The sequence below is a fragment of the Pseudomonas sp. NFIX49 genome, from assembly GCF_900115915.1.
GTDB lineage: Bacteria > Pseudomonadota > Gammaproteobacteria > Pseudomonadales > Pseudomonadaceae > Aquipseudomonas > Aquipseudomonas pharyngis.
Map to the genome: position 1 here is coordinate 164,307 of NZ_FOYE01000009.1, position 52,858 is coordinate 217,164.

At 60.1% G+C, this 52,858-nt stretch carries 62 protein-coding genes and 1 pseudogene (2 of these 63 only partly in view); 30 read left to right on the top strand and 33 right to left on the bottom strand.

The genetic code is table 11. The features are described from left to right. Together glsB and BMZ46_RS24625 are read left to right on the top strand one after the other, a co-directional pair. Positions 1–137 carry the final stretch of a glutaminase B gene (gene glsB / locus BMZ46_RS24620; RefSeq protein ID WP_011334745.1) on the top strand. The gene continues 772 nt to the left of window position 1, outside the view, so only the last 137 of its 909 coding nucleotides appear in the window; its start codon lies beyond the left edge, outside the window; the stop codon is at positions 135–137. A 69-nt stretch (positions 138–206) separates the two neighbouring features. After that, complete coding sequence (locus tag BMZ46_RS24625) at positions 207–1,709, top strand: aldehyde dehydrogenase family protein (RefSeq protein WP_039767106.1); 1,503 nt, start codon at positions 207–209, stop codon at positions 1,707–1,709. Positions 1,710–1,757: 48 nt separating this feature from the next. Here the strand turns inward: BMZ46_RS24625 and BMZ46_RS24630 are convergent, their stop codons facing one another. From BMZ46_RS24630 to cynS, 3 genes are all read right to left on the bottom strand, one after another. Beyond that, positions 1,758–2,417 (bottom strand): carbonic anhydrase, encoded by a 660-nt coding sequence (locus BMZ46_RS24630; protein ID WP_039767103.1) that lies wholly within the window; start codon positions 2,415–2,417, stop codon positions 1,758–1,760. Between the two features lie 11 nt (positions 2,418–2,428). Continuing rightward, positions 2,429–2,665: a DUF2790 domain-containing protein gene (locus tag BMZ46_RS24635; protein WP_039767100.1), complete on the bottom strand. Its 237-nt coding sequence runs from the start codon at positions 2,663–2,665 to the stop codon at positions 2,429–2,431. Positions 2,666–2,748: 83 nt separating this feature from the next. Further along, entirely contained in the window at positions 2,749–3,213 is a 465-nt protein-coding gene (cynS, locus tag BMZ46_RS24640) for a cyanase (protein WP_011334741.1), read from the bottom strand. Between the two features lie 119 nt (positions 3,214–3,332). On the opposite strand from cynS, the gene cynR reads away from it, so the two are divergent. Further along, positions 3,333–4,211, top strand: a complete 879-nt coding sequence (gene cynR, locus BMZ46_RS24645) for a transcriptional regulator CynR (protein ID WP_074688744.1) — start codon at positions 3,333–3,335, stop codon at positions 4,209–4,211. A gap of 70 nt (positions 4,212–4,281) precedes the next feature. Here the strand turns inward: cynR and BMZ46_RS24650 are convergent, their stop codons facing one another. Beyond that, positions 4,282–4,611: a hypothetical protein gene (locus BMZ46_RS24650; RefSeq protein ID WP_011334739.1), complete on the bottom strand. Its 330-nt coding sequence runs from the start codon at positions 4,609–4,611 to the stop codon at positions 4,282–4,284. A gap of 127 nt (positions 4,612–4,738) precedes the next feature. Between BMZ46_RS24650 and BMZ46_RS24655 the strand changes: the two genes are divergently transcribed. After that, entirely contained in the window at positions 4,739–5,110 is a 372-nt protein-coding gene (locus tag BMZ46_RS24655) for a hypothetical protein (RefSeq protein ID WP_134333907.1), read from the top strand. A gap of 12 nt (positions 5,111–5,122) precedes the next feature. Here the strand turns inward: BMZ46_RS24655 and BMZ46_RS24660 are convergent, their stop codons facing one another. After that, positions 5,123–5,626: a GNAT family N-acetyltransferase gene (locus tag BMZ46_RS24660; RefSeq protein ID WP_074688740.1), complete on the bottom strand. Its 504-nt coding sequence runs from the start codon at positions 5,624–5,626 to the stop codon at positions 5,123–5,125. 47 nt (positions 5,627–5,673) lie between these two features. Next, on the bottom strand, positions 5,674–7,617 hold the full coding sequence (locus BMZ46_RS24665) for a DNA topoisomerase III (RefSeq protein WP_074688738.1): 1,944 nt from the start codon (positions 7,615–7,617) through the stop codon (positions 5,674–5,676). 277 nt (positions 7,618–7,894) lie between these two features. Between BMZ46_RS24665 and BMZ46_RS24675 the strand changes: the two genes are divergently transcribed. Further along, positions 7,895–9,301: a serralysin family metalloprotease gene (locus tag BMZ46_RS24675; protein WP_039767092.1), complete on the top strand. Its 1,407-nt coding sequence runs from the start codon at positions 7,895–7,897 to the stop codon at positions 9,299–9,301. Between the two features lie 94 nt (positions 9,302–9,395). Here BMZ46_RS24675 and BMZ46_RS24680 read toward each other — a convergent pair whose 3' ends face one another. Beyond that, entirely contained in the window at positions 9,396–10,610 is a 1,215-nt protein-coding gene (locus BMZ46_RS24680; protein ID WP_039767090.1) for an MFS transporter, read from the bottom strand. Positions 10,611–10,781: 171 nt separating this feature from the next. Here BMZ46_RS24680 and BMZ46_RS24685 point away from each other — a divergent pair, with 171 nt between their 5' ends. Further along, complete coding sequence (locus tag BMZ46_RS24685; protein ID WP_074688734.1) at positions 10,782–11,150, top strand: DUF427 domain-containing protein; 369 nt, start codon at positions 10,782–10,784, stop codon at positions 11,148–11,150. 49 nt (positions 11,151–11,199) lie between these two features. Here the strand turns inward: BMZ46_RS24685 and BMZ46_RS24690 are convergent, their stop codons facing one another. After that, on the bottom strand, positions 11,200–12,822 hold the full coding sequence (locus BMZ46_RS24690; RefSeq protein ID WP_039767085.1) for an MFS transporter: 1,623 nt from the start codon (positions 12,820–12,822) through the stop codon (positions 11,200–11,202). An 81-nt stretch (positions 12,823–12,903) separates the two neighbouring features. Continuing rightward, positions 12,904–14,553 (bottom strand): GMC family oxidoreductase, encoded by a 1,650-nt coding sequence (locus BMZ46_RS24695; protein ID WP_074688732.1) that lies wholly within the window; start codon positions 14,551–14,553, stop codon positions 12,904–12,906. A 133-nt stretch (positions 14,554–14,686) separates the two neighbouring features. Here BMZ46_RS24695 and BMZ46_RS24700 point away from each other — a divergent pair, with 133 nt between their 5' ends. From BMZ46_RS24700 to BMZ46_RS24730, 7 genes are all read left to right on the top strand, one after another. Continuing rightward, positions 14,687–15,574: a LysR family transcriptional regulator gene (locus tag BMZ46_RS24700; protein WP_039767081.1), complete on the top strand. Its 888-nt coding sequence runs from the start codon at positions 14,687–14,689 to the stop codon at positions 15,572–15,574. Between the two features lie 98 nt (positions 15,575–15,672). Then, on the top strand, positions 15,673–16,935 hold the full coding sequence (locus BMZ46_RS24705) for an MFS transporter (protein ID WP_074688728.1): 1,263 nt from the start codon (positions 15,673–15,675) through the stop codon (positions 16,933–16,935). Between the two features lie 91 nt (positions 16,936–17,026). Continuing rightward, a complete protein-coding gene (locus BMZ46_RS24710; protein ID WP_074688726.1) occupies positions 17,027–17,242 on the top strand; it encodes a DUF4287 domain-containing protein in 216 nt (71 codons plus the stop codon). Between the two features lie 90 nt (positions 17,243–17,332). Beyond that, a complete protein-coding gene (locus BMZ46_RS24715) occupies positions 17,333–17,635 on the top strand; it encodes an ArsR/SmtB family transcription factor (protein ID WP_007950555.1) in 303 nt (100 codons plus the stop codon). 63 nt (positions 17,636–17,698) lie between these two features. Continuing rightward, complete coding sequence (locus tag BMZ46_RS24720; RefSeq protein WP_074688724.1) at positions 17,699–18,694, top strand: zinc-dependent alcohol dehydrogenase family protein; 996 nt, start codon at positions 17,699–17,701, stop codon at positions 18,692–18,694. After that, complete coding sequence (locus BMZ46_RS24725) at positions 18,691–19,020, top strand: antibiotic biosynthesis monooxygenase family protein (protein WP_074688722.1); 330 nt, start codon at positions 18,691–18,693, stop codon at positions 19,018–19,020. Before BMZ46_RS24720 ends, BMZ46_RS24725 begins: the two co-directional genes overlap by 4 nt. A 417-nt stretch (positions 19,021–19,437) precedes the next feature. Continuing rightward, positions 19,438–19,800, top strand: a complete 363-nt coding sequence (locus tag BMZ46_RS24730) for a DUF6124 family protein (protein ID WP_074688720.1) — start codon at positions 19,438–19,440, stop codon at positions 19,798–19,800. A gap of 67 nt (positions 19,801–19,867) precedes the next feature. Here the strand turns inward: BMZ46_RS24730 and BMZ46_RS24735 are convergent, their stop codons facing one another. Further along, complete coding sequence (locus BMZ46_RS24735) at positions 19,868–20,224, bottom strand: hypothetical protein (protein ID WP_039767675.1); 357 nt, start codon at positions 20,222–20,224, stop codon at positions 19,868–19,870. Positions 20,225–20,396: 172 nt separating this feature from the next. Here BMZ46_RS24735 and BMZ46_RS24740 point away from each other — a divergent pair. The 3 genes and pseudogenes from BMZ46_RS24740 (at position 20,397) to BMZ46_RS24750 (ending at position 22,983) form a co-directional block, all read left to right on the top strand. After that, positions 20,397–21,938: pseudogene (locus BMZ46_RS24740) on the top strand (phospholipase effector Tle1 domain-containing protein). Beyond that, positions 21,938–22,594 (top strand): DUF2931 family protein, encoded by a 657-nt coding sequence (locus tag BMZ46_RS24745; protein WP_074688718.1) that lies wholly within the window; start codon positions 21,938–21,940, stop codon positions 22,592–22,594. Before BMZ46_RS24740 ends, BMZ46_RS24745 begins: the two are co-directional and overlap by 1 nt. A gap of 98 nt (positions 22,595–22,692) precedes the next feature. After that, the gene (locus tag BMZ46_RS24750; protein ID WP_254778412.1) at positions 22,693–22,983 is read left to right on the top strand and encodes a hypothetical protein; all 291 of its coding nucleotides are present in this window, start codon (positions 22,693–22,695) and stop codon (positions 22,981–22,983) included. A gap of 98 nt (positions 22,984–23,081) precedes the next feature. Here BMZ46_RS24750 and BMZ46_RS24755 read toward each other — a convergent pair whose 3' ends face one another. The 3 genes from BMZ46_RS24755 to BMZ46_RS24765 form a co-directional block, all read right to left on the bottom strand. Then, positions 23,082–23,360 carry a hypothetical protein gene (locus BMZ46_RS24755; RefSeq protein WP_074688714.1) on the bottom strand — a complete coding sequence of 93 codons (279 nt, stop codon included), beginning with the start codon at positions 23,358–23,360 and terminating at the stop codon, positions 23,082–23,084. A gap of 169 nt (positions 23,361–23,529) precedes the next feature. Further along, the gene (locus BMZ46_RS24760; RefSeq protein WP_074688712.1) at positions 23,530–24,636 is read right to left on the bottom strand and encodes a DNA alkylation repair protein; all 1,107 of its coding nucleotides are present in this window, start codon (positions 24,634–24,636) and stop codon (positions 23,530–23,532) included. Between the two features lie 2 nt (positions 24,637–24,638). Next, positions 24,639–25,244, bottom strand: a complete 606-nt coding sequence (locus BMZ46_RS24765) for a glutathione S-transferase (RefSeq protein ID WP_039767049.1) — start codon at positions 25,242–25,244, stop codon at positions 24,639–24,641. A 410-nt stretch (positions 25,245–25,654) separates the two neighbouring features. Here BMZ46_RS24765 and BMZ46_RS24770 point away from each other — a divergent pair, with 410 nt between their 5' ends. From BMZ46_RS24770 to BMZ46_RS24780, 3 genes are all read left to right on the top strand, one after another. Beyond that, on the top strand, positions 25,655–26,059 hold the full coding sequence (locus BMZ46_RS24770; protein ID WP_039767046.1) for a TraR/DksA family transcriptional regulator: 405 nt from the start codon (positions 25,655–25,657) through the stop codon (positions 26,057–26,059). Positions 26,060–26,668: 609 nt separating this feature from the next. Next, entirely contained in the window at positions 26,669–27,892 is a 1,224-nt protein-coding gene (locus BMZ46_RS24775) for a methyl-accepting chemotaxis protein (RefSeq protein WP_371855585.1), read from the top strand. 113 nt (positions 27,893–28,005) lie between these two features. Next, positions 28,006–28,209: a hypothetical protein gene (locus BMZ46_RS24780; RefSeq protein WP_074688708.1), complete on the top strand. Its 204-nt coding sequence runs from the start codon at positions 28,006–28,008 to the stop codon at positions 28,207–28,209. A 6-nt stretch (positions 28,210–28,215) separates the two neighbouring features. Here BMZ46_RS24780 and BMZ46_RS24785 read toward each other — a convergent pair whose 3' ends face one another. Next, positions 28,216–28,452 carry a DUF2789 family protein gene (locus tag BMZ46_RS24785; protein WP_039767041.1) on the bottom strand — a complete coding sequence of 79 codons (237 nt, stop codon included), beginning with the start codon at positions 28,450–28,452 and terminating at the stop codon, positions 28,216–28,218. A 37-nt stretch (positions 28,453–28,489) separates the two neighbouring features. Continuing rightward, positions 28,490–28,753 carry a hypothetical protein gene (locus tag BMZ46_RS29630; protein ID WP_074688706.1) on the bottom strand — a complete coding sequence of 88 codons (264 nt, stop codon included), beginning with the start codon at positions 28,751–28,753 and terminating at the stop codon, positions 28,490–28,492. 408 nt (positions 28,754–29,161) lie between these two features. Between BMZ46_RS29630 and BMZ46_RS24795 the strand changes: the two genes are divergently transcribed. The 3 genes from BMZ46_RS24795 (at position 29,162) to BMZ46_RS24805 (ending at position 30,971) form a co-directional block, all read left to right on the top strand. Continuing rightward, positions 29,162–29,632 (top strand): hypothetical protein, encoded by a 471-nt coding sequence (locus tag BMZ46_RS24795; protein ID WP_007950541.1) that lies wholly within the window; start codon positions 29,162–29,164, stop codon positions 29,630–29,632. After that, entirely contained in the window at positions 29,629–29,826 is a 198-nt protein-coding gene (locus BMZ46_RS24800) for a hypothetical protein (protein WP_039767035.1), read from the top strand. The genes BMZ46_RS24795 and BMZ46_RS24800 overlap by 4 nt, the downstream gene beginning before the upstream one ends. Positions 29,827–29,954: 128 nt before the next feature. Next, entirely contained in the window at positions 29,955–30,971 is a 1,017-nt protein-coding gene (locus BMZ46_RS24805) for an ABC transporter substrate-binding protein (RefSeq protein WP_074688704.1), read from the top strand. Positions 30,972–31,085: 114 nt separating this feature from the next. Here BMZ46_RS24805 and BMZ46_RS24810 read toward each other — a convergent pair whose 3' ends face one another. Further along, entirely contained in the window at positions 31,086–33,218 is a 2,133-nt protein-coding gene (locus BMZ46_RS24810; RefSeq protein WP_074688702.1) for a TonB-dependent receptor, read from the bottom strand. 94 nt (positions 33,219–33,312) lie between these two features. Beyond that, positions 33,313–33,699: a DUF2946 domain-containing protein gene (locus tag BMZ46_RS24815; protein ID WP_011334690.1), complete on the bottom strand. Its 387-nt coding sequence runs from the start codon at positions 33,697–33,699 to the stop codon at positions 33,313–33,315. 94 nt (positions 33,700–33,793) lie between these two features. Here BMZ46_RS24815 and BMZ46_RS24820 point away from each other — a divergent pair, with 94 nt between their 5' ends. After that, positions 33,794–34,234: a DUF3995 domain-containing protein gene (locus tag BMZ46_RS24820; protein ID WP_074688700.1), complete on the top strand. Its 441-nt coding sequence runs from the start codon at positions 33,794–33,796 to the stop codon at positions 34,232–34,234. On the opposite strand, the gene BMZ46_RS24825 is transcribed toward BMZ46_RS24820, so the two are convergent. From BMZ46_RS24825 to BMZ46_RS24855, 7 genes are all read right to left on the bottom strand, one after another. Continuing rightward, positions 34,231–34,593 carry a Na+/H+ antiporter subunit G gene (locus BMZ46_RS24825; protein WP_064379433.1) on the bottom strand — a complete coding sequence of 121 codons (363 nt, stop codon included), beginning with the start codon at positions 34,591–34,593 and terminating at the stop codon, positions 34,231–34,233. The two genes, BMZ46_RS24820 and BMZ46_RS24825, sit on opposite strands and share 4 nt — an antisense overlap. Then, positions 34,590–34,868 (bottom strand): K+/H+ antiporter subunit F, encoded by a 279-nt coding sequence (locus BMZ46_RS24830; protein WP_011334688.1) that lies wholly within the window; start codon positions 34,866–34,868, stop codon positions 34,590–34,592. The genes BMZ46_RS24825 and BMZ46_RS24830 overlap by 4 nt, the downstream gene beginning before the upstream one ends. Then, complete coding sequence (locus BMZ46_RS24835; protein ID WP_039767025.1) at positions 34,865–35,353, bottom strand: Na+/H+ antiporter subunit E; 489 nt, start codon at positions 35,351–35,353, stop codon at positions 34,865–34,867. The genes BMZ46_RS24830 and BMZ46_RS24835 overlap by 4 nt, the downstream gene beginning before the upstream one ends. Further along, on the bottom strand, positions 35,350–37,029 hold the full coding sequence (locus BMZ46_RS24840) for a monovalent cation/H+ antiporter subunit D (protein WP_039767023.1): 1,680 nt from the start codon (positions 37,027–37,029) through the stop codon (positions 35,350–35,352). Before BMZ46_RS24840 ends, BMZ46_RS24835 begins: the two co-directional genes overlap by 4 nt. After that, positions 37,026–37,370, bottom strand: coding sequence for a Na+/H+ antiporter subunit C (locus BMZ46_RS24845; RefSeq protein WP_003192163.1), 345 nt, complete (start codon positions 37,368–37,370; stop codon positions 37,026–37,028). The genes BMZ46_RS24840 and BMZ46_RS24845 overlap by 4 nt, the downstream gene beginning before the upstream one ends. After that, positions 37,370–40,270 (bottom strand): monovalent cation/H+ antiporter subunit A, encoded by a 2,901-nt coding sequence (locus tag BMZ46_RS24850; RefSeq protein ID WP_039767016.1) that lies wholly within the window; start codon positions 40,268–40,270, stop codon positions 37,370–37,372. Before BMZ46_RS24850 ends, BMZ46_RS24845 begins: the two co-directional genes overlap by 1 nt. A gap of 106 nt (positions 40,271–40,376) precedes the next feature. Beyond that, positions 40,377–41,315 (bottom strand): DMT family transporter, encoded by a 939-nt coding sequence (locus tag BMZ46_RS24855; protein ID WP_039767014.1) that lies wholly within the window; start codon positions 41,313–41,315, stop codon positions 40,377–40,379. Positions 41,316–41,400: 85 nt separating this feature from the next. Between BMZ46_RS24855 and BMZ46_RS24860 the strand changes: the two genes are divergently transcribed. The 3 genes from BMZ46_RS24860 to BMZ46_RS24870 all read left to right on the top strand — a co-directional run bounded on the left by BMZ46_RS24860 (position 41,401) and on the right by BMZ46_RS24870 (position 45,059). Continuing rightward, positions 41,401–41,964, top strand: a complete 564-nt coding sequence (locus BMZ46_RS24860; protein ID WP_039767012.1) for a helix-turn-helix domain-containing protein — start codon at positions 41,401–41,403, stop codon at positions 41,962–41,964. 216 nt (positions 41,965–42,180) lie between these two features. Beyond that, the gene (locus BMZ46_RS24865; RefSeq protein ID WP_074688698.1) at positions 42,181–43,584 is read left to right on the top strand and encodes an LLM class flavin-dependent oxidoreductase; all 1,404 of its coding nucleotides are present in this window, start codon (positions 42,181–42,183) and stop codon (positions 43,582–43,584) included. A gap of 59 nt (positions 43,585–43,643) precedes the next feature. After that, positions 43,644–45,059 (top strand): FAD/NAD(P)-binding protein, encoded by a 1,416-nt coding sequence (locus tag BMZ46_RS24870; protein ID WP_074688696.1) that lies wholly within the window; start codon positions 43,644–43,646, stop codon positions 45,057–45,059. Positions 45,060–45,123: 64 nt separating this feature from the next. Here the strand turns inward: BMZ46_RS24870 and BMZ46_RS24875 are convergent, their stop codons facing one another. From BMZ46_RS24875 to ppnN, 5 genes are all read right to left on the bottom strand, one after another. After that, entirely contained in the window at positions 45,124–45,372 is a 249-nt protein-coding gene (locus BMZ46_RS24875) for a hypothetical protein (protein ID WP_039767006.1), read from the bottom strand. Positions 45,373–45,480: 108 nt separating this feature from the next. Beyond that, positions 45,481–46,215, bottom strand: coding sequence for a substrate-binding periplasmic protein (locus BMZ46_RS24880; RefSeq protein ID WP_074688694.1), 735 nt, complete (start codon positions 46,213–46,215; stop codon positions 45,481–45,483). A gap of 162 nt (positions 46,216–46,377) precedes the next feature. Beyond that, on the bottom strand, positions 46,378–46,710 hold the full coding sequence (locus tag BMZ46_RS24885) for a hypothetical protein (RefSeq protein WP_074688692.1): 333 nt from the start codon (positions 46,708–46,710) through the stop codon (positions 46,378–46,380). Between the two features lie 152 nt (positions 46,711–46,862). Beyond that, entirely contained in the window at positions 46,863–47,600 is a 738-nt protein-coding gene (locus tag BMZ46_RS24890) for a response regulator (protein ID WP_039766999.1), read from the bottom strand. 61 nt (positions 47,601–47,661) lie between these two features. Then, positions 47,662–49,035 carry a nucleotide 5'-monophosphate nucleosidase PpnN gene (gene ppnN / locus BMZ46_RS24895; protein ID WP_039766997.1) on the bottom strand — a complete coding sequence of 458 codons (1,374 nt, stop codon included), beginning with the start codon at positions 49,033–49,035 and terminating at the stop codon, positions 47,662–47,664. A gap of 211 nt (positions 49,036–49,246) precedes the next feature. On the opposite strand from ppnN, the gene BMZ46_RS24900 reads away from it, so the two are divergent. Then, the gene (locus BMZ46_RS24900) at positions 49,247–49,768 is read left to right on the top strand and encodes a DUF3087 domain-containing protein (RefSeq protein ID WP_074688690.1); all 522 of its coding nucleotides are present in this window, start codon (positions 49,247–49,249) and stop codon (positions 49,766–49,768) included. Here the strand turns inward: BMZ46_RS24900 and BMZ46_RS24905 are convergent. After that, positions 49,765–50,151: a DUF2784 domain-containing protein gene (locus BMZ46_RS24905; RefSeq protein ID WP_039766992.1), complete on the bottom strand. Its 387-nt coding sequence runs from the start codon at positions 50,149–50,151 to the stop codon at positions 49,765–49,767. The genes BMZ46_RS24900 and BMZ46_RS24905 overlap by 4 nt on opposite strands. A gap of 155 nt (positions 50,152–50,306) precedes the next feature. Between BMZ46_RS24905 and BMZ46_RS24910 the strand changes: the two genes are divergently transcribed. Genes BMZ46_RS24910 through BMZ46_RS29425 form a run of 3 tightly spaced genes read left to right on the top strand, consistent with a single transcriptional unit; the run spans position 50,307 to position 51,503 of the window. Next, the gene (locus BMZ46_RS24910) at positions 50,307–51,005 is read left to right on the top strand and encodes an AzlC family ABC transporter permease (protein ID WP_074688688.1); all 699 of its coding nucleotides are present in this window, start codon (positions 50,307–50,309) and stop codon (positions 51,003–51,005) included. After that, positions 51,002–51,316: an AzlD domain-containing protein gene (locus BMZ46_RS24915; protein WP_074688686.1), complete on the top strand. Its 315-nt coding sequence runs from the start codon at positions 51,002–51,004 to the stop codon at positions 51,314–51,316. Before BMZ46_RS24910 ends, BMZ46_RS24915 begins: the two co-directional genes overlap by 4 nt. Positions 51,317–51,356: 40 nt before the next feature. Next, complete coding sequence (locus tag BMZ46_RS29425) at positions 51,357–51,503, top strand: hypothetical protein (RefSeq protein ID WP_166742325.1); 147 nt, start codon at positions 51,357–51,359, stop codon at positions 51,501–51,503. Between the two features lie 45 nt (positions 51,504–51,548). On the opposite strand, the gene BMZ46_RS24920 is transcribed toward BMZ46_RS29425, so the two are convergent. The 3 genes from BMZ46_RS24920 to BMZ46_RS24930 all read right to left on the bottom strand — a co-directional run. Next, entirely contained in the window at positions 51,549–51,821 is a 273-nt protein-coding gene (locus tag BMZ46_RS24920; protein ID WP_074689294.1) for a hypothetical protein, read from the bottom strand. A 267-nt stretch (positions 51,822–52,088) separates the two neighbouring features. Next, on the bottom strand, positions 52,089–52,769 hold the full coding sequence (locus tag BMZ46_RS24925) for an SOS response-associated peptidase (RefSeq protein WP_074688684.1): 681 nt from the start codon (positions 52,767–52,769) through the stop codon (positions 52,089–52,091). A 53-nt stretch (positions 52,770–52,822) separates the two neighbouring features. After that, positions 52,823–52,858, bottom strand: the 3' portion of a protein-coding gene (locus BMZ46_RS24930) for an ABC transporter permease (RefSeq protein ID WP_074688683.1). Its footprint extends 804 nt past the window's final position; 36 of the gene's 840 nt are visible here — the last part of the coding sequence; its start codon lies off the right edge, out of view; the stop codon is at positions 52,823–52,825.

A 52,858-nucleotide genomic window follows, 5' to 3' on the forward strand; every position in this document is an offset into this window, starting at 1 on the left:
GCGGCATCGTCGCGGTGGTGCCGGGGCAGTTCACGGTGTGCGTGTGGTCGCCTGAGTTGAACACGGCGGGCAATTCGCTGGCGGGGATGGCGGCGCTGGAAATGCTCAGTTCGCGGATTGGCTGGTCGGTGTTCTGAGCCCGTGTTGCGTTGAGGGAGGCCAACCTATACATTTTCCGGCCGCCCTCAATATGGTGAATCCGCTCCATGTCTCTCGCGCTCGAACGTCTCGTCGCTGGCACGCCTATCCCTTTCGCCGGTAACCGCGTCACCGTGGTCAGCCCCGAACTGGCCGAGCGTTTCCGACCCGGCGACCATCTGCTGGTGGAGCAGGTGAGCGGCGAGCTGTTGCTGATTCCGGTGGTGGATCAGCAGGCTGCATCGGTGGCGATCGAGCGTGCAGCGGCGGCGTTTACCGCGTTGTCCGCGGTGTCGGACGAGGCCATCAGCCGCTTCTTCGATCTGTTTGCCCAACGTCTGGAAAACCCGGACGCCTGGGCGCTGATCGAAACCGCCAACCTCGCCGACATCGAGCGGGCCAAGGCTCGCAGTCGTTCCACTACCCGGTTGCTCGCTGACGAGCGCATGCGCCGCGACATGATCGCCGGCCTGCGCGCCTGGCGTGATGCGCCGGCGACCCGTGGCAAAGTGATCAGCAGCGTCGAGCACGACGGCTGGAAGGTCGAGCAAGTGGTGTCACCGCTGGGCATCGTCGCATTCGTATTTGAAGGCCGGCCGAACGTCTTCGCTGACGCCGCTGGTGTACTGCGCACCGGCAACACTGCCGTGCTGCGGATTGGCAGCGATGCGCTGGGCACCGCGCAAGCCATCGTCACCCACGCCCTGAACCCGGCGTTGGCCGATGCCGGTCTGCCGGCGGGTGCGGTGTCGCTGGTGGAGAGCGTCAACCACGCCGCCGGTTGGGCGATGTTCGCCGACCGGCGTCTGTCGCTGGCGGTGGCCCGTGGTTCGGGTCGTGCGGTCAGTCAGTTGGGCAGCATCGCCCAGCAGGCCGGCACCGCCGTCAGCCTGCACGGCACCGGTGGTGCGTGGCTGATTGCTGATCGTGATGCCGATGCCAAACGCTTCGCCGCTGTGGTGCGCAACTCGCTGGATCGCAAAGTCTGCAACACCTTGAACGTCTGCCTGATCCAGCGTGACCGTGCTGCTGAACTGGTGCCGCTGTTCCTCGATGCCTTGAAACAGGCCGGTACCGCGCGCGGTCAGGGCTGCAAATTGCACATCGTCGAAGGCAGCGAAAGCTATCTGCCGAGCGACTGGCAGAACGCAACGGTCGAGGTCTATCGCGCCGAGGGTTACCAGACTGAAGTCCTGGCCGAACCGCTGCCGGAAGCTCAACTGGGTCGCGAATGGGAGTGGGAAGAAACCCCGGAAACCAGCCTGATGATCGTCGACGATCTGGATCAGGCCACCGCACTGTTCAATCGCTACAGCCCGCAATTCACGGTGTCGTTGATCAGCGAAGATCCAGCGGTTCAGGAACGTTTCTACAGCGCGGTCAATGCGCCGTTCGTGGGCAACGGCATCACCCGTTGGGTCGATGGCCAGTACGCGCTGAACAAGCCGGAACTGGGTCTTTCGAACTGGGAAAGCGGTCGGTTGTTTGCTCGCAGCGCGATTCTCTCCGGCGACGGTGTGTTCACCGTGCGCAGCCGCATGACGCAAATCGATCTGGGCGTAAAACGCTGAACAGAACAACGCCGCGCCCGTCGCAATGACGGGCGCGGCGTTGTGTTTTCAAGCCGCATCGACTGCCTGGCCGTACACCGCGCACGTCGACGGTTGCTCGGCCAGCGAGACAAAGGTACGGCGGTCGGCACTCAGGGCGTCGATCGAGCCGGTCTCGATGTCGTACACCCAGCCGTGCAGATTCAGCAGGCCTTTCTCCTGGGCCAGGCGCACGCTCGGGTGAGTCTGGATGTTCGCCAGTTGCGCGATCACGTTTTCCCGCACCATCGAACTCAGCCTGGCGGCGTCATTGGCGTGTGGCCGCGATTCGTTGACCACTTTCGCCGACTCGGCGTGTTGCAGCCAGCCGCTGACGGCGGGCAGGTGATCCATGCATTTGCACTGGGCGATGGCGGTCATGGCGCCGCAATCGGAGTGGCCGCAGATCACGATGTCGGTTACGCCGAGCACGGCCACCGCGTATTCCACCGTCGCCGAAACCCCGCCCGGATGCGGACTGTAGGACGGCACGATATTGCCGGCGTTGCGGATCACGAACAGCTCGCCGGGTTCCTGCTGGGTCAGCAGTTCCGGAACGACGCGGCTGTCGGAGCAAGTGATGAACAGCGTGCCCGGGGTTTGGGTAGTCGCCAGGTGTTTGAACAGCTCGGTGCGTTGCGGAAACGCTTCGTTCTGGAATTTCAGGAAGCCTTCGATCAGGTTTTTCATGGTGTGTCCTCTCAGTTCGAACAGCCGGTGCCGAATTCGCTGTATTGAAGAATGTGTTTTGCGCCGTGGCTGTCGAGGTAAGTCATCTCGACTGGCACTACGCCGCAGACGTCGGCGACCGGGGTGATGCTCACGACTTGCGCGATGTCCAGCGACATGCCGTAGCGGTAGGCGACGGCCTCTTCATCAGCCTGGGCCTGGGCGGCGAGGCCGGTGAGCAGGGCCAGGGTCAACAGAATTTTTTGCATGGGGCAGCCTCCAGGCAGATGTGGTGATGACTTGGCAAATCAGGTTTGGAGGGGCCCGCACGCGGTGTACGGGCCCGGAGGGATCAGAACGGACGCAGCGGAAGGAACTTGCCGTCGAGGGTGACCACAGCGCGGGAACCGCCTTCAGGGTCTTCGACTTTCTTGATGTCGAGCTTGAAGTTGATCGCGCTGATGATGCCGTCGCCGAACTGCTCGTGAACCAGTGCCTTCAGGGTGGTGCCGTAGATCTGAATCATCTCGTGGAAGCGGTAGATGGTCGGGTCGGTCGGCACACCGTCGAGGCTGCCGCGCAGCGGGATGATTTGCAGGGCGGCGACGTCTTCGGCGCTCAGCTCAAGCTTGTCGCCGACCACTTCGGCCGCGGCTTTTGGCAGTGGATGCTGGCCGAGGAGGGCGGCGGTGACGTAGGCCAGGCTCAGGCCGGTGCCGTCGGCCAGATCCTGCCACGACAGGTTTTTCTGAGCCTTGGCATCCAGGGCGCGGGTGGTCAGGGCGATGCGGCTGTCGTTGTAGGCTTGGGATTGCATGGTGCTTCTCCTTTCGGGGTTGGCTTGCTGTGTGGATTCATCTTCTGCCGATTGATCCATAGCGTCCAAGACCGATATACAATGCCAAGCATAAGCACTGCCTATAGATGGAGCGTCCCATGCTGCTGCGACATTTGCGATACCTGCTGGCCGTGGCCGATCACGGTGGTTTCACCCGGGCGGCCGAGGCGCTGCACGTGTCGCAGCCGACCCTGTCGCAACAGATCCGCCAACTGGAAGAAAGCCTCGGTGTGGATCTGTTCGACCGCACCTCGCGCTCGGTCAAACCGACTGACGCCGGCCAGGCCTATATCGAATGCGCGCGACGGGTACTGGTGGAGCTGGAGGCGGGCAAGCGCGCGTTGCATGACGTGAAGGATCTGTCCCGAGGCTCGCTGCGCCTGGCCATGACGCCGACGTTCATGGCGTACCTGGTCGGGCCGTTGGTGCGCGACTACGTGGCGCGGTATCCGGGGATTCACCTGGAGATTTTCGAGTTGTCGATGGATGACATCGAGGCCGGGCTGGCGGATGACTCGCTGGATATCGCGATTGCCTTCACGCCGGTGCGTAATCCGGACATTGATTGCATTCCGGCGTTTGTCGAGACGTTGGGGGTGATGGTCGGGCGTGAACATCCGTTGTATGCCAGTGCTTCTGTGCTGACGCCGGAGGACATCGCGCAGCTGGATTTCGCCTTGCTGGCGCCGGATTTTTTCACGCGCCTGTCGATCGATGAATACTTCCGCCAGCACGGCATCACGCCCAAGGTGCAGATCGAGGTGAATTCGGTGAGCACGTTGCTGGAAGTGATCCGGCATGCGCCGATTGCGACCATGTTGCCGGAAGCGATTGCGACCGAGGACCGGGCACTGCGCCGCTTGCGTGTCGAGAGCGAGGCGCCGCAGCGGGGAGCGGCGTTATTGCGGCGCAAGAACAACTATCACAGTGCGGCGGCAGAGGCGTTCATGAAGCTGGTGCTGGAAACTCGTTCATGAGCTTTTTTGCGAGCAATAAAAAGGGCCTGCTTCGTTTTCGAAGCAGGCCCTTTTTTATTGAAGTTTTAACTTAGCAGAACCGATCAATCACCCGAACTTCGTTGTTGTTCTGCATCGAGTCCCACGCCTGTTTCAGCGTCTGCAGAACATTACCGATGAAGTCCTTGTCGGCCGCGGCTTTCTTGCCGACATAGCCGTGGCCGCGGCGGTACATCTTCAGGCGGGCCAGCAGGTTCTGGTTGTTCCGGTCGAACTCTTCTTCACCAGCATGGGGCGACAGGCAGTCGATATGGACCTGACCCGACTTGCTGATCCACAGAATATGGCTGTCGTGGCTGTCTTTTTGCGCCGCGAACATACGAGCCAGTTCTTCGATAGTAGGTTGATTGTTCAGATTCATGATATTGCCCCTTGACCAGTCTGGTGATCTTTCAAAGTTGATTCGCTAATACAGGTAGCCCATCGGTTAGTTGATCCCTGGCACCGAAACCAGGACGTCAGCGGTCGCCCGTATGAAGTACGGGGTCATGCGTCTGTTGCATGTAGTCGTGTTGAATAACTGCTACGCAAAAGCGTCACAACGAGGAGAAGCAGCGAAAACCGGGAGGCTCCTTGACGACGTTTTCAGGGTCGACCACAAGCGTCTTGAGAATTTTCGCCAGCGCTTCTCGTCCTTGTACTGGACGTTCAGGCCAGGTCAGCTTCTTCAATCTGCCTTGTGGGCAGCGTGTATCCGGAAAAAACAGCTCGGCGGTCAGACGAGCTTGCTCAAGCGTGTTGCCAATGCTCCCGATCGGGGAGACGTCTGCATCATGCAAAAGCAAAACGATGCCGTCAACGGTTTTGTAGTGATTATTTTTGGTCACTACATATTGTCGGACAAAGTCATTCTGGAATGAAAAAAGAGGTCTTCAGACAGCGGGAGAAAGGCTGCGCAGGCAGTAGAACGTACAGGGATAGCCGTCCACGGTTTTGGTCTGGCGGGTAAAGTCGCCGCCGCTCAGCTCGGGGATGAACCGGGCCCAGAACCGCTGTGCAGGCAGGTTTGCGTCGACATGGAAAATCTGCCATCGACCGGGCAGGTGGCTCAAGAGGGCAGAGGCGACAAACTGCGCGACGCCTTGGCCACGCCAGCGCCGGCTGACGAATAAATAGCCGATGTTGTAGTCGGCGCCTTCGATGAGAAGGTGGTCATCCACGGTCACGAACCCCGCCAGTTCGCCGTCGACGTGGATCAGGAATGGCCGCGTCGCCGGCTGGCGCCAGTAATTGTCTTTCAACTGGATCGGGAAGAAACCATGCCCGCCGAGCTTCAGCGGCAGCCACTCGCTGAAGTCATAGGTGTAGAACTGCATCAGGTTTTCGAGGGTGTCCAGTTCGTCGCGTCGGGCGACGCGCAGTTCGATGACAGACATGCCGCTGCCTCCTGACCATCACTGTTGAAACAGTAGCGCGCAGCGGGCTATTTGGCCGCCGGTTTCGCCGAGCGTTTGCCGGTTCCGGTGGTTTTGCGCCGAGTGGTCTTGCGTTTGTTCTTCCATGGCGCAGCGGCCTTGCCGGCAGGTGGCGGGCCGCTGATGGTCAGGCTCAGCCCGGCGCAGCGGGTCACTTGCTTGCTCATCCACGCGGCCTGTTTGGTGACGAATACCTCCAGACTCATTTCGCCGCTCTGCACCATGTCCAGCGCCTGCTCCCAGATCCCTGTGGTGCCGGGGTCGGCAATCGCCCGCGGTACGGCGTCGATCAGGCTGAAGGCGGCGGGCGTGGCGGACAGCGCCTTGCCGTTCTTCACCAGATAACCGCGATCCAGCAACCCTTGAATGATCGAGGCGCGGGTGGCCTCGGTGCCGATGCCGGTGGTGTCCTTGAGTTTCTGCTTGAGCAGCGGATCTTCCACCAGTTTGGCGACGTTCTTCATGGCCTTGATCAGGTCGCCTTCGGTGTAGGGCTTGGGCGGTTGCGTCCACAGGTCCTTGAGCTTCACGTCCGCCACGGCGCACTCGGCGCCTTGGGTCAGTGTCGGTAGCGTCTGTGGCGCGGGGGCTTCACGCCCCCTGGCCGGGGCCAGCGCTTCGGGCAACGCGCGTTTCCAGCCCGGCTCGATGATCTGCTTGCCGACCGCGCGCAAGGTTTCCCCGGCGCAATCGAAATCGGCCTGGGTGCGGTCGTATTCGTGATTGGGCAGGAACTGCGCCAGATACCGCGCGCGAACCAGCGTGTAGACCGCGCGGTGCTTGCCGGTCAGACGCTCCAGGTTTTTCGCGGCAGCGGTCGGAATGATGCCGTGGTGGGCGCTGACCTTGGCGTCGTTCCAGGCGCGGGAGCGGCGCTGTGGCTCCAGATGCTCGCGCAGCGCTTCGAGGCTCGGGTCGGCCTGACGCAGCGCCGCAAGAATCCCTGGCGCCTCGCTGTGCTGGCTCAGGGGCAGGTAGCCGCAATCGCTGCGCGGGTAGGTGATGACTTTGTAGGTTTCGTAGAGAGCCTGGGCGATGTCGAGGGTCTCCTGGGCACCGAGGCCGAGCTTCTTCGAGCAGACTTCCTGCAAGGTGCCGAGGTCGAAGGGCAGGGGCGCCACTTCGCGCATGCGCTCGGTACGCAGTTTGACCACCCGGGCACTGGCAGCGCTGCCGATTGCGGCGGCCGCTTGCTGGGCGAGGGCCTGATTGAGGCAGCGATCCTGATCGTCACAGGCATCGCCCGGCGCCCGCCATTGCGCCGTGAACGGCGTGCCGTTGTGCAGCAGTTGCACATCGATGGCCCAATACGCGACCGGCACGAAATCGGCGATGCTGCGGTCGCGATCCACCACCAGCCGCAACGTCGGCGTCTGCACCCGGCCCACCGGCAGTACACCTTGATAGCCTGATTGCCGCCCGAGCAGGGTGAACAGGCGACTCATGTTCATCCCGATCAGCCAGTCCGCCCGGGAGCGCCCCAATGCCGAATGATACAGGCTGAAGGTTTCAGCGCCCGGTTTGAGCGCCGCCAGCGCCTTGCGAATCGAGGCTTCGTCCAGCGCCGACAGCCACAAGCGGCGGATCGGCCCGCGATAGCGGCAATGCTCCACCAGCTCCCGGGCGATCATTTCGCCCTCGCGGTCGGCGTCGGTGGCGATGATCAGTTCGCTGGCCTCGCCGAGCAGGCGCTTGACCGCCTTGTACTGGCTGGCGGTACGCGGCTTTACGGTCATTTTCCATTTGTCCGGGATGATCGGCAGGTCGGCCAGCACCCAGCGCTTGTATTTGGCGTCGTAGGCGTCCGGCGGCGCGGTTTCCAGCAAGTGGCCGATGCACCAGGTCACCGTGACGTCCGTTCCCAGCCAGCAGCCGTCGCCCCGACGCTTTGCGCCGAGCACGGCCGCAATGTCCTTGGCCTGGGAAGGTTTTTCACAGAGGTACAGCCGCATAACCACCGTCGTCGATCATTGCCCGAAGAGGCGCACAGGATGGCCTGACTCGGGCGAACGGGCAACTTTTATCTGTATGGATATACAGATAAAAAGATTGCCGGTCATGACAGCCGTCGCCAGGGTAATCCGGACGCTATCGAGAAATTGATTAGCGCCCCCGTTGGCGGCTGTGGCAGGGTCAATCTGCCTGACAGGGCGAGTGACAGGACGATCTCGCCAGAAGATCGCCGCTTTTCTGTCTGACACTGACTTTTCAGAAACAAGGACGTACACCATGTCTCAACCTTCCTCCCAGGCCAGCAGCGCCTTCACCGCCGTCGACACCTTCAGCCACCTGTACGATCGCGGCACCGGTACCGTAAACGGCAAACCGTCGTTCACCGCCGACCAGGCCGCCGACGAAATCCTGCGCAAGGGCATGTCGTGGCAGGACAAGAATGCCGACGGCAAGATTGACCTGACCTACACCTTCCTGACCGACAAACCGTCCAACTACAATCCGAAACTCGGCAACTTCAGCGAGTTCAGCGCCCAGCAAAAGGCCCAGGCCGTGCTGGCGATGCAATCGTGGTCGGACGTGGCCAACGTGACCTTCACTGAAGGCAAGGGCGGTGACGGCCACATGACTTTCGGCAACTACGACGTCAGCACTGGCGGCGCGGCGTTTGCCTACCTGCCGCAGGGCAGCAGCTACGACGGTCAGTCGTGGTACCTGATCAACGATCAGTACCAGGTCAACAAGACCCCGGACACCAACAACTACGGGCGTCAGACCCTGACCCACGAAATCGGCCACACCCTCGGCCTGTCGCACCCGGGCGCCTACAACGCCGGCAACGGCAACCCGACCTACGGTGACGCCAAGTACGCCGAAGACACCCGTGGCTACAGCCTGATGAGCTACTGGAGCGAAGCCAACACCGACCAGAACTTCAGCAAGGACGGCAGCGGCGCCTACGCCTCGGCACCGTTGATGGACGACATCGTCGCCGTGCAGAAACTCTACGGCGCCAACTTCGAAACCCGTGCCGACAACACCGTGTACGGCTTCAACTCCAACGCTGATCGCGACTTCTACAGCGCCACCGAGAACACCTCCAAAGTGGTGTTCTCGGTGTGGGATGGCGGTGGTAACGACACCCTGGATTTCTCCGGCTTCAGCCAGAACCAGAAGATCAACCTCAATGAAGGCTCGTTCTCCGATGTCGGCGGTCTGGTGGGCAACGTGTCCATCGCTCACGGCGTGACCGTGGAAAACGCCATTGGCGGTTCGGGCAATGATTTGCTGATCGGCAACGCGGCGGCCAACGACCTGATCGGTGGCGCCGGTAACGACATCATTTACGGCGGTGGCGGCGGTGATTCGCTGTGGGGCGGTGAGGGCGCGGACACCTTCGTGTTCGGCGCGGTCAGTGACTCGACCTTGACCGCGCCGGACTGGATCATGGATTTCACCAGTGGCCTGGACAAGATCGACCTGTCGGGCATCGCCGGGTTCGCCACCGGCGCAGCCACGCTGAACTTCGTCAGCGGCTTCACCGGCCACGCGGGCGATGCGATCCTCACTTACTTCGAACAGACCAACCAGACCAGCCTGATGATCGACCTGACAGGCCAGGGTTCGGTGGACTTCGCCGTGGGTGTGGTGGGGCAGGCCGTGGCGACCGATATCGTCGCCTGATCTGAAAACGGAAAATCTGAAACGAAAAAACCGCAGTCCTTCGCAGGCTGCGGTTTTTTTGTTTTCGGACATCGCTCTACGACATTGAAATCGGTTACTGCTCGGTTTCGAGGATCGAAGCGGCGGATGTATTACGTACTCTGGCAAACCACCAGAGAGCCGCAACGCCCAGCAGCGTCGCCAGCACAGCCAGGATCAGGATCACACGTTGTGCCCCCAAAGGCGCGGCGAGCAGCGCAACAAGCAGTCCCGCGAGCGGTTGTGACAAGTTGTTGAGCAGGGTGATCACGCCCACGGTCTTGCCGAAGTCCTGAGGGGGAATGACTCGCTGGCGAATGCTGCGCATATAAACGTTGAACATCTTGTCGAAGCCGACGATCAACAGGAAACCCAGCACATAACCCGCCAGGTTCGGGCTCAGGGCGCTGATGAAGGCGCCGGCGGCGAGCATCGAATAGGCAACGCCACCCAATACGCGCAACGGCAATACCACCCGGGCGAGGAAAAACAGAATCACGATGGTGGTCACCGCGCCAGCCGCTTGCAGCACGGCGTAGTCGTCCTTGCCGGCGCTGTATTGACCGAGCACCATGGCCGCCGAAGTGGCCAGGGTGACCCCGACAATCAGGTTGACCCCGATCGCCAGGGTGATGATCTTTTTCAGCTCCGCCAGTTCGCGGATATGCCTGAACGCGATGCGCAGAGGCTGCAGCCAGATGTCCTGATGCTGCTCAAACACCTCGAGGGTGATACGACTGAAACGTTGCCACACCAGCATGCTCAGGTCGGCCAGCAGGAACAGCCCGGCCACCCACAGCACCACCCAGTGCCAGGCCGAAACCTCCAGCAGCAATGCCGCCACCAAGGGTCCCAGAACCAGTCCGGTCTGGTCGGCTATCTGCGAGTAGGAAAGGGTTTTGGTGTAGCTGTAGTGCTGGAAAATATGCGGCATCAGCACTTCGCGGGCCATGATGCCCTGAGTAGTCAGCACGCCGCACAGCGCAGACAGCACCACAAGCCACGCGATACCGCCGAAGACTGCATAAAGCCCAACCGCCAACACGCAGAGCAGCGCCCGGTAGACCTGACTGATGTGCAGAATCCTGATGGGCGAGAACTTGTCGCACAGGGCCCCACACAGTGGAAACGCGAGAAAACGCGGCAGCGACTCGACGAAAAATGCGAGCCCCGCCCAGGACGCGCTGTTGGTGGTCTGGAACACCACCAGCGGCACGATGAACAACAGGATCTGATCCGCCAGCCGTGACAGGAACAGCGAGATGAAAAAAGCCAGGTAATCCTTGCGCATGATGACTCCTGTCGGTGGGCGTTTTGGGCGTGATATGAAACCAGAATCCGCCGCCTCCGCAAGCGGCGGTCATATCTGATCGGAGAAAAACCGTTCGGCTGCGAATCCGACGAGATTCCCCCGCATGGGTTATACCTGAACCGGTGCCTTCGCCGCCGTCAGGAGAAACCGATGAAAACGTCCGGTCCCAGTCCCGTCATCACCGTCGCCGAGCAGCCTGGCTGCCTGCTTGTAAAATTCCACGGCATACAGGTCGCCGCCTCGGCCCGAGCCCTGGTGCTGCTCGAAGCCAATTACCCGCCCGTCTACTACATCCCGCGCGAAGATATCGACGAAAAATACTTCGCCCGCACCGACCACACCACCTACTGCCCGTACAAGGGCGATGCCAACTATTTCAGTCTGCAAGTGCCGGGGCATGAAGGGGCGAATGCGGTGTGGACGTACGAAAATCCGAAGATTTCGGTCAGCCAGATCAAGGATTACGTGGCGTTTTATCCCGATCAGGTGAAGTTTGAGTTGCTGGACGCGGAGGTCTGAGATCCAGCAGGGTGGCGAGGGCATTGCGCCCCCGCCACACGAATATCAATCAGTTCTTGTCCAGATCGATATTCTTCGTCTCACGCAGACAGATCATCCCCACCACCAGGCTCACTCCGGTAATCAGCACCGGGTACCACAGCCCGTAAAAAATATCCCCGGTGTACACCACCAGCGCAAACGACACGGTTGGCAGGAATCCGCCGAACCAGCCGTTGCCGATGTGATACGGCAGGGACATCGAGGTGTAGCGGATGCGGGTCGGGAACAGTTCGACCATCAGCGCGGCGAGCGGACCGTAGCACATGGCCGAGATGATGATCAGGCCGACGATCAGGGCCACGATCATCGGTTTGTTGATTTGCTGCATGTCGGCCTGTTGCGGGTAGCCGGCCAGAGTGATGGCGCCTCGCAGGGCGGCTTCGTCGAAGCCGTCGAGTTTCACATCGCCGACGCTCACTTGCACCGTGCTGCCCGCCGGCGCGGCGACGCTGGAGTAGGGTAGGCCTTGTTTGACCAGGAAGGTTTTGACCTTGTCGCACGGGCTGTCGAATTTGGCCTTGCCCACCGGATCGAACTGGAAGGTGCAGGTCGCCGGATCCGCCACCACGGTGATTGGTGCCTGTCGGCTGGCGTGGTCGATGGCCGGGTTGGCGTAGTGGGCCAGGGATTTGAAGATCGGGAAGTACAGCGCGGTGGCCAGCAGCAAGCCAAGCATCAGCACCGGTTTGCGCCCGACCTTGTCCGACAGCCAGCCGAAAATGATGAAGAACGGCGCGCCGATCACCACGCTGATGATCAGCAGACTGTTGGCCACCGCGGGGTCCATTTTCAGGAACTGGGTGAGGAAGAACAGCACGTAGAACTGCGCGGCGTAGAAGGTCACCGCTTGCCCGGCGTTGATACTGAACAGGGCGATCAGCACGACCTTGAGGTTTTCCCATTTGCCGAAGGATTCGCGGATCGGCGCCTTGCTGGCCTTGCCTTCCTCTTTCATTTTCAGATAGGCCGGCGATTCGTGCAGGCTCAGGCGAATCCAGGTGGAAATGCCCAGCAGCACGATCGACAGCAGGAACGGAATACGCCAGCCCCAGACTTCGAATTGATCGCCGGTGAAGTAGCGGCAACCGAGCACCACCAGCAGCGACAGCAGGAGACCAAGGGTCGCGGTGGATTGAATCCAGCTGGTGTGGAACCCGCGCTTGCCGATCGGCGCGTGTTCGGCCACGTAAGTCGCGGCGCCGCCGTATTCGCCGCCGAGGGCAAGGCCCTGAAGCATGCGCAGTATCACCAGAATGATCGGTGCGGCGATGCCGATGCTGGCGTAGGTCGGCAGCAGGCCCACGGCGAACGTCGCCACGCCCATCAGGATGATGGTTGCGAGGAAGGTGTATTTGCGCCCGATCATGTCCCCCAACCGACCAAACACCAGCGCCCCGAACGGCCGCACGATGAAGCCTGCGGCAAACGCCATGAGCGCGAAGATGAACGCCGTGGTGTCGTTGACCCCGGCGAAAAACTGCTTGCTGATGACCGCCGCCAGGGCGCCGTAGAGGAAGAAGTCATACCACTCGAACACCGTCCCCAGGGACGAGGCGAAGATGACCTTTCGGGTATCGGGGCTGGCGTCCGCGCTGCGCACGGCGTCCAGAGGCTGAACGTGTTCTGACATATCGGTATCCCTCACAGTGATTGTTTTTGTTGTTTCCACTGTCGGCGCCGACCTTGTGGGCGTGCGCCGCTGTTCCTTTGGTCAAGAGAGTGCGGTCAGTGCTTTTTCTTCGGCGGGAAAACTCCGGGCGGTTGGGGTGAGAATCAGCTGTGCCGCTTTTTCAGCAATCATCAGCGTAGGCGAACAGGTGTTGCCCGAGGTAATGCGCGGCATGATCGACGCATCGGCAATCCGCAGCCCCGGTACGCCGTGCACGCGCAATTGCGCATCGACCACCGCTTCCGCGTCGTTACCCATGCGACAAGTGCCGACCGGGTGGAAAATCGTCGTGCCGATCTTCGCCGCCGCTTCGTGCAGTTGTTCTTCGGTTTGCAGGCTGGCGCCGGGCAGGTATTCCACCGGATTGAAGGCTTGCAGGGCGGGGGCGCTGACGATGCGCCGGGTCAGGCGAATCGCGTCGGCGGCCACGCGCAGGTCTTCGGGATGGCTGAGGTAGTTGGGCTGGATCAGCGGCGCGGTTTGCGGATCGGCGGCGCGGATTTCGATTCGGCCCCGGCTCTGCGGCCGCAAATCACACACCGACGCGGTGAATGCGGGGAAGCTGTGCAGCGGCTCGCCAAAACGCTCCAGCGACAGCGGCTGCACGTGATATTCGAGGTTGGCCGAAGTCTGTTCCGGCCCGGAGCGGGCAAATGCGCCCAGCTGACTCGGCGCCATCGACAACGGCCCGCTGCGGTCGTACAGGTAACGCAGGCCCATGCCCATCTTGCCCCACACGCTGCCGGCGATCTGGTTGAGGGTGCGGGCGTTTTCCAGTTGGTAGATAAGCCGCAGTTGCAGGTGATCCTGCAGGTTGCCGCCGACGCCCGGCAGTTCATGCACCACACCGATGCCGAGCTTTTCCAGCAGCGGGCGCGGCCCGATTCCGGAGCGTTGCAGAATGCTCGGCGAGCCCACGGAGCCGGCGCACAACACGATCTCCTTGCGCGCCTTGAAGCTCTTTTGTTGACCCTGCCAACGGGCACTGACTTTCGAGGCGCGACCGTCCTCGAACAACACTCGATCCACTTCGACTTCGGTCAATACCGTGAGATTGGCCCGATCGCGAATCGGCTTCAGAAACGCCTTCGCCGCATTCCAGCGCACCCCGGCTTTCTGATTTACCTGAAAGTAGCCGCAACCCTCGTTGTCGCCCTGGTTGAAGTCATCGATGCTGGCGATGCCGCTCTGTTCGGCAGCGCTGCGGAATGCATCGAGAATCGGCCACGACAGGCGCTGGCGTTCAACGCGCCATTCACCCTTGTCGCCATGAAAGTCCGCCGCGCCGGCAAAGTGGTTTTCGCTCTGTTTGAACAGCGGCAGCACGTCATTCCAGGCCCAGCCCGGATTGCCCTCGGCAGCCCAGCCGTCGTAGTCGTTGGCCTGGCCGCGCATGTAGATCATGCCGTTGATCGACGAACAGCCGCCCAGCACCTTGCCGCGCGGATAACTCAGCGCGCGGCCGTTGAGGCCCGGTTGTTCTTCGGTCTTGAAGCACCAGTCGGTGCGCGGGTTGCCGATGCAGAACAGGTAACCCACGGGGATGTGAATCCACGGATAGTTGTCGCGCCCGCCAGCCTCCAGCAACAGCACGCGCTGCTGTGGATCGGCCGACAGCCGATTGGCCAGCAAACACCCGGCCGGCCCGGCGCCGACCACGATGTAATCGAATTCATCAAGGGACGTCTGCATTCCCTGACCTCGCTTATTGTTTTTGTTGTCGGTCATCCTAGTTGTTAGCTTTCGTCAAAAGAATGTTAGTTTTTGCGCAGCCGCTGTGCGTTTTCAAACAGCGCTCCCTGACGATAGCCGACAAGGACAAGCCATGTTCGACTGGAACGATCTGCGGTTCTTTCTTGAGTTGCAGCGCAGCGGCCGACTGCTCACCGCCGCCCGTCGCCTGAACACCACGCACGCCACCGTCGCCCGGCATATCGAGGCCATCGAAAAAAGCCTCGGCACCGCGTTGTTCGTCCAGCATGCCCAGGGCTACGAAATGACTCCGGCGGGGGAGGCGCTGCTCAAGCATGCCGAAGCCATGGAGAACGTCGCTCTGCTGGCTCAGGAGGAAATCACTCAATCCACCGCACCGTTGGGCAAGATTCGCGTTGGCGTGACGGAGGGGCTGGGCATCATGTTTTTGGCCAGCCGCATGATCGGGTTGTTCGAACGCTATCCTGGGCTGGAAGTGGAACTGGTGGCGGTGCCGCGCTTCGTCAGCATCCTCAACCGCGAGGCGGAAATCAGCATTCACCTGGAGCGGCCGGCGGCAGACATGCTGGTCACCCGTAAACTCACCGATTACCGGCTTGCGCTCTATGCCAGCCGCGCCTACCTGGACAACGCGCCGCCATTGCGCAGCCGCGAGGATCTTGGCCGGCATGCGTGGATCGGCTATGTCGATGATCTGCTGTTCAGTCAGGAGCTGATGTTTCTCAACAGCTTCTGCCGCAACCCACGGGTGGTATTTCACAGCACCAGCGTGATCGCCCAGCAGCAGGCGGCGCGCTCAGGTCTCGGCATTGCCGTTCTTCCTTGTTACATGGCGGCGTCGGATCCGGATCTGGTGGCGCTTTTACCGGATGAGAGCATCGAGCGCAGTTACTGGATCAGCACGCGGCGCGAGTTGCACAAGTCGGTACGGTTGCGGGTGGTTTGGGATTACGTGGTGGGGCTTTGCGAAGGCGAGCGCGAGTTGTTGATGGGCCAGTAAAGACGGCTGTTTCATGCAACTAAAACGCCCGGCGAAAGGTCATTCGATTTGCGGAGGTTGAGTCATTTCGCAGAACCTCGACAACGAAGACGTTTCCCGTGGCCACTCACCTCGATCGCCGCAATAACCTGTCCCTCGACAGTCTGAATTTCTTTCTCGCCGACGTGCGTGACGGGCTCGGTCCTTATCTCGCGATTTACCTGCTGGCGGTTCACCACTGGGAGCCGGCGAGCATTGGTCTGGTGATGTCTATTGCCGGGATCGCCGCGCTCATCACCCAGACCCCGGCAGGCGCGCTGGTCGACAGCACACGCTTCAAACGGGCGCTGATAGCGATTGCCGCGCTGGTGGTCACCGGAAGCTGCCTGTTGCTGCCGTTCGTGACATCGTTCAGCTTGGTGGCGCTGACGCAGGCCATCAGCGCTGCTGCCGCTTCGATTTTCGCGCCGGCCATTTGCGCGATCACCCTCGGGATTACCGGGCCTCGTGCCTTCACGCGAAGAACCGGGCGCAACGAAACCTTCAACCACGCCGGCAACGCCTGCGCCGCGTTGTTGGCCGGTTTGTCCGCGTACCTGTTTGGTCCGGTTGCGGTGTTTTATTTGATGGCGGTCATGGCGCTGGCCAGTGTGATTGCTGTCTCGTTCGTATCGGCCGACGCCATTGACCACGATCTCGCCCGAGGTCTTTCCCCCAGCGAAGCGGGGCAGGGCAAGCAGCCTTCGGGCTTTTCCTTGTTGCTCACCAACCGCCCGCTGCTGATGTTTGCGATTTGCTGCGCGCTGTTTCATCTGGCGAACGCGGCGATGTTGCCGCTGGTGAGCCAGAAGCTGGCGCAGGCCAATCTGCAGATGGCCACACCGCTCACGTCCGCCTGCATCGTCGCGGCACAACTGGTGATGGTGCCGGTCGCGCTGCTGGTGGGGGCGAAGGCCGATCTGTGGGGGCGCAAGCCATTGCTGCTGGCGGGGTTTCTAATTTTGCCGTTGCGCGGTGTGCTGTATGTGCTGTCGAACGATCCGTGGTGGCTGGTTTCGGTGCAGTTGCTCGATGGCATCGGCGCGGGGATTTTCGGCGCGCTGTTTCCGGTGGTGGTGAAAGACCTGACGCTGGGGACCGGGCATTTCAATGTCAGCCTCGGGGCGATTTCAACGGTGTTCGGTCTGGGTGCGGCGTTGAGCAACAGCCTGGCTGGGATTGTGGTTCAGGAGGCGGGGTACAGCGCTGCGTTCCTGACCTTGGCGGGGGTGGCGATGGCGGCGCTGGTGCTGCTTTGGGTGGCGGTGCCGGAGACGGTGTCGCGCTCTGGTGTTGAATCAACCGGGTTGCAAAAAAGTGTGCCGCCGATGGTCGTTCCCTGACGTATCAGCCTGCTTGTACTGGACTGCGTAAACGTCATGGCCTTCAATCTTTGAGGTCATGACATTCCATCGCAAACAGGGAGCTTGCAGCATGAGCGAAGACGCAAAAGTAAAAGGCCCGGCATCCTACTTTCCTTCAATCGAAAAGAAGTACGGCCAACCCATCGACCACTGGCTGAATCTGCTCGCCAGCATCACCGACAAAAAACACATGGAACTGGTCACATGGCTCAAGACCGAACACGGCATGGGTCACGGGCATGCGAACGCATTGGTTGCTCATCATCTGGCTAGCGGCACGAAGTGAGGACATCTTCACGATGATCCGGCCAGCGGTTCGTTTTCCGCTGGTCAATCAGCGTATTGACATATCGAATAATCTCGATATTCTCGCGGCATGGACCTGATCGAAGTATTCAAAGCACTCTCAAACCCGGTACGGCTTGAAATCCTGAAAGGCTTGAAGGACCCCGTAAAGAACTTCCCCCCGCAGGACGAGGGCGACGTTCACACGGTGGGCGTGTGTGTGAGCAGTATTCAAGAGGGAATCGGACTCTCGCAGTCAACGGTGTCCGGTTATCTTGCAACGCTGCAGCGCGTGGGCCTGGTTGAAGTCAGGCGCATCGGTCAGTGGACCTACTACAAGCGCAATGAAGCCAACATCAGCGCCTTGGCCGAGGTCATAGGGAAAGAGCTGTAAAAAAATTTACCGCATGATATCGAGATATCTCGATATCCCTTATTGTCGATACGAGGATTCACCATGAAAGCGATGCTGCTTGAATCATTTGGCAACCCTGAATCGTTCGAACTCTGCGACGTACCCAAACCCGTGCCGGAAGCGGGGCAAGTGCTGGTCCGGGTACACGCGACCTCGATCAACCCATTGGATTATCAAGTCCGACGCGGCGACTATCAGGATCTGGTGCAACTGCCGGCCATCACCGGACATGACGTCTCCGGCGTAGTCGAAGCGGTTGGCCCCGGCGTGACGGCTTTCGCACCGGGCGACGAAGTCTGGTACACGCCGCAAATCTTCGACGGCCCCGGCAGTTATGCCGAGTACCACGTGGCGTCCGCCAGCATCATCGGCAAAAAACCTTCCTCGCTGAGCCACCTCGAAGCTGCCAGCTTGAGCCTGGTCGGCGGGACGGCGTGGGAAGCCCTGGTCGTGCGGGCAGCGCTCAGAGTGGGGGAGAGCATTCTGATCCACGGCGGCGCGGGAGGCGTCGGACACGTCGCCATCCAGCTCGCTAAAGCGATGGGCGCCAAAGTGTTCACCACCGCGCGTGAAGCAAACGCCGAGTTCGTCCGTCGCATGGGCGCCGATGTGATCATCGACTACGAAAAGGAAGACTACGTCGACGCCATCCTGCGAGAAACCAATGGCCTCGGAGTGGACGTGGTGTTCGACACCATCGGCGGCGACACCCTCTCTCGCAGCCCCGACGCCCTCGCGCAACTTGGCCGCGTGGTTTCGATTGTCGACATCGCCCAGCCACAAAACCTGGTTCAGGCCTGGGGCAAGAACGCTAGCTATCACTTCGTGTTCACCCGCCAGAACCGCGGCAAGCTCGATGAATTGAGTGCCCTGGTGGAACACGGTCAACTGCGGCCACATGTTGGCGCGGTGTATTCGCTTGCGGAGATTGCGCTGGCCCATGCTCGGTTGGAAAGTCCCAATAACGGTCTTCAAGGGAAGATTGCGATTGCGGTCGTGCCGGCGCTTCGTTCGGGTTCTGTGGAGGATGCATCATGATTTATGAGATCGCTTTGCTGCCTGTTCATGCAGAACGCGTTGATGAGTTCAGAGGTGCATTTGCCGAGGTTGCGCCTTTGCTCCGCCGTGCGAATGGGTATGGCGGGCACATGCTTGCGCAGGGGATTGAAACGCCGGAGCGGCTCAATTTGATCGTGCGGTGGGAGTCGCTTGAGGCTCACACGCAGTTTGAAGCAGGGGAAGACCACAGGGTCTTTATGCTGGGATTGGAGGGGTATTTTTCGGAGGAGCCGCAGGTTTATCACATTGAAGGGGCGGCTTTTACTGCTGGCGAAGGTGATGGGGCTTTTTGGCCAGGAAACTGAAATGTGCTTTTGTGACGAGGGGGCCGGCCTGGGTGACAGTCCGGCTTCTGCCCGGAGTTAAACGCGGTGCGCATTGGTTGTTTAAATCAGTCCTGCAGCCACGCCCGGATGCCCACAGCGCCTTGCGCCGTCCCCTACACCTAAGACAGAATCCGCCGGCTTGTGCGTCTGGACCTCCGACCGTAACTTGATTCCCGTCACTGCCCATCAGTGATCGGGTCTGCAAGCCCGCCGGAAAACCAGTCGCACAGCCTGCCAAAAGGACGCTTGTTTGCGTCCGCTCAATGGCGGCTTTGTGCGGGAGACCCTCGGGTCTGCCGGGTGCCTGGTTTCCCGGTCTTGCAGACCCGCACATGGCTGCCACCCATCATCTGCAAGTGATGCTGGTAGCTCCTATTGAAAATCAGGAGTTTCACCATGATCAAACCAACACCGAATCCCCCGGAAACCGATCCGGTTTCACCCTACAAATTCCCCGACTCCCGAACCCTCAACGAAGCCGCCGAACGCGCGCTCGATCATTACCTCACTCCGCAACAACGGGTCATGGGGAGTCATCACAAACACGATCCGATGTACCTGGCCAATCCGGCGTATGACACCGAATCACTGCTCGCCAATGCCAGCGAATCCCTAGGCTCGGCCAGCGAAATGCTGAACAACTTTGCGGCCACGCTGGAGCCCGCTCACCGTAAGACCGCGATAGGGATTGCGCAGATTGTGATGCTCGGAGAATTGGCGGTGAATCAGGCGTTGGATAACGTCGAACTGAAGACTTAAGGCTGTCCTTCAGAAAAAGGGAGCAGATTCATTACCTGAATCTGCTCCCTTTTTTGTTTGTTTGAGCTCAGCCGTTGGCGTTTGCTCTCTTTTCCGCTGTCACGATGCAAGCCTTGTAGAAATTGGAATGGAAATCGCTGATCGCTTTCTGTTGCAAACTCTCGCTTGAGTATTGAGGAATCTCGTACGCCTCGCGAATCAACGACTTGAACACCTCACCCACATACTCGTTCTGCTTACCTGCCGCTTCGGCCAGTTCCAACACCGAAGCCATGGGCACGCCTTGCTGCCTGGTTTTCATGACCTGTTTGGCCGAGTTTTCTATTCGTTGGCACTCTTCGAGCTCTTCCTGCGGTACGGGAGAGGCAAGAGCGGAAAAACTGATGGCGAAGGTTACTGCTGCTGCCAGACATTGTTTGTGCACGAGGTGTCGTCCCTGGTTTTGAGGCTGAACCTTATCATTCGTGGCTCGGCGCCACCATTGCAGGCAGGGAGAAAGAGCGCCAAGTGCTGGCACGCGGCCACGCCTTGCGCCCCCCGATTTCCGCTGTCACCCTTCGGCCCGTTCTTCAAGGATCAGAAGAAGGAATCAAGGATTGAGTGGCTACATTCCCAACCCGCCTAAAAACTATCGCAACAAAGGAACCGACCCCGTCGATATTCATGCCCAGCGTTGGGCTGAATATGAGAAACACGGGAAGGAACCGGCATCGGCACGTGAAAAAATTGGCATAGCCCTGCGGATCGGAGTGTTCTTCGATGGGACGGGGAATAATGCCAATAACGCTGCTGCGGGTTTACTTTGCGGTGCCCATCATCCCATTGCTGCTCAAGATATTGATGCCAGTTGCAAGCCGTTCATGAAAGATCCGGACAGCAGCTACGGTAATGACACCAGCAATGTGCAGAAACTGAGTGACTTGTACTGCGCACCTCAGAAAGCCGAAGGGGAGGGTTCGCAGAAGCAAGCCTTTCGCATGGTATATGTCGAGGGGATCGGTACCCGCTCAGGCATGGAGGACAGCACGCTTGGGGCTGGTACTGGTCGAGGTGAAACGGGGGTTGCAGGTCGTGTTCAGCTTTCGTTCGCAGAGATTAAATCGCGCATTGAAGATGTGCTGGATGAACATCCGAATTGTGAAATCACCTCTCTGACGTTCGATGCATTCGGCTTTAGTCGTGGCGCCGCTGCTGCTCGACATTTTGCAAATGAAGTCGTGCGTGGCGAACAAGGGCCTCTCGGTGAAGTTTTGCGCAGCAATGCCAATGACCTCAGTTCAACTTTCAATGCTCAGTACAAAAGCAGTATCAACATGGGCTTCATTGGCCTGTTTGACACAGTGCCGTCAATCGCCGGATGGTCCAATCTGGGCAATATCAAAAGCCCCGTCGCAACGGGTATCAAGTTGTACCTTGATCGTCGTTTCTTCAGTGATGTCGTCCAGCTAACCGCTCGCGACGAGTGCCGCGCCAATTTCGCCCTCAGCCGCGTCAAGCCAGACCATACGGAAATCACTCTGCCGGGTGTTCATTCCGATCTTGGCGGTGGTTATCTCGAAGATGCACAGGAAAATGTGCTCGTAAGTCCTATGCAAACCCTCGATGTGTCTCAGAGTACTGATGTCACCACGACCTCTATTTACCGTGATGCGGTAGCGGCCAGAGAACAGTGGATTGGCAAAGGATGGCCAGCAGAAATGCTCGAAATCGTCACGCCTGATGCGGCTCCTATACCGAGTAACCTGCGAGATAGACTCAGTCCACGTGCGAAACGTATTTATGCGGCCGTCCAGCTCAAGCGACCTGTCAGCGGCATGCTGTCCAGGGTTTACCTGCGAGTGATGCATCACTTGGCAAAAGAAAAAGGTGTTCGCTTCAACGATGTTCCCGGGACCGCTGCCTTGGCTGTTCCCTCAGAGCTGTAAGCGCTGTGCGATCGGTTTCTGAGCGGTGACTACAGCACCACCCCGCAAGAAGAACAATTACTGAAACTGAAGTACATTCACACGTCCGCAAACTGGAATCATCCCCTTGGGCGAAGAGATGGAAGTGGTATCAGAGCCGTCTACATTAACGCTCCAACGGCAGACTCGATTCGCGTGCAACATCCTCACGTACCTGACTGGACACTCTGGTAATGAAATTCCTTGTCACCCTGCTCTGCGCGTTGTTCATGACCGGTTGTCAGTCTGCTGACCCACTGTCAGCAAAAAATGACCCCAAGTCTGAATGGTGGGAATTAGCTTTCACTGAACCGAATTACATGAAGGTTTGGGTGGAAGACAGCTCTGTGCAAGACATTACGGGCAAAGTCTTCTTCAGAACAGGTGGAGGAACAGCAGCAGGCGGAGAGCCTGACGATGGAACCGAGTCTGCCCGTGGTTGGACAGGCGTGGGCGGTAGCGGAAAACGCGTTGTAGGTGCTGACTTACCAGTTCGTATCTACGTTCGCTGGCAATCAATTGTGGAACAGAAAACCTGGCAGGCATGGGTGGATATACCGGAAGAGGCCAGACAAATAATGGTGAAGTCCACAAGCCAGCGCTGCCCTGAAACACCGGAGAAAACTGCGCGGTTCATGGCCTCGGTTTATTTAGGGCTGGCACCAGGTGGAGTGGTACAGGTTTGGGTGAGAGATTCGTGTCGACGCCCGATCAAAGTGGCCCGAATGCAAGGTGAGATCGAACCACTGGGCCCGGAGCAGGGGAAGAACGAAGGACGTTACGCGTATCCAGTCAGTGAGAAGTCCAAGCGCTACATCGAGAAGTACGGCATTCCGTATGGCAGTTGGTAATTCTTGGATATTGGGGATGAGAGGGCAAGTTTTAAAAAATAATTCCCTTCCCATTTTTCCTTTATGGAACCTGGATACTGGATGCTGTTTTGAAAATCGTGAAATCTACTCGCTTTGATGATGTTGACCATGATCTTGGGTATGAATACCGTGGTTACAAATACGATGTACAGAACGAAGAGAATGTGTTTCTGATTAGGGTTTACGATGACGAACCCGGTCAGGCGACGGTAGTGCGTCCTACGTCAATGTCTAAAAACGAGAACCTTAGAGCACTTGTCGAATTTTTACAGTCCGAGCTGGAAGTTTCCAGAGTCTCGCTTTACAAGGGAGATGTTGGGTGTTACGCCGAGATTGATCTTGATAGTTTGACCTTCAATCCCATCTGAAGCCGGCCTTTTAGTAGGGAGAGGACAGACCTATCTCTCGAAAATAAATCTGTCCCCTGTAGTATTTTGTCCCTTGTAGTATTTTGTTTAGTGGAATGTTAGTTAATGCCTAACTCTGCTAGAAGCTTTTTCGCGGTGATTTTTGGACCAAGCTTGTTGAACGCGTCAGCTACTGTGTTGTAAGCCCTGATTTTCATTGCGTCAGTGTTATCTTTCGCATCGACGTCATAACCTAGCTCTTTCAGTACTTTGACCTTAAAGCCAAAGCCCTCCCATCCAGGGCCGCCTAGCGAGGATAGTGCGCCTTCAATCTTTGAGTGGTTTGGAAGGGAACCTTCAAATTTATTCAGATCCTCAATGCTTACATGTTCGAGCATGATTCGTTCCTCTTTAGTAGTGCTTGGTATTGTTTATGGATATTTTTTGTCAAGCTATAGGCTTCGGGACCACTGTCCGGGACTTTTTGCTATTTTCCGAGAAAGCCGGCATGCCAGATTTCCCCTCCACTTGCGATTTCTTACTTGATAAATAAAGTGCTTTTAAAGTTTATCGAGTGATGATATTGACGGCCGTACTCCCCAGCCGCTCCCCATTAATCACCACATGTACCGCATGCACCCCCGCATAATGCTTCCTCGTAGTGAAATCCTTAATCACCTGTCGCCGCGCCACAACCGCACTCCCAAACCCCTCCAGCTCCAACGTCTTCAACTTGAAAACCTTCGCCGAAGTCCCGCCATTCGCCTTCACATAGTCAATCGCATAATCAATCACCAACCGCTGTTCCACCGGCACCAACGACCGCACGGTAAACGACAATGTAATCGTATCCCCAAGCCGCACAACCGCCGGCTCCACTTTCACATCCAGCAATTCAACCTCAGCCTTCGCCCCTGCGCCTATAACCGTGAGCGCCCGCGAATTCCCCTGTTTGATCAAACTCCGCAACGCATGTCTGGCAATCCACGCCGTGTGCCTGTTCTCCAGTGACCACCCCTCAACCGTATCCAGCACCCATTCCGGATGCTCCTTGGTTACATCATTCAAATGATTCGCCACGGACTTGCGCACGTACAAACTTTCATCCGCCTTCAACCGGTCGAGAATCCCGGCAGCCAACAGCGGATCCGCCTGCACCGGTTCCAGCCGAAACGACCACGGCAGGCGAGGGCGGCTGCCTTCGCTGGCTAGTCTTCGGACGTGGTGGTTTTCGTCTCGGGTCCAGTCGTGCATCAGTTCCAGCGAGCGTTCCAGGTCGCTGCGCAGGAAGTGGCGGATGGCGAATTCGGAGGAGCCGAAGGTGGTGAAGTACTTCAGGGCTTCCATTGATGTGTCGAACGCGTGCGCGCCGTAGCACGCGACGTAGTGCGGCAGGCACATGCTGACGAAGCCGCTGTTCAGGCGTGGGGCAAGTTCGCGCAGCACAGCGAGGGAATCTGCGTAATCCAGCGGCAGCACCGCGTGCAGGCTTTCGCTGACGCGGGCCATGCGTTGCATGACGGAGAGGTCGGCGAGGCCGTCGTTGGCGTGCTTGAGAAATGCCTTGGCCTTGAACGCCGGGTACACGGCGCTCATTTCTGTGGCGATGTGTTGCAGGCGTTCGGCGTTGAAGATTTCTTTGAGGGCCGGGGCGGCGGTTTCGGTGGCGCTCATGGTCAGGTCATCGGGGTGTCGATGAACGCCTGGGTGCTTTCGGCGTACGCGGTGTATTGGGCGATGCGCGGGAAACATTGAGCGTCGATCTGGTCGGGGACGACGAGGCCGGTGAAGCTCCAGGCGACGGCGAGGGTGATGCCGTCCTGTTGGAGAGGGCCGTCGGTGGGCAGCGGGTGTTTTTCGAGTTCGTGTTCGAGGGCGGTGAAGGCGGCGGCGAGTTGGCCTTCGACGCGTTCGACCCACGGCTGGTATTGAATGTCGGCCGGGCGCAGGTTGCGTTCGTAGTAGAGCTGCACGGCTTTTTCGCAGGCGGCAAGACCGAGGCCGATCAGGCGCAGGGCTTTGACCCGTTGGGTCAGGTCGGTGGGCAGCAGGGTTTTGCCGGACAGGGCTTCGAGGTAGTCGAGGATCAGGGTCGAGTCGATCAGCACTTCGCCGTCATCAAGGACCAGGGTCGGCGCCTTGACCACCGGGTTGATCTGCTGGAAACGTTCGAAGTGGCGGAACACCGAGACCGGGTCGTGTTCCAGTTCGACCCCCAGGCATTTGGCAGAGATCGCCACGCGGCGCACGTAAGGGGAGTCCAGCATGCCGATCAGTTTCATGACGCGTTCCTTCTAGTCGAACCGGGGAGGGCATAACGTAGCCGAGGTTGGGGGGATTTGTCAGTCTTTGCGAGGGGGTGGGTTTTGCGGTGACCGACCGTAACGAATTGCGACAAAGCGCCGCTCGTCCGACGTTTGTCTTCTATATACATCCGCTCGACTGAATTTCTTGCTATAAACGCACTCCGATGAGCGCTGTGAAGCCTGTGTCAGAGCAGTTTCCGGGCCTTGTCGGACAAATTCCCGGTATTTACAGTTGCTGAGGCCTCAAACGGGCCTTAGACTGCCGCCCCTTCGTAAATTGAGTGCCGGGTGGCGTTTGCAATAAACGATGCCTTTCCGATGACCGCAGGCGGTTCGCCGGAACGCTCCCTAATTCGCCTTAATGCACGTTTTTTATAGAGATATCAATGACAAAGGACAAGTTGCTGGCCATGCCGGCAGATGACTACATGAATGCCGAGCAACACGCTTTCTTTCAAGAGCTGTTGCAGAACATGAAAGTCGAAACCCATGAGCGCATTGAGCAGAACCGTATTGCCATCGAAAGCCTGGACACCCCGGCTGACCCGGCGGACGCCGCATCGGTGGAAGAAGAGCGCACCTGGCTGGTAAACGCGATCGATCGCGACCAGCGCATGCTGCCGCAACTCGAGCAGGCCCTTGAGCGTATCAAGGAAGACAGCTTCGGCTGGTGCGACGACAGCGGCGAGCCGATCGGCCTGAAACGCCTGCTGATCAGCCCGACCACCAAGTACTGCATCGAAGCTCAAGAGCGTCACGAGCAGATCGACAAGCACCAGCGTCAGGCCTGATTCCTGAGGCGACCCCTTCAATGCGGGTCGTCGCGAAAAGATCGCAGCCTTTTGCAGCTCCTCCGGGAACTGCAAAAGGCTGCGATCTTTGCTTTTTCTCGTCTGCCGGAAAGTCTCCCCGCCATTCCATTGACCTGCCACAGACCCACGACTAACGGACCATGGATAATGGCGTTGTAGTGGCGTTTAATGCAGTCACAACAATGAGAACAAGCGTGGGGTAACAAAATGACGAGAGATGGATCTCTGGTTGCGGCTCTGCCTGCACCAGTTGTTTTGCCGAAGAATCGCTGGCTGACGCCGACCCTGCAAAGCATCGCTCTGATGCTGTTGCTGGCCGGAATGAGCCTGGGCGAATGGCCCTTGTACATTGGCATGCCGCTGGCGGTGCTGATCGTCTGGCTGCCGCGCCTGCGTTCCCGGGCGGTCCCCGATGCGCAACCGGTCGACAGCAGCAACGCGATGTCCGAGCTGACTCGCGATCTTTCCTACACCACCAGCCATAACGCGCTGTCAGCCGCCGGCGTGGCATTTTCCGTCAAGGAATTGGCCGGCAAGCTGCAATCGCAACTCGACGCCGCCGCGCAGATAGTCAACAACGCTCAAGTCATGATCGCCACTGAGCAGGCCACTTCGCAGCTCAGCCGTGAAGCCTTGGGCGCTGCCAGCGAAGCCCATCACAGCAGCGCGGCGGGGCGCACCGAGCTGGTGGATTCCATTTCGCGCATGCATCAGCTCAGCCAGCGTGCCAATGCCAGCCGCGAACTGATCGAAGCTTTGAGCCAGCGCAGTGACGACATTCAGCGCGTGACGTTGGTGATTCAATCCATCGCCAGCCAGACCAACCTTCTGGCATTGAACGCCGCCATCGAAGCGGCCCGGGCCGGCGAGCACGGTCGTGGATTTGCAGTGGTCGCGGACGAGGTACGCGGCTTGGCGGCGCGTACCGCGACGGCCACTGGCGAAGTGGGCGAGATGGTCGCCGACATCCAGCAACGCACGGCGCAGGTGGTGGAACAGATTCGGCAGCTCTCCGACGATTTGCACATGGGTGTCGAGCAAGTCGAACACACCGGTCAGCACCTGGCAAACATTGCGCGACTGGCGGCCGGGGTGGAAACCCAGGTTGGCGAAATCGCCCGAGGCGCGGAAACCAATCGTGAACAGCTCGACAGTCTGTTCACCGCCATCGAACAGATGCGCAGCGATCTTGCGATCAGCGACCAACAGACCCGGCGTCTGGCCGAGGCCGCAGTGCAGATGGAAAAGCAGGCGGAAACCATCAGCGAACGTCTGGCAGAAGTCGGGCTGGATGACTATCACCAGCGCATCTACGATCTTGCCCGCGAAGGGGCCAGTCAGATTGCCGCGCGGTTCGAGGCCGATGTCGAGCAGGGACGCATCAGTCTTGAGGACCTGTTCGACCGTCAGTATCAGCCGATTCCAGACACCCAGCCCGCCAAGTTCCAGACTCGTTTTGATCGCTACACCGATCAGGTGCTGCCGGCCATCCAGGAACCGTTACTGCCGCGCCACGAAGGCCTGGTGTTCGCCATCGCTTGCACGCAGCAGGGTTACGTGCCGACCCACAATCAGGTGTTCAGCCAGCCACTGACCGGGGATGTGCAGGTCGATACCGTGAACAATCGCACCAAACGCAAATTCGCCGACCGCACCGGCATCCGCTGCGGCAGCCATCAGCAACCGGTGCTGTTGCAGACCTACACCCGCGATACCGGAGAGCTGATGCACGACCTGTCGGTGCCGATCATGGTCAAGGGCCGGCATTGGGGCGGGTTGCGTCTGGGCTATAAACCGGAGAAGCCGCGCTGAGCCATTGTTGCCGGAACTGCAATTAAGCTGTGCAGCGGAGTTGCTGTTTCCTCTTGATCCAAATCATTAACATGCCCACATAGTTAGGTTGCTAATGAAATTGGGAGGTCAACATGCAATGCAGAGTCGATGTCGCGGTGATGATCGGCACCGGTGTACCCGCCGGTCTGCGCGCGATGGGGCAAAGTGTCTGCTGGGTGGTGCTGCTCAATGGCGAACGCCGGGGCACTGCGTTTGCAAGTCGTAACGAGGCGGAAGAGTGCAGGGCTGCATGGCTTGCGCAATTGAGCGCTGAAACCGGTGACAGCCTGCACTGATCAAGATTACTTGCCCCGGTGCAGGCGCACATTCAGCTCATCGACCATGATGGCTTCCTCGCCATCGGCCCGCAGCCACTCCTTGAGCATTTGCGCCTGTTGTGGGCTCCAGAAGTCGGCGTCGATCAGCTTGGTATCGGCATCCAGCGGATGGGCTTCGATGAAGTCGTCGATCGCCGTTTCCTCCGAAGGCAGCCCTAATTGATCGAACAGGGTTGTCAGGTTGTAGGCAGGCAGTTCCATGGTGTGCTCCTTGAAAGATGGCGGGGTCGATCTCTCTTTATCTGAGGTGCTCGCTGGCCAGGAGTTCGATCCGGGATTCAAGTGAACGGGCGAGGGCGCAAGCGGCGTTGTGATTCTCACGGAAACCTCTGACAAGCCCCGTCGACTTTTCCCTGATATGGAAAAAGCCGTTGCCCGCCGGGATTACCTGAAACAACGGTGCCTGACCGCAAGACTCGATTGCAGGAACAGTCTCGAAGGCTGGAGTGTTCAAGGCAAAGGCGGGTTCGTGAGTCACGGCAAAATGCGTCATAGTGCACATATGAAGTCCTTTTCATGGTTTGGCCCGCATTTACAGGGTGTTGCGGGTAGTCGCGAACAGCATCGCTGCTCTAGAATCGCCAACACCTGTTGACGGCATGGCCCTATCTAAAGCAATTTTTTGCGTGCGATATGTCGGAAAAGTGCTTTTGTTGGTGAGTTTTTTCCCTAAAGTTCGTAGTCAGTTTTTTCCTGGCCGGCCGTGACGCGTTTTCCTTCAACATTTGGAGAACGTCTTTGCAGGTTTCGCGAGTGGCATTCCAGTAGTCTTGTGCAACTCGCGTTGAATGAGCACTTCGCTCCCTCAGGCGTATATTCGAGTCATCGCGCAACACCTTCGGCCCGGCCGACTTTTTTTGCTGTGCGCGCTTTCGCGTATGGCACTCTTTTCAAGTGTGGGGATGTTTCTTTGGCAGTCAGTAACCTCGATATGCATGCTTTGTTCGTGCTGGGTGATTTGCGGGCAAAGCTGGTCAAGCAGTTTCAATCGCGTTTTGTTTACATCACCGAGCAAAACGCCGAAGGCATTTACGTTGCCGAGATCGACACCGAAAGCGCATTGGTGGTCGATGACAAACCTGGCCTCAAGCTCAAGGTCGGCGATCATTTCAGCGCGTCGGTACTGCCCAGCCGTGAAGGCGGCAAGATGGACATCCGCTTTCGCGAAATCAAAATGACCGTGTACGGTCTGGGCGACTACGCGTTCGTCACCACGGCCGATGGCCACGCCATCGTGTTCAAGGAAGGCCACAGCGCGGTTACCGTGTTCGCCGCCAATGAACAACTGCAGGAAGGCCTGACCAAAACCTTGAAAGCCGTCACCGCCAAAGCCGCCAAGTGGCGCAAGGGCGAACTGGTGACGTTCAAGGCCAGCGAGTGAGCCGCGCCGATTTCCATTTGCAGAACCTCGACAGCGCCCGCGAGGAAGCACGTCGGTTGTTCACGGCAAAGGCTGAATTGAAGGGTGCCTGGCTGGGTTGGGTCGCCTCGCAAATCTACGCCTTGCAGCCTGCGGAATACGCCAGCATGGTCAGACGCGAGCTGAAGAGCCTGCAGGAAATGTCTGAAAAGTAGCCTCGTGCGTGTTATGCCCCTGAAAAAGCAGGAACCTCGTCTACAGTCAGTTGACTGAGTATTCAGAGGCTTGCGGTCTTCTGTCAGGCCATCCTGCTATTGCTGTGAACGGCACGAGGTGCAAAAGCATGAACGGATTTCGACGGTTGCTGGCTGCTGGGTTGACCACATTCGGCCTGATGACGGTGGTGCCTTCGGTGAGCGCGGCACAGGCGCCGATTCACTTTGCCGATCTGAACTGGGAAAGCGGCAGCCTGATCACCGACGTCCTGCGGATCATTGTCGAGAAGGGCTATGGCCTGCCGACCGATACCTTGCCGGGCACCACCATCACCCTTGAGACTGCGCTGGCCAACAATGACATTCAGGTCATCGGCGAAGAGTGGGCCGGGCGCAGTCCGGTATGGGTCAAGGCCGAGGCCGAAGGCAAGGTCGCCAGCCTGGGCGATACGGTCAAGGGTGCCACTGAAGGCTGGTGGGTGCCGGAGTACGTGATCAAGGGCGACCCGGCCAAGGGCATCAAACCCTTGGCGCCGGATCTGCGCAGTGTCAGCGATCTGAAGAGGTACAAGGACGTGTTCAAGGATCCGGAAACCCCGAGCAAGGGCCGGTTCCTCAACAGCCCGATCGGTTGGACGTCGGAGGTGGTGAACAAGCAGAAGCTCACGGCTTATGGCTTGCAGAATGACTTCACCAATTTCCGTAGTGGCTCCGGTGCTGCGCTGGATGCCGAGATCAGTTCATCGATCCGCCGCGGCAAGCCGGTGCTGTTCTATTACTGGTCGCCGACACCGTTGCTCGGCAAGTTCAAGCTGATCCAACTGGAAGAGCCGCCGTTCGATGCCGAGGCCTGGAAGACCCTGACCGACGCCGACAACCCCAATCCGAAACCGACCCGGTCACTGGCCTCGAAGCTGTCGATCGGGGTGTCCACGCCGTTCCAGAAGCAGTATCCGCAGATCGCCGAGTTCTTCAGCAAGGTCGACTTTCCGATTGATGATCTGAACAAGGCGCTGGCCGAGATGAGTGAAAAACACACGCCACCTCGGGATGCGGCGACAGCGTTCATGAAAGCGCATCCGGATGTGTGGCAGGCGTGGCTGCCGAAGGATGTGGCAGATAAGGTTTCAGCTGATTTGAAATAGAGGTCGTACCGATGGGCCTCATCGCGGGCAAGCCCGCTCTCACAGGTTTTTCGGTGTGCTCTGAGCGTTGCAAACACATCGATTCCTGTGGGAGCGGGCTTGCCCGCGAAGCTTTTAGAAGCGGGTTTGCACAGCCAGCTCAAAGGTGCGCGGTGTGCCGAGGTAATACGCCGGCGACACATGGGCGAACTCGGCATACACCTCATTCGTCAGGTTGCGCACCCGTCCGGTCACAGTTGTGTGCGAGTCCACCTTGTAGCTGAGAAAGCTGCCAAACAACGTGTACGACGGCACGGTCATGGTGTTGGCCGTGTCGGCGAACACCGACGCCACGTACCGTGCATCGACCCCGCCTTGCCATTGCGGCGAGAAATCGTAGGTCAGCCACAGATTGCCGACCCGGTCCGGCACGTTGGTCGGTGTATTGCCCTTGCGCGAAACCACCACACCGGCGGCGTTCTTCTCGTTGAACTCATCGTATTGCGCATCGACCCAGGCGAAGTTGCCTTCGGCCAGCAACTTGTCGGTGATCCGCAGCGAGCTGGCAATCTCGATGCCCTTCGAAGTCTGCTGGCCGACCGGAATGCTGCTGGTCGGGTCCAGTGGATCCGTCACTGCGAAGTCCTTGCGCTCGATGGTGTAGGCGGCCACCGTCGCCGAACCGCGCCCGTTCAGGTAGTCGAACTTGCTGCCGATTTCCCATTGTTTGCCGGTCGAGACGTCGAAGTCCTGGGTGCCACTGGGTTGCTCGGCGGCGGTGCTGTATTGCACGTACACATTGGCTGACGGAATGAACTGATACGTCAGGCCGACACGCCCGGTGACCGGTTCCCAACTGCGCTTCAAATGACGCGGGTTGCTCGCGGTCACAGTGCGATGGTTGGTCACGTCGAGGTCGATGTCGTCATAGCGAAGACCGGTCAGCAGCGAGAGCTTGTCGGTCAGTGCCAGGCGGTTTTCGCCGAACAGCGCTTTGGTCGTGACTTCGTTGGTCTTGTCGCTGACGAAACCCGGCATCGTTCCGGGGATGTCATAGAAATGCCCCGGTCGGTAGTTGTTCGGGTCCACCGCGCTGGCGCCTTTGACGTTCAGCGGCGAGTTGGTGGTCTGGTTGACCTTGTACTCGAATCCGCCGGACCAGGTGGTGTCGAGGCCGAACAGGGTGTTGTCGTGGCGCAGTTCGAACTGGTTGCCGTTCTGCTCGCCCTGATGTCGCACCTGATACGCAGTGGAGCGGTTCACCGCGCTGTTGTCGGCGTTGTATTGATAGGTTTCCAGGTTGCGGTAATCACGCTGACTGTCGAGGTGATAGAGGGTGTTGCGCAGGGTGGTGCTGTCGTTGATCCGGTAATCGATGATCGAGCGCACCCAGATCGTCCGCTGCTCGTAGCGGCCGTCCTCGACGTTGTAGTTGTTGAAGCGGTTGTGCTTGTCGATCTTCAACTCGCCGGCCTTGGGACTGAGCACCGGCGTGCCCCAGTACGGGCTGTCCTCGTGTTCGTCCTGATATTCCAGGGCCAGGGTGTGCGACAGGTTCGGCGTCAGGTCACTGAGCAACGAGAACGCCGCGCTCCAGGCATCGCGTTCCTGGCGGTCGATGTAGCCGTTGCTGGTGTTGTGGCTGACGTCGAGACGCGCGTAGTGCTGCACGTCGGCGCCGGGGTCGGTCAGCGCGTGATTGAGGCCGAACGCGGTTTCGGTGGTGTCGTAGGTGCCATAGCTGACCCGGCCTTCAATGGCTTGCTCGTCGCGGGTGGCCAGTTTGGTCACGTAGTTCAGCGAACCACCGACCGAGCCGGCGCCGTTGATCAACGATGACGGGCCGCCGACCAGTTCCACCCGATCATAAATCCATGAATCCACGGGGCGCGCCAGCCCGCCGGAAACGTTGACGCCGTTGAACATCTGGGTGATCTGGCTGCTGGTGAAACCGCGATAGGAGACGAATCCGCCAAAGCCCGGCGGTGCACTGGCGTTCACACCCGGCAAGGTGTTGGCCGCGTCCTGAAAGTTTTGCGAACCGCGACGTTCGATGTCACTGCGGTTGGCAATGGCCACCGAGGCCGGGGTGTCACGCACGCTGAGGCCGAGGCGCGAGGCCATGCCGCTGGACTGGTCGAGGCTCAGGCCGGGTTCGGCGCCGGACTCGCCGTCAATAGTGATCGGCGCCAGATCCACGGTGGATTGCGCCCAGACGTTGACGGACAGGCAGCCGCACAGGCTCGCCAGCAAGGTAAGTTGTTTCATTGATTGAATCCTGAATGCTTGTTCTCGGAGTCAGCGCACAGGCGAACGCCGCGCGTTGGCGCAGTGGGCTGACAGATCAAAAAGGCAAGGGCACTCAGGCGAGCGGCGGGGCGCGGGGATTGGCCGAAGGCCAGATAAAGCGGGCAGGAAGGTCGGCACTGACGATGGCCGGCAGCGGCGGGCTGTGTTGTTCCGGCAGAATCGCCAGGGTCAGGCTGGAGTTGAACGCCGGGCCCATGCCTCCGGTGGAGCAGAGCGGACAGCCGAAGGCTTTGGCCAGGGTCGGCAGTTTTTCTTCGGCGGGATTTGAGGCGAGCGGCGCCTGGGTGCTCGGGTCGACGGCACAGAACTGTCCGCCGATACCGTTGAGCTGCATACCGACCATTTGTCCGTGACCGATGCTGCAGGCGAACACGTTGAACAGGACGCAGCAATAGAGCATCCAGGCCAGCAGTGAGCGATCGGTACGGGTGAATTTCATGGGGCGGCACTTTACCGCACCGCCGATCGGTCGTGCACATGGAAAAATGCCGACTAGGATGTTTTGTTCAAATCCCTTTCAAGGATTCTCGACCATGACCTTTGTGTTGGCTCAATGGCTGGTGACGACATTCGCGGTGATCAGCCTGATGCATGTGTATTGGGCGATGGGTGGGCAGTGGGCGGCCGTTGCGGTGGTGCCGCAGGTTCCGGTGGATAACGGCGGGCTGACCCTCAGGCCTGCGTTCAAGCCGTCAGGCTGGATCACGCTGGTGGTGGCGGCAGCTCTGCTACTGATTGCCGCACTGGTGTGCATGCGAGTGGGGTGGTGGCTGCCCGCCGTGCATCACTGGGCGCTGCAATGGGTGATCAGCGCGATTGCGCTGTTGATGTTTGCGCGGGCGATCGGCGATTCGGAGCTGGTGGGTTTTTTCAAGGAAGTGAAGGGATCGAGGTTTGCCCGGCTCGACACTTGGGTTTACTCGCCGCTGTGTCTGATATTGGGAGCCGGGCTGTTGGCTGTCGCCTGGATCTAGCTGCCGGTTTCAGTACGCCGGCTGCTGACCTCGGCCGGCACGTCATCCCCGGCCATGCGCTTGCGGAACAATGCCGCCCGCGCCAGCAGCAGGGTGGTCACTGGCACGGTGATCGACAGCAGAATCGGGATCAGCCATGCGTGCAGCACCGGCCCGGACTTGAGTGCGGAAAAACAGATGATCGAGGCCAGCGCCACGCACCACGCGCCGAGTGTCGAGGCCAGCGCCGGCGGGTGCATGCGCTGGAAGTAATCCTTCATCCGCAGCAGGCCGGTCGCACCGATCAGGGCGAAAATACCGCTGAGCACCAGCAGAATTGCCACCGGGATTTCCACCCACAAAGACAGTTCAGCGTTCATTCGATCACCTCGCCACGCAGGAGGAATTTCGCCAGGGCAAACGAGCCGACGAAGCCGAACAGCGCGATCAGCAGCGCCGCTTCGAAGTAGGTGTCACTGGCATAACGAATCCCCAGGGTCAGCATCATCAGCATGGCGACGATGTACAGGTAATCCAGCGCCAGTACCCGGTCCTGCGCCGACGGGCCTTTGAACAGGCGCACCAGCGTGAGGACCATGGCCAGGGAAAACAGGAACAGCGTCAGCAGAATCGCGTTCGACAGCAGCGGGCTCATTCGAAAATCTCCATCAACGGCCGCTCGTAAGTGACCTTGAAGTGCTGGATGAACTGCGCCTCGTCATCCAGATCCCAGACGTGCAGCAACAGAATGCTGCGATCCAGCGCCAGTTCCGACCAGACTGTGCCGGGAATAACCGTGGTGATCATCGACAATGCTGCCAGGCCGTTGGCGTCGCGCAGGTCCAGCGGCACCTTGATGAAGCGCGAGCGAGGCGGGCGGCGACCGGCGTTGAGCACGCCCCAGGCCACCTGCAGGTTCGAGACGATCACGTCACGCCCGACCAGCAGAAACAATCGCAGGATCGTGCCCGGGCGGCGGATGTGGATCCGCTGAGGGCGCAATTTGCGCATCATCAGCGGGGCGCAGAAACCGAGTACGGCACCCAGCAGCAGGTTGCCCGGGCTGACCGACAGGTTCAGCACCAGCCACAGCAACCACAGCGCAAGCGACAACCACGGAGCCGGAAACAGACGCTTCATGGTTGCACCTCCAGCAGCGCAGCCTTGGCTTCCGGGCTCGGCACGGCGCGGGTGCCGAGTACCGCCATTACGTATTGCTGCGGATTGTTCAGGGCATCGGCCGCTGCCTGGGTGTAACGCAGCAGTGGTTCAGCCTTGAAGGTCAGCGCGATGCTCAGGCCGAGCAGCAGGAAAATCGGTGTGCATTCCAGTTTGCGCAGCAGCGGCGACGGTCGCTCCTCGGGCGACCAGAAGCGCTGGATCCCCAGGCGCGAGAACGCCATCAGCGAGCCGAGGCCTGTAAGAATCAGCAAGGCCAGTAAGCCCCAGGCGGCATTCGAGATCGGTTCGCCTGCGCCGAGGCCCAGTGGATTGAGCAGGGCGCCGATCAGGTTCAGCTTGCCGATGAACCCGGACAGCGGCGGCATGCCGATAATCAGCAGCGCGCAGGCAATGAAGCTCAGACCGAGGAACGCCATGGTCCATGGGATCACCTGACCGACCACCGCTTTCTGATCGTCGTCGAGGTTGATGCCCTTGACCGGACGCTGCCATTCCTGCGGACGTGGCAGCAGTTCGTTTTCATCTTCCAGCGGCACTTCGATGGCGGTACGCGAACGTTCGATCAATTCGGCCAGCAGGAACAGCGCACTCAGCGCCAGGGTCGAGCTGACCAAATAGAACAGCGCGGCGCCGATCAGGTTTGGCTGGGCGAAACCCACGGCCGACAGCAGAATCCCTGCCGATACCAGAATGCTCAGGCTGGCCATGCGTTCCAGGCGTTGCGCGGCAATGATCGCCACGCCCGCGCCGGCCATGGTCGCCATGCCGCCGTAGATCAACCAATCGCCGCCAAAATACGCCGAAGCGCCGGCCTGGCCGGAGAACAGCAGCGTCCACAGGCGCAGCAAGGTGTAGACACCGACCTTGGTCATGATCGCGAACATCGCCGCCACCGGTGCGCTGGCCGACGAGTAGGCCGGCACCAGCCAGAAGTTCAGCGGCCACATGCCGGCCTTGGCCAGGAACGCCACGGCCAGAATTCCCGCGCCGGCGTGCAGCAGGCCACGGTCGGCTTCCGGCACCAGCGGGATCTTCAGGGCCAGATCCGCCATGTTCAACGTGCCGGTCACGCCGTAGATCAACGCCGCGCCGATCAGGAACAGCGACGACGCCAGCAGGTTGATCGAGATGTAATGCAGCCCCGACGACACTCGGGCCCGGCCCGAGCCGTGGAGCAGCAAACCGTAGGACGCGGCCAGCAATACCTCGAAGAACACGAACAGGTTGAACAGGTCTGCGGTCAGGAACGCGCCGTACAGCCCCATCAACTGAATCTGGAACAGCGCGTGGAAGCTCGACCCGGCGCCGTCCCAGCGGGCCATGGCGAACAGCAGGGCGCTGACGCCAATGATTCCGGTCAGCACCAGCATCAATGCCGACAGACGATCGACCACCAGCACGATGCCGAACGGCACCTGCCAGTTGCCCGGCAGATAAACCCCAATCGAACCGGGCACGCCGGTGGTCTGGGTCCATTGCAGCAGCATCACCGAAATGCCGAGGCCGAGGAGGCTGGAGAACAGGTTGATTTTCGCCTTCAGCGGACGGTGCTTTTCGCCGAGCATCAGCATGATGGCGGCAGTCAGCAGCGGCAGCAGAATCGGTGCGGCGATCAGGTGAGTCATCGCCGTCATTCCTTGGGCTCCCTTCCGTCAACGTGGTCGGTGCCGGTCAGGCCCCGTGAGGCCAGCAACACCACCAGGAACAATGCGGTCATGGCGAAGCTGATGACGATGGCCGTCAGCACCAGCGCTTGGGGCAGCGGGTCGGTGTAATTGAGCAGGTCCTGCGGCACGCCGTCCTTGATGATCGGCTCCTTGCCGATGAACAGGCTGCCCATGCTGAAGATGAACAGATTGACGCCGTAGGACAGCAGGCACAGGCCCATCACCACCTGGAACGTCCGTGGTCGCAGGATCAGCCAGACCCCGGACGCGGCGAGCACGCCGATGGCGATTGCAATGACTTCTTCCATCAGACGGCTCCTTTGGCGGCAGCGGTTTTATGGCCCCGGACTGATTGGTGGGCGAGGGCGGTGAGGATCAGCAAGGTCGAGCCGACCACCACGGCGTAGACGCCGATATCGAAGAACAGCGCGCTGGCGATATGGATGTCACCCAGCAGCGGCAGGCTGAAGTGCCAGGTGTGGGTGGTCAGGAACGGATAACCGACCGCCATCGCCCCGAGGCCGGTGACGGTGGCGAACAGCAGGCCGGTGCCCATCCAGCGCAGCGGCCGCAGGCTCATTTGTGCCTCGACCCACTGAGTGCCGGCGACCATGTATTGCAGGATGAACGCCACCGACATCACCAGACCGGCGACGAAACCGCCACCCGGCTGGTTGTGCCCGCGCATGAACAGATAGAACGACACCACCAGCGCAATCGGCAGCAGCAGGCGCACCAGCACCGCCGGCACCATCATGAAACCGAGCGCGGTGTCGCTGGCCGAGCGCGGGTTGACCAGATCGGTGACCACGTCGGGGGCGAGCAGGCGCTGTTGGGCCGGCAGTTGCAGGCTTTCTTTCGGCGGGCGGAAGCGACGCAGCAGGGCGAACACGGTCAGTGCCACGGCGGCGAGCACTGTGATCTCACCAAGGGTGTCGAAACCACGGAAATCCACCAGCATCACGTTGACCACGTTGCTGCCGCCGCCCTCGGGCAGGGCGCGACTCAGATAGAACGAGGAAATGTCGTTCGGCGTCTGCCGGGTCAGCATCGCGTAGGACAGCAGCGCCATGCCGCCACCAACGGCAATCGACAGCAGCAAGTCGCGCAGACGTCGAACCCGCGCCTTGCGCAGGCTGCTTGGCAGCGGCGAAACCTCTTCGATCCGCCGTGGCAGCCAGCGCAGGCCAAGCAGGATCAGCACGGTGGTCACCACTTCGACTACCAGTTGCGTCAGGGCCAGATCCGGTGCCGAGAACCAGACGAAGGTCACGCAGGTCATCAGGCCGCAGACACTGACCATGGTCAGTGCGGCGAGACGGTGATACTTGGCCTGCCACGCAGCACCCAGGGCGCAGGCGATTGCCAGCAGCCACAGGGTCACGAACACGATCGAGCCCGGAATCTTCGGCCGGTCGCCCCAGCTCAGGCTGCTGTGCAGCATCGGGATCAGCCCGGCCAGCACCGCCGCCAGGACCATCAGGAACAATTGCGCTTGCAGGCGCTTTGTGCCGATTCGTCGCTCCAGGCGTCGAGCCAGGCGCATCATCGCCACCAGACTGCGCTCGAACATTCGCTTGCCGTTGAGGCGGCCCGCCAGCGGCGGATACTTGAAGCGGCCACGCTTGAGTTGGTTGCGCAGTAGCAGATACAGCACGATGCCGCCGGACATGGCGATCAAACTCATGATCATCGGTGCATTGAGGCCGTGCCAGATCGCCAGGCTGTATTCCGGCAGCACGCCGCCCACCACCGGCAAGGCGGCAGCGGCGAGCAACGGGCCGACCACCTGGGCCGGGAAAATCCCCACCAGCAGGCAGGTGAACACCAGCAACTCAACCGGTGCACGCATCCAACGAGGCGGTTCGTGCGGGGTGTGCGGCAGGTCGGTGGCGGTCGGGCCGAAGAATACGTCGACGGTAAATCTCAGCGAGTAGGCAACGCTGAACATCCCGGCAATGGTCGCGACGATCGGCAGGCTGGTTTCAACCCAGGCGGTGGCATTGATGAACACGGTTTCGGCGAAGAACATCTCCTTGGACAGGAAACCGTTGAGCAGCGGCACGCCGGCCATGGACGCACTGGCGACCATCGCCAGGGTGGCGGTGAATGGAATCAGTTTGAACAGGCCGTTGAGCTTGCGGATGTCGCGGGTGCCACTTTCGTGGTCGATGATCCCGGCGGCCATGAACAGTGAAGCCTTGAAGGTCGCGTGGTTGAGAATGTGGAACACCGCTGCCACAGCAGCCAGCGGGCTGTTCAGGCCCAGCAGCAGGGTGATCAGGCCGAGATGGCTGATGGTCGAATAGGCCAGCAGCCCTTTGAGATCGTTCTGAAACATCGCGCAGTACGCGCCGAGCAACAGCGTAGCAGCGCCGGCGCCGCTGACGATGTAGAACCATTCTTCGCTGCCGGACAGCGACGGCCACAGGCGGGCCAGCAGGAAAACCCCGGCCTTGACCATGGTCGCCGAGTGCAGGTACGCCGAAACCGGTGTGGGTGCCGCCATCGCGTGGGGCAGCCAGAAGTGGAAGGGGAACTGGGCGCTTTTGCTGAGGGCGCCGATAAGAATGAGCGGAAGCAGGATGGGGTAGAGGGCATGTGCGCGAATCAGATCGCCGGCGGCCAGGACCTTGTCCAGGTCATAGCTGCCGACCACATGGCCGAGGATCATGACCCCCGCCAGCAAGCACAATCCTCCCGCGCCAGTCACCATCAACGCCATGTAAGCACCACGGCGGGCGTCGTGACGGTGGTGCCAGTAGCCGATCAACAGGAACGAGAAAAGGCTGGTCAGCTCCCAGAAGAATACGATCTGGATCAGGTTGCCGGAGATCACCAGCCCGAGCATGGCGCCCATGAACGCCAGAAAGAACGCGAAGAAGCGCGGCACCGGATCGTCCGGCGACATGTAATAACGGGCATATAAGGAGACGAGAGTGCCGATGCCCAGCACCAGCATCGAGAACAGCCAGGCGAAGCCGTCCATGCGCAGGACGAAGTTCAGGCCCAGGCTGGGCAGCCAGGTGAATTCTTCGCGGATCACGCCGCCGTGGGCGATCTGCGGATACAGCAGCGCGACCGAGACAGTGCCGATCAGTGCGACCAGACCTGCCAGCAGGGATTCGGCGTTACGTGCATTGTGCGGCAGCACGGCTGCCAGACAGCTGCCCAGAAAAGGCAGAAGCAGTAGAACTATCAGGGACATAGGCTTCTAATCTGCGGAAGTTTGTGAAGCATCATACGTGCCAGCTCCCGGATCGCCAAACGCGAGGATGTCTCTGAATCCTACAAAGTAGCCGTAAAAACCCCGTTTAGCCTTCGGTCTCGTGTTCCAATTCTTCCGTGACCGTTTGTGTCCCTTTGCCTTTGGTCTTCAATTCACTGACGATCACCGCCGCCACGATCAGCCCCGCACCTATCAATGCGATCGCTGGCAGACGCTCTCCCGCGATGCGCCCGACGATCCCGGCCCACACCGGCTCACCGGCGTAGATCAAGGTCGCGCGGGTCGGCGAAACACTTTTCTGCGCCCAGTTCATCGCCACCTGAATCGCCGCACTCATCGCGCCCAGGCCCAGGGCGGTGCTCAGCAACAGCCACGAGAAATCCGGAATCGCCTCGCCGGTCGGCACCACCATCAAGAAAGACAGGGCCGAGGTTACCGCCAGTTGCACCACCGTCACTCGGCGCACATCCACCTGCCCGGCGTAGTTACTGATGAGGATGATTTCGGCCGCAATCGCGATGGCGCTGATCAGCGTGGCGATTTCACCGGGGCTGAAATTCAGCGAAGCACCGGACGGCCCGGAAAGCAGCATCAGCCCGGTAAACGCCAGCATGATGCCGATGCTCGGCATCAAACCCGGGCGCCGGCCCAGCACCAGCCATTGCAACAGCGGCACGAACGGCACGTACAACGCCGTGATGAACGCCGACTGGCTGCTTGGGATACTCTGCAACCCAACGGTCTGCAAGCCATAACCGAGCAGGATCGCCACGCCGATAAAGGCGCCAGCCTTGAATTCGAACAGGGTCAGTTCCCGCAAGTGTTTCCAGGAGAACAGCGCAACAATGCCTGCGGCGGCGGCAAAGCGCAGGCCGACGAAAAACATCGGGCCGCTGACGGTCATGGCGTGCTGTACCAGCAGGAAGGTGCCGCCCCAAAGCATGGTGATCAACACCAGCACGCACTCGGCTTTGCTGAACCGGGAAAATCGCAGGGGAGTTTGAGGGGAGTTGGCTGACGTCATGACCTTGCGCACTTTTGAGGAGGAGACGCACAATGCGCCAAATGTTGCGCAGTATACTGCCCAACCCCAGCCAGTGAGCAATATAGTGCACAAAGATTCCGTTCAGCGGGCTTCGGTCCTGCAACACGTCAGCCAGAATGTCCGACGCCTGCGCCACGCCGCCGACATGAGCCAGACCGCCCTCGCGGAAAAGTCCGGGGTCAGCCGACGGATGCTGGTGGCCATCGAGGCCGGCGAGAAGAATGTCAGCCTGACCACCCTCGACCGTGTCGCCGAAGCCCTCGAAGTGGCCTTCAGCGATCTCATCCAGGCCCCGGACAATCGCGATCCGGGCCGTATCAACGAACTTGCCTGGGCCGGCAGCATCCCCGGCAGCAAAGCCGTTTTGCTATCCAAGGCCAATGCCACCCGCGCGGTGGAGCAGTGGGAATGGTGCCTGCAACCGGGTGAGGTCTATCCCTCGCAACCGGACGCCGAGGGCTGGAGCGAACAGATCTTTGTGTTCGAAGGCTGCCTGACGCTGATGCTCGGCGATCAACCCCAGCAGATCGCCGCCGGGGAGTTTTTCATGTTCGCCAGCAATCAGCCGCACACCTATCGCAATGACGGGGAAGTGGCCGCGCGCTTCGTGCGCAATGTGGTGATCTGACTGTTGCAGGGCCGACAGCGGATAAACAGTTTGCTCCATCCTGCGTGCAGACTGCTTTAGGTTGTTATCTCAACATATTGATAAATAAGTTAAATACATTAAGGCATGACTCCTGCTACGGGTTCTGGATCCTCATCCGGAAACAACGGAGTCGCCTCACATGATCGTCTCAATTCACACCTTCAAACGCCTCCTGACAATCGGGAGTGCTGTCTGATGCCCCGCGAAATCCGTCTCAACGCCTTCGACATGAACTGCGTCGGCCATCAGTCGCCGGGCCTGTGGGCTCACCCTCGGGATCGCTCCTGGCAATACAAGGATCTGGAGTACTGGACCGATCTGGCGAAAATCCTCGAGCGCGGCAAGTTCGACGGTTTGTTCATTGCCGACGTGCTGGGCATCTACGACGTGTACAACGGCAACGGCGAAGCGGCCATCCGGCAGGCGGCGCAGGTGCCGGTCAATGACCCGTTGCAGTTGATTCCTCCGATGGCGCTGGTCACCGAGCACCTGGGTTTCGGCCTGACCGCCTCGTTGTCCTTCGAACATCCGTATCCATTCGCCCGACGCCTGTCGACCCTCGATCACCTGACCAAGGGCCGTGCCGGCTGGAACATCGTCACCTCTTATCTGGAGAGCGGTGCGAAGAACATCGGCCAGCAAGCTCAGACCGAACATGACGCGCGCTACGACTTCGCCGAGGAATACCTGGAGGTCTGCTACAAACTGTGGGAAGGCAGTTGGGAAGAGGGCGCTATCCTGCGGGATCGCGAGCGGCGGATTTTCAGTGACCCGAGCAAGATCCACGAGATCCGCCACCACGGCAAACACTTCCAGGTGCCGGGCATTCACCTCTGCGAACCGTCGCCGCAGCGCACGCCGGTTCTCTATCAGGCGGGTGCTTCCAGCCGGGGCAAGCAGTTTGCTGCCGAGCATGCCGAATGCGTTTTTGTCGCTGCCCCGTCGAAAGTGCTGCTGAAGAAAACGGTGGCCGATATCCGCCGCCGCGCCGCCGAGGCCGGGCGCGATCCGTCGAAGATCCTGATCTTCAATCTGCAAACCGTGATCCTCGGCGAGACCGACGCCAAGGCCAAAGCCAAGTTCGAAGAATACAAATCCTGGGTCAGCTACGAAGGTGCGATGGCGCTTATTTCCGGCTGGACCGGCATCGACTTCAGACGCTTCAAACCGGACGAACCGCTCAAACACGTACACACCAACGCGATTCAGTCGGCGGTCGAAGCGTTTTCCACAGCGGATCCGAACAAGGTCTGGACCCCCAACGAACTGGCCGATTGGGTCGGTATCGGCGGCTTCGGCCCGTTGTTCGTCGGCAGCCCGGAAACGGTGGCGGACCTGTTGCAGGAATGGGTCGACGAAACCGACGTCGACGGCTTCAACCTCGCCTACGCGCTGACCCACGAAACCTTCATCGACGCCGTGGAATTGCTGGTGCCGGAGTTGCAGAAGCGCGGTGTCTACAAGACCGAGTACGCGCCGGGAACCTTGCGCGAGAAGCTGTTTGGCGAAGGGCCGAGACTGCCGGAGATCCATCCGGGCAGCGGCTATCGAAACCTCGGCGAGCTGCATCTGCAGGAGAAAAAGGTCGCGTCTGTCTAGACGTCTTCGCGGCGTCTGAATGACACTGGCCCGAGCATATCCTCAGCTGCGAGAACGGCATGACTCAAACCGATACAACCGCCACCCGTCACGCCGACATTCTGATTGTCGGCGGCGGCCTCAGCGGTACGATGCTGGCGGTGCAATTGCTGCGTTTGCCGGGGCGCAGAACGATTCTGGTGATCGAGCCCCGGGCCGAACTGGGCCGGGGCGAAGCGTACAGCGCGGTGGAGCTGGGCCACACGCTCAACGGCAATGCGGCGCGGATGAGCGTCGATCCGGACAATGCCGATGACCTGACTCAATGGCTGACCGATCACATCGCTGGCGGTGGCTGGCCGGAGTCGGATCAGCAACATGCACCGGTCAGCGAACTGTTTCCGCCTCGGGGGCTGTTCGGCGTGTACGTCCAGCAGCGTCTGGCCGAAGCGCAGCAGGTGGGTGCGCAACAGGGTTCGACAGTCGAGCATGTACGGGCCGAAGTTGTCGATGTTCAGGCTTCCAGCGATTGCGTGCAGCTCACCTTGAGTGACGGCCAGCAACTGCGGGGCGCTTATGCGGTGTTGGCGACCGGTATGTTCCCGGCTGCCCGCACACCGCAAAAAGACTCCAGCGGCCTCAACGCGGCGGCGCTCGATCCGTGGGATGTCGGGGCCATGCGTCAGCTCGATCCGCAATCGACGGTGCTGATCATCGGCTCCGGCCTGACCATGGTCGATGCTGTGGTGTCGCTGGAGCAGGCCGGGCATCGCGGGCCGATCGAGGTGTTTTCCCGGCACGGGCTGCTGCCTCATGTTCGTCGGCAACCGCCCGCGTGGGTGGACTTCCTCGCCGAGGATCACAGCATTCGCACACCGCGCCAGCTATTGCGCGAATTGCGTCGGCATTGCCGCGACGCCATCGCCCAAGGCATCGACTGGCAGGCGCCGCTGGACACCGTGCGTGCGCACATCGGCCGGTTATGGAGTCAGGCCAGCGATGCGCAGCGCCGGCAGTTCGTACGGCATGTGCGACCGTGGTGGGAAAGTCATCACCATCGTTCACCGCCGCTGAGCGCGGAACTGGTCGAGCGTCTGCACCGGGAAGGGCGATTGCGCATTCATGCTGCGTCCTACAAGGGTCTTGAATTGGCGTCGGATGGCGGGGTGAGTATCCGTATTCGCCCTCGCGGTAAGGCTGAGACCCGCGTGGTGCAGGGCGCGGTGTTGATCAATTCCAGCGGCATCGAATACGACTGGCGCCGGGTCGCGCGACCTTTGCCACAGCAATTGTTGGCGCGCGGTCTGGTTCGCCCGGGGCCGTTGGCGCTGGGCATCGCGGCGGCGGTGGACGGTGCGGTGCTGGATGAAGAGGGTCGGGTCTCGAACCGCCTGTTCGCCATGGGCCCGCCGCTGCGTGGCATGTGGTGGGAAAGCACCGCTGTCACCGACGTGGCGTTGCAGGCCAAGGCGCTGGCCGCGCGACTGGTGCGCTGACGCCCGAATGCAAGAAACCCCGCTTCGGCGGGGTTTCCTGTTTCTGGCAGCTCAAACCGATCACTCAGTAGCGCTGATATTTGGAACCGAATTCCGGGCGGTTTTCCGCGACGTACAGTTTGGTCTGTTCGGCGTTCTGTTGCAGTTTGAGGCCTTGGTGTTCGGCGTCGTTGCTGACGGTGTCGACGTTCAGGGTGCCGGACTGGCCAACGGTCGCAGCCGCGACAACTGGAGTGCTGGCGTGTGGGGCAGCGATGGCGGAGGTGGCGCCGATCAGGGAAACGATGAAGCCGAGTGCGATGATGTCTTTCATGATGTTGCTCCAGAGAGTGGGGAGAAGATGGGGCCCACTGTAGTGCTGGAGGGTTTTGATGTGAAAACACCCTTGCGCATAGTTGTTATCGAAGGTGTTGATGCGCGATCAGCGCGGTAGGGTATTGCTCAGCCAGCGCTGGCGCAGCTGCTCCAGACGGCCATCGGCCCGCAATGTATCCAGCGCCTGCTGCCAGCGTGCGACCTGTTTCGGATCGGTTTGCGGCGAAAAGGCAATGTAGGTGTTCTGTTTCATCAGCGGGATCTGGTACTGCAAGCGTCCCGGCTCCAGGCCTTGTTCGCGGGCGAGGGCGGCTTTGGACCAGGTATCGGAGACCACGAAATCGGTACGCCCCAGGCTGAACAGTCGCATCATCTGCTCCGGGGTTTCCACGCCGTAGAGGTTGTTCAGGTCTTGCCCTTGCAGGTAGCTGTAGACCAGCCATTTGCGCGGCACGGTGATCCGGCCCAGGTGATCGGCTTCACGCAGGCTGTGCACGGGAGGCTGGAGATTGTCGCGGGCGTATAGCGCGGTTTCGACTTCGATCAGCGGCCCGACCCATTGATAGCGATCGTCGCGCTCATCGGTACGCAGCACGGTGAATACGCCGGTGTCGGGCGTGTCGCTGGCCATGCGCAGGGCGCGCAGCAGCGGGACTTGTTGCAGATGGATACGATCGCCGGTCTGGGTTGCCAGGGCCTGCACCACGTCCACACCGAATCCCGCGAGCTGATTGCCTTGCATGAAATGCAGGGGCGGGTGGTTGTCGGTGAGCAGTTGCAGGTCCGCCGCAGTGGCCGTCAGGGCCAGCATGGACAGCAGACAAGCGGCAAATCGTTTCATGGATCGTCCCTGAACAAATCAATCGCGCAGCTTAGTACGAGCAGTGATGACTGTCGTGGGGAAACAGCGGGGCTTTTGTGTCAGAGAACAAGGCTTATCGGTAGTGATCGCTGCGGGGGCAGAGCGCCCCCGGCAGGAATCGACAACGGCGGGTACAAACGATCAGTAGCGCTGGTATTTGGAACCGAACTCGGGACGGTTCTCGGCGACCAGTACGCTGCGGGCCGAACGTTCGCGCAGTTCCTGCAAGCGGTCGGCGCCACCTTCAGCGACGCGTTCACGCAGTTCCTGCAAGCGATCCGCGCCGCCTTCAGCCACGCGTTCACGCAGTTCCTGCAAGCGATCCGCGCCACCTTCGGCTACGCGATCCTTCTGCAGGTTTTCCGAGCCGTATTCTGCAACCAGCGGCTGGGAGCTGGCGGACGCCAGGTCGGTCAGGGCCAGGCCACCGAGCAGGCTGATTGCGAGTACCAGGGATTTCGAGGACTTGAACATGGTGCTTCTCCTTGCGTTTGATGATGAGTGAACCAGTGCTTTCTGGTGGGTTCATTCAAACGCGAAGGTGTATCGCTGATATGTGGTGTTACGGCCCAAAAACACCGGTTACGTATCTGCGCGGCGAATTTATACAGAGTGATACAAATCCATCAGGATTCGGCGAGCATCTCCACGGCGAAGGAGAACACATAACCCTCGTTGCGCACGGTCTTGATGTAGGTCGGCTCGCGGGAGTCGTCCAGCAGACGCTGACGCAGGCGGCTGACCAGCAAATCGATGGAGCGGTCGAACAGGTCGGCGTCGCGCCCCTGGGTCAAGTTCAGCAATTGATCGCGGCTGAGCACCCGTTGCGGATGATCGAGAAACACCCGGAGCAGGCGATACTCGGCGCCACTGAGGGCGACCATGGTGTCGTCTTCATCGAGCAGGTGGCGGGCGGTGGTGTCCAGGCGCCAGCGGCCGAACGCGAGCAGGCGTCCGGTTTCGGTGATCAGCAGATTGGGCGGCAGCATTCGCGTGCGGCGCAGCACGGCATTGATCCGCGCCAGCAGCTCGCGGGCGGCGAAGGGTTTGGTCAGGTAATCATCAGCGCCCATTTCCAGGCCGAGGATTCGGTCTGTCTGGTCGTCGCGGGCGGTGAGCATCAGGATCGGGATCGCCTTATGCTTGCCGGCACGCAACTCGCGGCACAGTACCAGCCCGTCATCGCCGGGGAGCATGATGTCGAGCACGATCAGGTCGACCGTGTTGGCTTCCAGAAAACTGCGCATCTGCCGGCCATCGGCGACCACGGTGCTGCGCAGGCCGTTCTTGGTCAGGTAATTGCCGACCAGCTCGCGGATCTCGCGGTCATCGTCGACGATCAGGATGTGGTTGATGTGATCCATGGTTCGCTCTTTTTATAAGGAGTGCCCGAAGCGTTGCGCTTCGGGCACCTGTCTCTTCGGGTCAGGACACCACGCGATAGCACGGCACATACGCCGCGCCGCCCGGCAGTTTCATCCGGTGCTGGGCGACGAAGGCTTTGAGCAGCAGATCGAGCGGCTGCATGATCGCGGCGTCGCCACGGATCTGATACGGCCCGTGTTCCTCGATCAGACGAATGCCCTTGTCCTTGACGTTGCCGGCGACGATCCCGGAGAACGCGCGGCGCAGGTTGGCCGCCAGTTCGTGGGGCGGCTGATCGCGGTGCAGCTTGAGGTTGGCCATGTTCTCGTGGGTCGGATCGAACGGGCGCTGGAAGCCTTCGTCGATCTTCAGCAGCCAGTTGAAGTGGAATGCATCGGCGCGTTCGCGGCGGAACTGCTTCACGGCCTTCAGGCCCGCGGTCATCTGCCGCGCCACTTCCGCCGGGTTGTCGATGATGATTTCGTAGTGCTTTTTCGCCGCTTCGCCGAGGGTGGCGGTGACGAAGGCGTCCAGTTGTTCCAGGTATGGCGCGGCATGTTTCGGCCCGGTCAGGATCACCGGGAACGGCAGGCCGGCGTTGTCCGGGTGCATCAGGATGCCCAGCAGGTACAGGAACTCTTCGGCAGTGCCGGCGCCGCCCGGGAAGATGATGATGCCGTGGCCGACGCGGACGAAAGCTTCCAGACGTTTTTCGATGTCCGGCAGGATCACCAGCTCGTTGACGATCGGGTTCGGCGCTTCGGCGGCGATGATGCCCGGCTCGGTCAGACCGAGGTAACGGCCGCCATGAATGCGTTGCTTGGCGTGGGCGATGGTCGCGCCTTTCATCGGGCCTTTCATGACGCCGGGGCCGCAGCCGGTGCAGATGTCGAGGCTGCGCAGGCCCAGTTCGTGGCCGACTTTCTTGGTGTATTTGTATTCTTCGGTGTTGATCGAGTGGCCGCCCCAGCACACGACGATTTTCGGCTCGACGCCCGGACGCAGGGTGCGCGCGTTGCGCAGCAGGTGGAAGACGTAGTCGCTGATGCCCTGGGAGGTGCTGAGGTCGATGCTCAGGGCGTCGAGTTCGTTTTCGGTGTAGACGATGTCGCGCAGGGCGCTGAACAGCATTTCCCGGGTGCTGGCGATCATTTCGCCGTCGACGAAGGCGTCGGCCGGGGCGTTCAGCAGTTCCAGGCGCACACCGCGATCCTGCTGGTGGATGCGGATTTCGAAGTCTTTGTAGGCTTCAAGAATGGTTTTTGCGTTGTCGACATGGGCGCCAGTATTGAGGATGGCCAGGGCGCACTGGCGAAAGAGGGTGTAGGTGCTGCCGGTTCCGGCCTGGCTCAGTTGCTGAACTTCACGTTGGGAAAGGGTTTCGAGGCTGCCTTTCGGGCTGACCGAGGCATTGATTACGTGTCGTTGGGTCATGCAGTGATCCTTAAAACGATGTCATTGCCGGCACGGCCAATGGCATCTGAATAGTGTGTATCCATGAATGAAGATGGCACGATCTGCGTGGTATCGCCATGTCCCCGTTGGACTTTGAAAAGATGAAAAGGCGCTCCAGCATAGCTAAATCCGCCTCAGAGGCGATAATGCGCCGGCCTCTTTTTATTTCAAGCCATGGAAGCCTGTCGCGATGTTCGAGATTCAACCGATCGATGCCATCACTTATCGCCAGCAGACCCGGCGCAGCACGCTGATCATCGCGGTGCTGTTTCTGGTGCTGGCGATGGCGTTTTCGACGGCGGCGGTGGCGCTGTTCGGCGAGCCGGGCGGGGATAATCTGCGGTTCAATATCGGCGGGGTATTTGGCGCATTTCTGCTGACGGCGGCGTTGCTGCGCGGGCGTTTCTGGAATCAGACCTGGATGGCTCCGGCGGTGTATGGCTGGCGGCTCAAGCGCAGCCTGATGAGCGTCACCAACGTGATGCATCAGGTGACGGCGGCGGTGGAGAAGGGTGATCCGGTGGCGATGAAGGTGCTGCGTTTCTATCACCTTGGGTTGACCCAGATGCATGAACTGGACGGCAACTCCAGCGATCACGCGCAATTGCACCGGGAAGTCGAAGCACACAAGGCGCGGATGGAGGCGCTCGGTCTGGACACCGATCAGACGCGCCTCGATCCGGCCTGGCTGGAAACCTTGAAAGCGCGCTAAAACGGAATGCGCGCGGCGCGTCTGAGTTTCCAGCGGCGAATCAGGCGCCCGTAGACCAGCAGGTTGACCACCAGCACCACGCTGCCCAGTACCAACTGAATCTGCGGGGTCAGCCCGGCCGGGTAGATGATCGGCCAGACGTAATGTTCGATGAAACCGCCGGCATACTCTGTTTGCCCGGCGGCGTGGCGCATCAAGTTTTCCCAATAGGTCAGCGGACAGGTCAGGTGCAACACCTCGACCGCCACGCCCCAGGCCGCTGCTGGCAAATGCAGCCACATCAGCCGCGGCCACTTGAGCACCAGCAGCCCGCCGAACAGCACGAACAGAATGAACAGCAAATGAAACAGCACCAGCCCGTCGGCGGCTATTCGATACAGCATGTCGTCTCCCTGACGCGTGTGTGAATGGTTGCCATGTTACGCCCGTAAACGACTGACGGAAGGAAGGATTTGCGCCAACTGCGCAAGATTGTTCAAGCCATGAAAGGGCGTTTGCTGGCAGAGTCCGGGGCCTTGTCTCACGGTTGAAACGTGTTATGTCTGACTCATTAATGCCGCGCAGTGCCTTCCTTCGCGGCGCCGCGGCGATCATGCCGTTATCCCTGGCGACCGCGCCGTGGGGGCTGCTGGCCGGCTCAATGGCGATTGAAGCCAATCTCACACCGCTGCAAGGGCAGGGCCTGTCGAGCATCGTGTTCGCCGGCGCTGCGCAATTGGTGGCGATCGGCATGCTCAAGGGCGGCGCGGGGATTTTCTCGATTCTGCTGACCACGCTGCTGCTGACCTCGCAGCACTTGCTTTACGGCATGAGCATGCGTCAGGTGATTTCGCCGTTGCCGGGACGTTGGCGCATCGGCTTGGGCTTTTTGCTCACCGACGAGCTGTTCGCCCTGACCAGTCAGCACGATCGTCAGCAGTTCAACCGCTGGTACGCCCTGGGCGTCGGCCTGACGTTCTACATCGCCTGGAACCTTTTTACCCTGGCCGGCATTGTGCTCGGCAGCAGCATTCCGGGGCTTGAACACCTTGGGCTGGACTTCTCGATTGCCGCCACCTTCATTGCTCTGATCACCCCGGTGGTGCGCAATGTGCCGACGGTGCTCTGCGTGGCGGTGTCGCTGTTTTGCTCTGTGCTGTTCAGTTACTGGCAATGGGGTTCGGCGCTGGTGCTGTCGGGACTGGCCGGAATGACCGCCGGGTTTATCTGCAACAAGCTGTATCGGGAGCGCACATGATGGTCTGGGCAGTGATTATCGGCATGGGGATTCTGGTGTTCCTCAACCGTTACGTGTTTCTCGAACCACGTTTGCCGGTGCGTCTGAGCAGCAACGCGCGGCAATTTCTCGGTTTTGCCGTTCCGGGCATGTTGACTGCGATTTGCGGGCCGATTGTATTCATGCCAGACAAACAACTGAATCTGCAGTGGGACAACCCTTATATGCTGAGTTCACTAGTGGCAATCGGCCTGGTGATCTACACGCGTAATACATTGCTCAGCATGCTGTTGAGCATGGCGTTCTTCTTTCTATTGCGCTGGTGGCTTTAAGTTCTACGCTTAATGGATGAATTCCATTAGCGAGGTGAACATGGCAACCGAGCAGAAACGTCCCGAAGAAGATGACGAACCGAGTGAAGAAGAGCTCGAGCGGGAGAAACACAAGGAGCAGACCTGGAAGCATGACGACAGCCGCGAGTTGTCCGACCGTGATCAGGAACGCCCGCTGAAACCCTGAACGCCACAACGAAAAGCCCCGCGATTGCGGGGCTTTTTCGTTTCATCAAAGATCTTCCAGCAGTGTGAAATCGGGGTGGGAGGCCCGATAACCCAAGGTCTTGTCGATCCAGGCATTCAGCTCGTTGACCATCACCGGCGGGTGGCAGGGATAGCTTTCGAGGGTGGCGCGCAGGATGCGGTCGATATCGGGTACGTCACGCAGGTTTCGAGTCTTTATGTAGTGGCCGATAAAACAGTCGAGTTCAAAGCGTTCTGTCGTGGACAGATGAATACACTTCAGGCCTGTGACCTGTTTGATTGCAAAATCGTCGCGCAACTTGGTTCTCTGCAAGGCTTGTAAGTTTGTGGGGGATTCCTGGTTTTGCTGACTCTTTGGTCAACTGGTATGCCAAAAGGAAATGCGGCGCGCATGCTATCCGTAGTGTTTGTAAATGTATGTATGACGGTTGAAATGTCAGACAGGCGGTTAGTTCAATCAAACGACTGTTTAGGTTGAATGTTTCGCGTTTGAAACACCGCGTGTAACACGCAGGATTCGATTCGTGAATTCCTGCTTTTGATAACGCACCACGTCGACATTTATTTACGGTACGGCATCAATCAATTCCGCACCCTGATTGCGGGAGTTGCCCACCGCTTTGCCGACTTTGTGCCATTGGAACGCTTCGCTGGGTTCGGCTTCGAACAACAGCATCTGCTCGGCACGCTCTGTGGGCGTGGCGGGATCGAGCCATTCCTGCACCCGATCAGCGCGCAGCACAATCGGGCGCCGGTCATGCACATCGAGCAAGCCGCCTTCGCTGTTGGCGGTAATGATGACGAAGCCGTCGTCTTCCCGTGAAGGTTCGCCGGGTATCGGAAACTGGCCGATGGCGGCGCAGAAAACCGGCTGGTGATCGGCCCGACGAATCAGCCAGGGCTGTCGGCTCTTGTCGGGTGCATCGACCCACTCGAACCAGTTGTCGACCGGCACGATCAGTCGATGACGCCAGATCGCTCGAAAGAACGGTCCGTGGGCGACTTTTTCCAGCCGCGCGTTGATCGGTGCAGCGCGATCCCTGGCCCAGTGCGGGCGCCAGCCCCAGCGCAGATTGTCGGCGTATAGCCGTTGTTGGTGCTGATGAAGGATCGCCAGTGACGTGGTGGGCGCGGCGTTGTAATGCGCCAGCGGGGCGTCGCCGACGTGATTGATCAGCGCATCGGGAATACTCAGCACTGCGACGAAATCGTGGATACCCCGGTATTGCGACAGTCTTCCGCACATCGGCCGACCCTCCGGCGAACACCTGCCTGAAGGTTTGAGCTTAGTTGCACGGTTCAATCCTTGCTGCCCTGACCGGTGAACGCGTCGCG

Bases quoted from the DNA above. Each gene is read 5' to 3' on its own strand.
- BMZ46_RS24625 (WP_039767106.1), top strand. From the start codon at position 207: ATGTCTCTCGCGCTCGAACGTCTCGTCGCTGGCACGCCTATCCCTTTC.
- BMZ46_RS24630 (WP_039767103.1), bottom strand. From the start codon at position 2,417: ATGAAAAACCTGATCGAAGGCTTCCTGAAATTCCAGAACGAAGCGTTT.
- BMZ46_RS24635 (WP_039767100.1), bottom strand. From the start codon at position 2,665: ATGCAAAAAATTCTGTTGACCCTGGCCCTGCTCACCGGCCTCGCCGCC.
- cynS (WP_011334741.1), bottom strand. From the start codon at position 3,213: ATGCAATCCCAAGCCTACAACGACAGCCGCATCGCCCTGACCACCCGC.
- cynR (WP_074688744.1), top strand. From the start codon at position 3,333: ATGCTGCTGCGACATTTGCGATACCTGCTGGCCGTGGCCGATCACGGT.
- BMZ46_RS24650 (WP_011334739.1), bottom strand. From the start codon at position 4,611: ATGAATCTGAACAATCAACCTACTATCGAAGAACTGGCTCGTATGTTC.
- BMZ46_RS24655 (WP_134333907.1), top strand. From the start codon at position 4,739: ATGCGTCTGTTGCATGTAGTCGTGTTGAATAACTGCTACGCAAAAGCG.
- BMZ46_RS24660 (WP_074688740.1), bottom strand. From the start codon at position 5,626: ATGTCTGTCATCGAACTGCGCGTCGCCCGACGCGACGAACTGGACACC.
- BMZ46_RS24665 (WP_074688738.1), bottom strand. From the start codon at position 7,617: ATGCGGCTGTACCTCTGTGAAAAACCTTCCCAGGCCAAGGACATTGCG.
- BMZ46_RS24675 (WP_039767092.1), top strand. From the start codon at position 7,895: ATGTCTCAACCTTCCTCCCAGGCCAGCAGCGCCTTCACCGCCGTCGAC.
- BMZ46_RS24680 (WP_039767090.1), bottom strand. From the start codon at position 10,610: ATGCGCAAGGATTACCTGGCTTTTTTCATCTCGCTGTTCCTGTCACGG.
- BMZ46_RS24685 (WP_074688734.1), top strand. From the start codon at position 10,782: ATGAAAACGTCCGGTCCCAGTCCCGTCATCACCGTCGCCGAGCAGCCT.
- BMZ46_RS24690 (WP_039767085.1), bottom strand. From the start codon at position 12,822: ATGTCAGAACACGTTCAGCCTCTGGACGCCGTGCGCAGCGCGGACGCC.
- BMZ46_RS24695 (WP_074688732.1), bottom strand. From the start codon at position 14,553: ATGCAGACGTCCCTTGATGAATTCGATTACATCGTGGTCGGCGCCGGG.
- BMZ46_RS24700 (WP_039767081.1), top strand. From the start codon at position 14,687: ATGTTCGACTGGAACGATCTGCGGTTCTTTCTTGAGTTGCAGCGCAGC.
- BMZ46_RS24710 (WP_074688726.1), top strand. From the start codon at position 17,027: ATGAGCGAAGACGCAAAAGTAAAAGGCCCGGCATCCTACTTTCCTTCA.
- BMZ46_RS24715 (WP_007950555.1), top strand. From the start codon at position 17,333: ATGGACCTGATCGAAGTATTCAAAGCACTCTCAAACCCGGTACGGCTT.
- BMZ46_RS24720 (WP_074688724.1), top strand. From the start codon at position 17,699: ATGAAAGCGATGCTGCTTGAATCATTTGGCAACCCTGAATCGTTCGAA.
- BMZ46_RS24725 (WP_074688722.1), top strand. From the start codon at position 18,691: ATGATTTATGAGATCGCTTTGCTGCCTGTTCATGCAGAACGCGTTGAT.
- BMZ46_RS24730 (WP_074688720.1), top strand. From the start codon at position 19,438: ATGATCAAACCAACACCGAATCCCCCGGAAACCGATCCGGTTTCACCC.
- BMZ46_RS24745 (WP_074688718.1), top strand. From the start codon at position 21,938: ATGAAATTCCTTGTCACCCTGCTCTGCGCGTTGTTCATGACCGGTTGT.
- BMZ46_RS24755 (WP_074688714.1), bottom strand. From the start codon at position 23,360: ATGCTCGAACATGTAAGCATTGAGGATCTGAATAAATTTGAAGGTTCC.
- BMZ46_RS24760 (WP_074688712.1), bottom strand. From the start codon at position 24,636: ATGAGCGCCACCGAAACCGCCGCCCCGGCCCTCAAAGAAATCTTCAAC.
- BMZ46_RS24765 (WP_039767049.1), bottom strand. From the start codon at position 25,244: ATGAAACTGATCGGCATGCTGGACTCCCCTTACGTGCGCCGCGTGGCG.
- BMZ46_RS24770 (WP_039767046.1), top strand. From the start codon at position 25,655: ATGACAAAGGACAAGTTGCTGGCCATGCCGGCAGATGACTACATGAAT.
- BMZ46_RS24775 (WP_371855585.1), top strand. From the start codon at position 26,669: ATGATCGCCACTGAGCAGGCCACTTCGCAGCTCAGCCGTGAAGCCTTG.
- BMZ46_RS24780 (WP_074688708.1), top strand. From the start codon at position 28,006: ATGCAATGCAGAGTCGATGTCGCGGTGATGATCGGCACCGGTGTACCC.
- BMZ46_RS24785 (WP_039767041.1), bottom strand. From the start codon at position 28,452: ATGGAACTGCCTGCCTACAACCTGACAACCCTGTTCGATCAATTAGGG.
- BMZ46_RS29630 (WP_074688706.1), bottom strand. From the start codon at position 28,753: ATGTGCACTATGACGCATTTTGCCGTGACTCACGAACCCGCCTTTGCC.
- BMZ46_RS24805 (WP_074688704.1), top strand. From the start codon at position 29,955: ATGAACGGATTTCGACGGTTGCTGGCTGCTGGGTTGACCACATTCGGC.
- BMZ46_RS24810 (WP_074688702.1), bottom strand. From the start codon at position 33,218: ATGAAACAACTTACCTTGCTGGCGAGCCTGTGCGGCTGCCTGTCCGTC.
- BMZ46_RS24815 (WP_011334690.1), bottom strand. From the start codon at position 33,699: ATGAAATTCACCCGTACCGATCGCTCACTGCTGGCCTGGATGCTCTAT.
- BMZ46_RS24820 (WP_074688700.1), top strand. From the start codon at position 33,794: ATGACCTTTGTGTTGGCTCAATGGCTGGTGACGACATTCGCGGTGATC.
- BMZ46_RS24825 (WP_064379433.1), bottom strand. From the start codon at position 34,593: ATGAACGCTGAACTGTCTTTGTGGGTGGAAATCCCGGTGGCAATTCTG.
- BMZ46_RS24830 (WP_011334688.1), bottom strand. From the start codon at position 34,868: ATGAGCCCGCTGCTGTCGAACGCGATTCTGCTGACGCTGTTCCTGTTT.
- BMZ46_RS24835 (WP_039767025.1), bottom strand. From the start codon at position 35,353: ATGAAGCGTCTGTTTCCGGCTCCGTGGTTGTCGCTTGCGCTGTGGTTG.
- BMZ46_RS24840 (WP_039767023.1), bottom strand. From the start codon at position 37,029: ATGACGGCGATGACTCACCTGATCGCCGCACCGATTCTGCTGCCGCTG.
- BMZ46_RS24845 (WP_003192163.1), bottom strand. From the start codon at position 37,370: ATGGAAGAAGTCATTGCAATCGCCATCGGCGTGCTCGCCGCGTCCGGG.
- BMZ46_RS24850 (WP_039767016.1), bottom strand. From the start codon at position 40,270: ATGTCCCTGATAGTTCTACTGCTTCTGCCTTTTCTGGGCAGCTGTCTG.
- BMZ46_RS24855 (WP_039767014.1), bottom strand. From the start codon at position 41,315: ATGACGTCAGCCAACTCCCCTCAAACTCCCCTGCGATTTTCCCGGTTC.
- BMZ46_RS24865 (WP_074688698.1), top strand. From the start codon at position 42,181: ATGCCCCGCGAAATCCGTCTCAACGCCTTCGACATGAACTGCGTCGGC.
- BMZ46_RS24870 (WP_074688696.1), top strand. From the start codon at position 43,644: ATGACTCAAACCGATACAACCGCCACCCGTCACGCCGACATTCTGATT.
- BMZ46_RS24875 (WP_039767006.1), bottom strand. From the start codon at position 45,372: ATGAAAGACATCATCGCACTCGGCTTCATCGTTTCCCTGATCGGCGCC.
- BMZ46_RS24880 (WP_074688694.1), bottom strand. From the start codon at position 46,215: ATGAAACGATTTGCCGCTTGTCTGCTGTCCATGCTGGCCCTGACGGCC.
- BMZ46_RS24885 (WP_074688692.1), bottom strand. From the start codon at position 46,710: ATGTTCAAGTCCTCGAAATCCCTGGTACTCGCAATCAGCCTGCTCGGT.
- BMZ46_RS24890 (WP_039766999.1), bottom strand. From the start codon at position 47,600: ATGGATCACATCAACCACATCCTGATCGTCGACGATGACCGCGAGATC.
- ppnN (WP_039766997.1), bottom strand. From the start codon at position 49,035: ATGACCCAACGACACGTAATCAATGCCTCGGTCAGCCCGAAAGGCAGC.
- BMZ46_RS24900 (WP_074688690.1), top strand. From the start codon at position 49,247: ATGTTCGAGATTCAACCGATCGATGCCATCACTTATCGCCAGCAGACC.
- BMZ46_RS24905 (WP_039766992.1), bottom strand. From the start codon at position 50,151: ATGCTGTATCGAATAGCCGCCGACGGGCTGGTGCTGTTTCATTTGCTG.
- BMZ46_RS24910 (WP_074688688.1), top strand. From the start codon at position 50,307: ATGTCTGACTCATTAATGCCGCGCAGTGCCTTCCTTCGCGGCGCCGCG.
- BMZ46_RS24915 (WP_074688686.1), top strand. From the start codon at position 51,002: ATGATGGTCTGGGCAGTGATTATCGGCATGGGGATTCTGGTGTTCCTC.
- BMZ46_RS29425 (WP_166742325.1), top strand. From the start codon at position 51,357: ATGGCAACCGAGCAGAAACGTCCCGAAGAAGATGACGAACCGAGTGAA.
- BMZ46_RS24925 (WP_074688684.1), bottom strand. From the start codon at position 52,769: ATGTGCGGAAGACTGTCGCAATACCGGGGTATCCACGATTTCGTCGCA.